The 57671-nt window shown below is 65.4% G+C and carries 51 protein-coding genes (1 of these 51 running past the window's edge); 36 read left to right on the top strand and 15 right to left on the bottom strand.

The window, feature by feature from the left end; all coding sequences use genetic code 11:
* The 5 genes from DVH29_RS07950 to DVH29_RS07930 form a co-directional block, all read left to right on the top strand.
* Positions 1-147, top strand: partial view of an ABC transporter permease gene (locus DVH29_RS07950; RefSeq protein WP_114645642.1) — the end only. Its footprint begins 735 nt before the window's first position; 147 of the gene's 882 nt are visible here — the last part of the coding sequence; the start codon falls outside the window, past its left edge; the stop codon is at positions 145-147.
* Positions 144-1016, top strand: coding sequence for an ABC transporter permease (locus tag DVH29_RS07945; RefSeq protein ID WP_114645641.1), 873 nt, complete (start codon positions 144-146; stop codon positions 1014-1016). The genes DVH29_RS07950 and DVH29_RS07945 overlap by 4 nt, the downstream gene beginning before the upstream one ends.
* Positions 1017-1124: 108 nt before the next feature.
* On the top strand, positions 1125-2120 hold the full coding sequence (locus DVH29_RS07940; protein ID WP_114645640.1) for an ABC transporter substrate-binding protein: 996 nt from the start codon (positions 1125-1127) through the stop codon (positions 2118-2120).
* Between the two features lie 270 nt (positions 2121-2390).
* Positions 2391-3176, top strand: a complete 786-nt coding sequence (locus DVH29_RS07935; protein ID WP_114645639.1) for a ThuA domain-containing protein — start codon at positions 2391-2393, stop codon at positions 3174-3176.
* 51 nt (positions 3177-3227) lie between these two features.
* Entirely contained in the window at positions 3228-4274 is a 1047-nt protein-coding gene (locus tag DVH29_RS07930) for a Gfo/Idh/MocA family protein (protein WP_114645705.1), read from the top strand.
* 61 nt (positions 4275-4335) lie between these two features.
* On the opposite strand, the gene DVH29_RS07925 is transcribed toward DVH29_RS07930, so the two are convergent.
* Positions 4336-5943, bottom strand: coding sequence for a bifunctional metallophosphatase/5'-nucleotidase (locus DVH29_RS07925; protein ID WP_114645638.1), 1608 nt, complete (start codon positions 5941-5943; stop codon positions 4336-4338).
* A 287-nt stretch (positions 5944-6230) separates the two neighbouring features.
* Here DVH29_RS07925 and DVH29_RS07920 point away from each other — a divergent pair, with 287 nt between their 5' ends.
* On the top strand, positions 6231-7082 hold the full coding sequence (locus DVH29_RS07920) for a cytochrome b/b6 domain-containing protein (protein WP_114645637.1): 852 nt from the start codon (positions 6231-6233) through the stop codon (positions 7080-7082).
* Complete coding sequence (locus DVH29_RS07915; protein ID WP_114645636.1) at positions 7079-7858, top strand: molybdopterin-binding protein; 780 nt, start codon at positions 7079-7081, stop codon at positions 7856-7858. The genes DVH29_RS07920 and DVH29_RS07915 overlap by 4 nt, the downstream gene beginning before the upstream one ends.
* Before the next feature lie 242 nt (positions 7859-8100).
* Here the strand turns inward: DVH29_RS07915 and DVH29_RS07910 are convergent, their stop codons facing one another.
* Positions 8101-8598, bottom strand: a complete 498-nt coding sequence (locus tag DVH29_RS07910; protein ID WP_114645635.1) for an ureidoglycolate lyase — start codon at positions 8596-8598, stop codon at positions 8101-8103.
* Positions 8595-9419, bottom strand: a complete 825-nt coding sequence (locus tag DVH29_RS07905) for a bifunctional allantoicase/(S)-ureidoglycine aminohydrolase (RefSeq protein WP_114645634.1) — start codon at positions 9417-9419, stop codon at positions 8595-8597. The genes DVH29_RS07910 and DVH29_RS07905 overlap by 4 nt, the downstream gene beginning before the upstream one ends.
* A gap of 170 nt (positions 9420-9589) precedes the next feature.
* On the opposite strand from DVH29_RS07905, the gene DVH29_RS07900 reads away from it, so the two are divergent.
* The 8 genes from DVH29_RS07900 to DVH29_RS07865 all read left to right on the top strand — a co-directional run bounded on the left by DVH29_RS07900 (position 9590) and on the right by DVH29_RS07865 (position 18109).
* Positions 9590-10768: an FtsW/RodA/SpoVE family cell cycle protein gene (locus tag DVH29_RS07900; protein WP_114645633.1), complete on the top strand. Its 1179-nt coding sequence runs from the start codon at positions 9590-9592 to the stop codon at positions 10766-10768.
* Between the two features lie 31 nt (positions 10769-10799).
* The gene (gene murG, locus DVH29_RS07895; RefSeq protein ID WP_114645632.1) at positions 10800-11894 is read left to right on the top strand and encodes an undecaprenyldiphospho-muramoylpentapeptide beta-N-acetylglucosaminyltransferase; all 1095 of its coding nucleotides are present in this window, start codon (positions 10800-10802) and stop codon (positions 11892-11894) included.
* On the top strand, positions 11891-13324 hold the full coding sequence (gene murC / locus DVH29_RS07890) for a UDP-N-acetylmuramate--L-alanine ligase (protein ID WP_114645631.1): 1434 nt from the start codon (positions 11891-11893) through the stop codon (positions 13322-13324). The genes murG and murC overlap by 4 nt, the downstream gene beginning before the upstream one ends.
* Positions 13321-14298, top strand: a complete 978-nt coding sequence (gene murB / locus DVH29_RS07885; RefSeq protein ID WP_114645630.1) for a UDP-N-acetylmuramate dehydrogenase — start codon at positions 13321-13323, stop codon at positions 14296-14298. The genes murC and murB overlap by 4 nt, the downstream gene beginning before the upstream one ends.
* Before the next feature lie 42 nt (positions 14299-14340).
* A complete protein-coding gene (locus DVH29_RS07880; protein ID WP_114645704.1) occupies positions 14341-15261 on the top strand; it encodes a D-alanine--D-alanine ligase in 921 nt (306 codons plus the stop codon).
* 35 nt (positions 15262-15296) lie between these two features.
* Complete coding sequence (locus DVH29_RS07875) at positions 15297-16214, top strand: cell division protein FtsQ/DivIB (RefSeq protein ID WP_114645629.1); 918 nt, start codon at positions 15297-15299, stop codon at positions 16212-16214.
* A complete protein-coding gene (gene ftsA / locus DVH29_RS07870; protein ID WP_114645628.1) occupies positions 16211-17527 on the top strand; it encodes a cell division protein FtsA in 1317 nt (438 codons plus the stop codon). The genes DVH29_RS07875 and ftsA overlap by 4 nt, the downstream gene beginning before the upstream one ends.
* Positions 17528-17599: 72 nt before the next feature.
* Entirely contained in the window at positions 17600-18109 is a 510-nt protein-coding gene (locus DVH29_RS07865; protein WP_114645627.1) for a superoxide dismutase family protein, read from the top strand.
* A 10-nt stretch (positions 18110-18119) separates the two neighbouring features.
* On the opposite strand, the gene DVH29_RS07860 is transcribed toward DVH29_RS07865, so the two are convergent.
* Complete coding sequence (locus DVH29_RS07860; RefSeq protein WP_114645626.1) at positions 18120-18596, bottom strand: VOC family protein; 477 nt, start codon at positions 18594-18596, stop codon at positions 18120-18122.
* Between the two features lie 239 nt (positions 18597-18835).
* On the opposite strand from DVH29_RS07860, the gene ftsZ reads away from it, so the two are divergent.
* From ftsZ to DVH29_RS07830, 6 genes are all read left to right on the top strand, one after another.
* Positions 18836-20557, top strand: a complete 1722-nt coding sequence (gene ftsZ, locus DVH29_RS07855) for a cell division protein FtsZ (RefSeq protein WP_114645625.1) — start codon at positions 18836-18838, stop codon at positions 20555-20557.
* A 110-nt stretch (positions 20558-20667) separates the two neighbouring features.
* Positions 20668-21624, top strand: coding sequence for a UDP-3-O-acyl-N-acetylglucosamine deacetylase (gene lpxC, locus DVH29_RS07850; protein ID WP_114645624.1), 957 nt, complete (start codon positions 20668-20670; stop codon positions 21622-21624).
* 105 nt (positions 21625-21729) lie between these two features.
* On the top strand, positions 21730-22560 hold the full coding sequence (locus tag DVH29_RS07845) for an outer membrane protein assembly factor BamD (protein WP_114645623.1): 831 nt from the start codon (positions 21730-21732) through the stop codon (positions 22558-22560).
* Positions 22561-22760: 200 nt separating this feature from the next.
* On the top strand, positions 22761-24434 hold the full coding sequence (gene recN / locus DVH29_RS07840; RefSeq protein ID WP_114645622.1) for a DNA repair protein RecN: 1674 nt from the start codon (positions 22761-22763) through the stop codon (positions 24432-24434).
* Positions 24435-26579 carry an NAD-dependent DNA ligase LigA gene (gene ligA / locus DVH29_RS07835; protein ID WP_114645621.1) on the top strand — a complete coding sequence of 715 codons (2145 nt, stop codon included), beginning with the start codon at positions 24435-24437 and terminating at the stop codon, positions 26577-26579. It begins immediately after the preceding gene.
* A complete protein-coding gene (locus DVH29_RS07830) occupies positions 26579-27832 on the top strand; it encodes a hypothetical protein (RefSeq protein WP_147276035.1) in 1254 nt (417 codons plus the stop codon). Before ligA ends, DVH29_RS07830 begins: the two co-directional genes overlap by 1 nt.
* Positions 27833-27874: 42 nt before the next feature.
* Here DVH29_RS07830 and DVH29_RS07825 read toward each other — a convergent pair whose 3' ends face one another.
* Positions 27875-29707 carry an aminopeptidase P family protein gene (locus tag DVH29_RS07825; protein ID WP_114645619.1) on the bottom strand — a complete coding sequence of 611 codons (1833 nt, stop codon included), beginning with the start codon at positions 29705-29707 and terminating at the stop codon, positions 27875-27877.
* A 203-nt stretch (positions 29708-29910) separates the two neighbouring features.
* On the opposite strand from DVH29_RS07825, the gene DVH29_RS16380 reads away from it, so the two are divergent.
* Complete coding sequence (locus DVH29_RS16380) at positions 29911-30051, top strand: hypothetical protein (protein ID WP_158541604.1); 141 nt, start codon at positions 29911-29913, stop codon at positions 30049-30051.
* A gap of 76 nt (positions 30052-30127) precedes the next feature.
* On the opposite strand, the gene DVH29_RS07820 is transcribed toward DVH29_RS16380, so the two are convergent.
* A complete protein-coding gene (locus tag DVH29_RS07820; RefSeq protein WP_114645618.1) occupies positions 30128-31054 on the bottom strand; it encodes a 50S ribosomal protein L11 methyltransferase in 927 nt (308 codons plus the stop codon).
* An 80-nt stretch (positions 31055-31134) separates the two neighbouring features.
* Here DVH29_RS07820 and DVH29_RS07815 point away from each other — a divergent pair, with 80 nt between their 5' ends.
* The gene (locus DVH29_RS07815; RefSeq protein ID WP_114645617.1) at positions 31135-31428 is read left to right on the top strand and encodes a putative quinol monooxygenase; all 294 of its coding nucleotides are present in this window, start codon (positions 31135-31137) and stop codon (positions 31426-31428) included.
* Here the strand turns inward: DVH29_RS07815 and DVH29_RS07810 are convergent.
* Positions 31425-31730: an ArsR/SmtB family transcription factor gene (locus DVH29_RS07810; protein ID WP_114645616.1), complete on the bottom strand. Its 306-nt coding sequence runs from the start codon at positions 31728-31730 to the stop codon at positions 31425-31427. The two genes, DVH29_RS07815 and DVH29_RS07810, sit on opposite strands and share 4 nt — an antisense overlap.
* 51 nt (positions 31731-31781) lie before the next feature.
* Here DVH29_RS07810 and DVH29_RS07805 point away from each other — a divergent pair, with 51 nt between their 5' ends.
* Positions 31782-32255 (top strand): SRPBCC family protein, encoded by a 474-nt coding sequence (locus tag DVH29_RS07805; protein ID WP_114645615.1) that lies wholly within the window; start codon positions 31782-31784, stop codon positions 32253-32255.
* Positions 32256-32260: 5 nt separating this feature from the next.
* Positions 32261-32716, top strand: coding sequence for an SRPBCC family protein (locus tag DVH29_RS07800; protein ID WP_199562547.1), 456 nt, complete (start codon positions 32261-32263; stop codon positions 32714-32716).
* Here the strand turns inward: DVH29_RS07800 and puuE are convergent.
* Entirely contained in the window at positions 32704-34122 is a 1419-nt protein-coding gene (puuE, locus tag DVH29_RS07795) for an allantoinase PuuE (RefSeq protein ID WP_114645613.1), read from the bottom strand. The genes DVH29_RS07800 and puuE overlap by 13 nt on opposite strands.
* Positions 34123-34270: 148 nt before the next feature.
* Between puuE and uraH the strand changes: the two genes are divergently transcribed.
* The 7 genes from uraH (at position 34271) to DVH29_RS07760 (ending at position 44919) form a co-directional block, all read left to right on the top strand.
* Entirely contained in the window at positions 34271-34627 is a 357-nt protein-coding gene (gene uraH / locus DVH29_RS07790; RefSeq protein WP_114645703.1) for a hydroxyisourate hydrolase, read from the top strand.
* Positions 34624-36096, top strand: a complete 1473-nt coding sequence (xdhA, locus tag DVH29_RS07785) for a xanthine dehydrogenase small subunit (RefSeq protein WP_199562550.1) — start codon at positions 34624-34626, stop codon at positions 36094-36096. Before uraH ends, xdhA begins: the two co-directional genes overlap by 4 nt.
* Before the next feature lie 305 nt (positions 36097-36401).
* Positions 36402-38735 (top strand): xanthine dehydrogenase molybdopterin binding subunit, encoded by a 2334-nt coding sequence (gene xdhB / locus DVH29_RS07780; RefSeq protein ID WP_114645611.1) that lies wholly within the window; start codon positions 36402-36404, stop codon positions 38733-38735.
* A 433-nt stretch (positions 38736-39168) separates the two neighbouring features.
* On the top strand, positions 39169-39984 hold the full coding sequence (xdhC, locus tag DVH29_RS07775; RefSeq protein ID WP_114645610.1) for a xanthine dehydrogenase accessory protein XdhC: 816 nt from the start codon (positions 39169-39171) through the stop codon (positions 39982-39984).
* An 18-nt stretch (positions 39985-40002) separates the two neighbouring features.
* Positions 40003-41238, top strand: a complete 1236-nt coding sequence (locus DVH29_RS07770; RefSeq protein WP_114645609.1) for a urate hydroxylase PuuD — start codon at positions 40003-40005, stop codon at positions 41236-41238.
* Positions 41235-42542, top strand: a complete 1308-nt coding sequence (guaD, locus tag DVH29_RS07765; RefSeq protein WP_114645608.1) for a guanine deaminase — start codon at positions 41235-41237, stop codon at positions 42540-42542. Before DVH29_RS07770 ends, guaD begins: the two co-directional genes overlap by 4 nt.
* Positions 42543-42750: 208 nt before the next feature.
* Positions 42751-44919 (top strand): malate synthase G, encoded by a 2169-nt coding sequence (locus DVH29_RS07760; RefSeq protein ID WP_114645607.1) that lies wholly within the window; start codon positions 42751-42753, stop codon positions 44917-44919.
* A gap of 216 nt (positions 44920-45135) precedes the next feature.
* Here DVH29_RS07760 and DVH29_RS07755 read toward each other — a convergent pair whose 3' ends face one another.
* The 6 genes from DVH29_RS07755 to DVH29_RS07730 all read right to left on the bottom strand — a co-directional run bounded on the left by DVH29_RS07755 (position 45136) and on the right by DVH29_RS07730 (position 51967).
* Positions 45136-45393, bottom strand: coding sequence for a hypothetical protein (locus DVH29_RS07755; RefSeq protein ID WP_245944922.1), 258 nt, complete (start codon positions 45391-45393; stop codon positions 45136-45138).
* Positions 45394-45513: 120 nt separating this feature from the next.
* A complete protein-coding gene (gene ade, locus DVH29_RS07750; RefSeq protein WP_114645605.1) occupies positions 45514-47220 on the bottom strand; it encodes an adenine deaminase in 1707 nt (568 codons plus the stop codon).
* A gap of 109 nt (positions 47221-47329) precedes the next feature.
* Positions 47330-48403 (bottom strand): BMP family ABC transporter substrate-binding protein, encoded by a 1074-nt coding sequence (locus tag DVH29_RS07745; RefSeq protein WP_114645604.1) that lies wholly within the window; start codon positions 48401-48403, stop codon positions 47330-47332.
* Between the two features lie 30 nt (positions 48404-48433).
* Positions 48434-49348: an ABC transporter permease gene (locus DVH29_RS07740; RefSeq protein WP_114645603.1), complete on the bottom strand. Its 915-nt coding sequence runs from the start codon at positions 49346-49348 to the stop codon at positions 48434-48436.
* Entirely contained in the window at positions 49341-50435 is a 1095-nt protein-coding gene (locus DVH29_RS07735) for an ABC transporter permease (RefSeq protein ID WP_114645602.1), read from the bottom strand. The genes DVH29_RS07740 and DVH29_RS07735 overlap by 8 nt, the downstream gene beginning before the upstream one ends.
* A complete protein-coding gene (locus DVH29_RS07730) occupies positions 50432-51967 on the bottom strand; it encodes an ABC transporter ATP-binding protein (RefSeq protein WP_114645601.1) in 1536 nt (511 codons plus the stop codon). The genes DVH29_RS07735 and DVH29_RS07730 overlap by 4 nt, the downstream gene beginning before the upstream one ends.
* A gap of 231 nt (positions 51968-52198) precedes the next feature.
* Between DVH29_RS07730 and DVH29_RS07725 the strand changes: the two genes are divergently transcribed.
* Complete coding sequence (locus DVH29_RS07725; RefSeq protein ID WP_147276034.1) at positions 52199-52618, top strand: hypothetical protein; 420 nt, start codon at positions 52199-52201, stop codon at positions 52616-52618.
* A 30-nt stretch (positions 52619-52648) separates the two neighbouring features.
* Here DVH29_RS07725 and DVH29_RS07720 read toward each other — a convergent pair whose 3' ends face one another.
* On the bottom strand, positions 52649-53677 hold the full coding sequence (locus tag DVH29_RS07720) for a LacI family DNA-binding transcriptional regulator (protein WP_114645599.1): 1029 nt from the start codon (positions 53675-53677) through the stop codon (positions 52649-52651).
* Between the two features lie 204 nt (positions 53678-53881).
* Between DVH29_RS07720 and DVH29_RS07715 the strand changes: the two genes are divergently transcribed.
* The 3 genes from DVH29_RS07715 (at position 53882) to DVH29_RS07705 (ending at position 57474) form a co-directional block, all read left to right on the top strand.
* Positions 53882-55417, top strand: a complete 1536-nt coding sequence (locus DVH29_RS07715; RefSeq protein WP_114645702.1) for a sugar ABC transporter ATP-binding protein — start codon at positions 53882-53884, stop codon at positions 55415-55417.
* Positions 55395-56429, top strand: a complete 1035-nt coding sequence (locus tag DVH29_RS07710; protein WP_114645598.1) for an ABC transporter permease — start codon at positions 55395-55397, stop codon at positions 56427-56429. The genes DVH29_RS07715 and DVH29_RS07710 overlap by 23 nt, the downstream gene beginning before the upstream one ends.
* Before the next feature lie 91 nt (positions 56430-56520).
* Positions 56521-57474 carry a substrate-binding domain-containing protein gene (locus tag DVH29_RS07705; RefSeq protein ID WP_114645597.1) on the top strand — a complete coding sequence of 318 codons (954 nt, stop codon included), beginning with the start codon at positions 56521-56523 and terminating at the stop codon, positions 57472-57474.
* The last annotated feature ends 197 nt before the right edge of the window (positions 57475-57671 follow it).

The raw sequence follows: 57671 nt of genomic DNA, 5'->3' as shown, positions 1-57671 counted from the left end.
TCGCGGCTGCTAGCCGGCTCCTATTATGGCCAGACCACGCAGATATGGGCCGCGCTGCTGATGGCCGCGGCGCTTTCGGCGGCGCTGATCTTTGCCATCAGCGCCCTGGAAAAACTGACCGAACGAGCAATGGGGGCGCGGGCATGAACGGATGGCTGATAACCGCGCTCCTGGTTTGGCTCGCGGCCTGGGGGATCAACGAATTCCTCATCCGGGCCCGTACCGGAAACCGAACGATCCGCAGCGCGATCAACATCATCGTGCCGGTGATCTTCGGCGTGACGCTGCTCGTCGTCTGGGAAGGGTTGGTGCGCGGGTTCAGCGTGCCCGCCGTGCTGCTGCCCCCGCCCTCGGTGATCTGGCAGCGGATCGTGGCCTCGATCCCCAATCCGATCTGGCCGGACTTCCAGCAGACATTCCTCAAATCGGTGCTGGTGGGCTATGCCATTGGTTGCGGATCGGCCTTCGTCGTCGCGGTGGCCATCGACCGCTCGCCCTTCCTCAAGCGCGGCCTGCTGCCGGTGGGCAATTTCGTATCGGCCCTGCCGCTGGTGGGCATCGCGCCGATCATGGTGATGTGGTTCGGTTTCGACTGGCAATCCAAGGCCGCCGTGGTGGTGGTGATGACCTTCTTTCCCATGCTGGTGAACACGGTGGCGGGCCTGAACGCCACCGGGGCGATGGAAAAGGACCTGATGCGGACCTATGCGGCCAGCTATTGGCAGACGCTGATGAAATTGCGCCTGCCGATGGCGTGGCCCTTCATCTTCAACGCCCTCAAGATCAATTCCACCCTGGCGCTGATCGGTGCCATCGTGGCCGAATTCTTCGGGACGCCGGTGGTGGGGATGGGGTTCCGCATATCGGCGGCCATCGGGCGGCTGCAAGTCGACATGGTCTGGGCCGAGATCGCTATTGCCGCGGTGGCCGGCTCGCTGTTCTATGGGGTGATCGCGCTCATCGAGCGCGCGGTCACCTTCTGGCACCCGTCGATGCGTGGGGAACGGGCGCCATAGAGGACCACCCGGCCCACCGCGTCCGGCAAAGGCGCGGCGGTTCGGCGGAGCGCTCAAGGACCGGCATGGCGCCGGGCCGGCGTTCACAACCAAAGGGGAGACGGCATTATGAAATCTCTAAAGATCGCAGCCCTGGCGGGGATGCTGCTGGCCACGGCCAGCCCCGCCTTCGCGCAGGACCTCTACCCGGTGACCTTCCAGCTCAAATGGGTCAACCAGGGCCAGTTCGCCGGCTATCTGGTGGCCAAGGACCTGGGCTTTTACGAAGAAGCCGGGCTCGACGTCACGATCAATCCCGGCGGGCCGGACATCGCGCCCGAGCAGGTGATCGCCGGGGGCGGCGCCGATGTGATCACCACTTGGATGGCCGCTGCCCTCGCCGCACGCGAGCGCGGGGTGCCGCTGGTCAATATCGCCCAGCCCTTCGCAACCACGGCGCTGGAAATGGTGTGCTCGGAGGAGAGCGGGGTGGAGTCGACCGCCGACTTCCCGGGCAAGACGCTGGGGGTGTGGTTCTTCGGCAATGAATATCCGTTCTATGCCTGGATGGCGCAACTGGGCCTGCCGACCGATGGCAGCGAGCAGGGCGTCGAAGTGCTGCGGCAGGCCTTCTCGGCCGATCCGCTGCTGCAGGGGCAGGCAGACTGCATCTCAGTGATGCGCTACAACGAATACAAGCAGGTGATCGACGCCGGCATTCCCGAGGACAGCCTCACCCTGTTCAACTTCGCCGACGAGGGGGTGGGTATGCTGGAAGACGGGCTCTATGTGCTCGAGGACCGGCTCGCCGATGAAGAGTTCGTCGACGCCATGGCAGCCTTTGTCGACGCCTCGATGCGGGGCTGGGCCCATGCGAAGGCCAATCCGGAAGAAGCGGCGGAGATCGTGCTCAACAACGATATGTCGGGCGCCCTGATGCTGGAAAGCCAAGTCTATCAGGTGATCGAGGCGGCGGCGCTGGTGGGCGATTCCCCGGCGCTGGATACCGACGCCTATGAGCAGACGGTGGCGACGCTTCTCTCTGCGGTTTCGCCCGACAACCCGGCCATCACCATCGAACCGGAGGGCGCCTACAGCACCGTGGTCACCGATCGGATCGAATAGGGTTTTGCGCCCGGCTGCGAGGTCGAAGCGGGGCAGGGCGTTATGCGAAGCAAAAGAGGCGGAACCGCTCCGCCTCTTTTTTGTTGGTCTTTTGCATTTTGCCTCTCCAAATCGGTTCGCAAACCGGATAGAGCGGGCGAAACGACCGGCAGCATCCATGGCCGGTGATCCGGATAGTCCGACCCGCGTGCCCCGTCTTCTGCCGGTGCGCGTTTTTTGCATCACGGCTGCCAAAACGTTTTGGCGGCCATCGCGACAGGAGATTGGCCGATGGCGATCAGGGCCCTGGTCTGGGGGGAGAACGTTCACGAGCAGGAAAGCCCGGTTGTGGCCGAGCTCTATCCCGATGGCATGCACAACCAGATCGCCCGGCTGCTCGGCGAAGAGGGCGGTGTCGAGACCCGCACGGCTGTGCTGCAGGACCCCGAGCACGGGCTGAGGGAACAGGTGCTGGCCGAAACCGACGTGCTGGTCTGGTGGGGCCATGCGGCCCATGGCGCGGTCGAGGACGAGATCGTCGAGCGTGTCGCCCGGCATGTCTGGGAAGGCATGGGACTGATCCTTCTGCATTCGGCGCATTTCTCCAAGATCTTCAAGCGGCTGATGGGGACGCCCTGCGCCCTCAAATGGCGGGAGGCGGGGGAGCGCGAGCGGCTGTGGGTGGTCAATCCCCGGCATCCGATCGCCGCGGGGCTTGGGGAGTATTTCGAGCTCGAAAACGAGGAAATGTATGGTGAGCCCTTCTCGGTGCCCGAGCCGCTGGAAACGGTGTTCATTTCCTGGTTCCAGGGCGGGGAGGTATTCCGCTCGGGGCTGACCTATCGGCGCGGGGCGGGCAACATCTTCTATTTCCGGCCCGGGCACGAGACCTATCCCACCTATCACGACGCGACGGTGGGCAAGGTACTGCGCAATGCGGTGAAGTGGGCGCACAACCCGCAGGCCCGCTATCCCGGCGTGCACGATGCGCCCAACGTTCCGGTCGAGGCGGCGCTGGAGCCGATCGAGGAGCGGGGCGGCAAGCTGCATGAGGCGGGCCAGGAAGGCTTCCGCTAAGGGTCACAGGGTCCGTCCGCCGAATTCGGCAAACCGTTGGAGAAATGGGTCATGCGTCTGGTGATCCTTGGCACGGGCAACATGGCGGCAAGCCATGCCGCTCATTTCGCGGCCATCGAGGATGTGGAGATCGTCGCCGCCGTCGATGTCGATCCCGAGCGCGCGGCGCAGTTCGCGCAAAGCTACGACATCCCCCGGGTCTTCGCGTCGCTGGAGGAGGCGCTGGATTGGGGCGCGTTCGATTCCATCGCCAATGTGACGCCGGACCGGTTCCACTACGAAACCTCCCTGCGCGCCCTGGCGGCGGGCAAGCATGTGTTCTGCGAAAAGCCCCTAGCCACCCATTACGGCAATGCGCTGGAAATGGCCGACATCGCCGAACAGGCCGGCCTGATCAACATGGTCAACCTCACCTATCGCAACGTGGCGGAACTGCAGAAATTCCGGCAGATCGTCGAGGCGGGGGAAATCGGGGAGATCAAGCATGTAGAAGCCAGCTATCTGCAGAGCTGGTTGGTGTCCAAGGCCTGGGGCGACTGGCGCACCGATCCCACCTGGCTATGGCGGCTGTCGACGGCGCATGGCTCGAACGGCACGCTGGGCGACATCGGGGTGCACATTCTCGACTTCGCGGTATTCGGCATCAATTCGCCCATCGACAGCGCCTTCTGCCGCCTGAAGGCCTTCGATAAGGAGCCGGGCGGGCGGATCGGGGACTATGTGCTCGACGCCAATGACAGCTTCACCATGAGCCTTGAATTCGGCTCGGGCGCGCTCGGAGTGGTGCACGCCACGCGCTGGGCGTCGGGCTATCTCAACACGCTGCGCCTGCGCGCCTATGGCGATCGAGGTGGGCTGGAGGTGCAGCACGGCATGAACGGCTCGTCGCTGCAGATCTGCGTGGGCGAGGATATCGAGCTGGCGCAGTGGAAGGACGTTCCGGTTGAGCCGGTGCCGACCAACTACCACCGCTTTGCCGAGGCGGTGGCGACGGGGGTCAATGGCGATCCCAGCTTCCGCCACGCCGCCGAATTGCAGAAGGTGCTCGATCTGGGCTTCGTCTCGGACAATGAGCGGCGGGAAGTCCCGGTGGAGTGAAAACGTGAAAGGGGGCGCATCGCGGGATGCACCCCCCTTTTTTGCAAAGGCCGTCCGGCCCTTATTCGAGGATGGTGATGCGGCCGTCAGTATAGGGTTCGTATTCCCCGCCCTGGGCTGCGATATAGTCGGCGAGAACCTGCTCCAGCGGGGGACCGAAGTCGTAGGGGTTGTCGCCCTCGGCGAAGGTGCCGTAGCCGTCGCCGCCGCCGCGCATATAGTTGTTGGTGACCACGGTATAGGTTGCGTCCTCATCGATCGCCACCCATTCGCCGGCTTCGTCCTGCACCTGCACGTCGCTGACGCGTTCGCCGACTGGGTTGGCAAGGGTATAGGCATATTTCAGCCCGGCGACCTGCGGGAAGCGGCCCGCCCCGTTCTCGATGTCGGAGACGCCGTTTTCCAGCGCATCGATCACGTCAGCGCCCGAAATCTCGACGGTGGCCAGCGTGTTGGAGAAGGGCAGGACGGTGATGGCCTCGCCCATGGTGATTTCGCCAGCATCGATGGAAGCGCGCAGGCCGCCACCGTTCTGGATGGCGATATCGGCGCCCGAGGCGGCGAGCATGGCGTCGGCGACGAGATTGCCCATGGAGCATTCCTCGACGCGGCAGACTTCACGCGAACCTTCGATCGGCCCGGTGGCCGTGCCGATGACCTGCTCCATCAGTTCCAGAAGAGGCTGTTCGAGCTCGGCGAGGCGGGTGATATAGGCTTCGTCCGGGGTGACCGACGCGTCGATCAGGATCGGGTCGCCCTCGGCCGAAATCACATTGCCCTCGGCATCCCAGGTGACGGTTAGGTCGCCGACATATTTGCCGTAGGAATAGGCGGTGACCACGGGAACCTCGTTGCCGTCCGGACCGTCGATCAGCGTCGGATAGCCGCCCGCGGCGCTCTCGTCGGTGTTGGAGAGCAGGGTGTGCGAATGGCCGCCGACGATCACGTCGATGCCCGGAACGTTGGCCGCGATTTCCATGTCGACGGTGTAGCCCACATGGGTGAGAGCGATGATCTTGTCGATGCCTTCGGCCTGCAGCGCCTCGACCTGGGCGGCGAGGCTCTCGAACACGTCCTCGAACTCGACCCCATCGCCCGGCGAGGAGGTTTCGTCGGTATCCTCGGCCAGCGCCGACACGAAACCGACCTTCTGGTCGCCGAATTCCATCACATGGGTACCGGGGACGCGGCCGTCGAGCAGCGGCTCGTTCTCGACATTGGTGTTGCCCGAGATGATCGGGAAATTGACGGCGTCGAGCAGTTTGGCCAGTTCTTCCGGCCCATCGTCGAATTCGTGATTGCCCACGGCCATCAGCTCGATGCCGAGATCATTGGCGAATTCGGCGATGATCTCGCTGCGATACTGGGTGTAGAACAGCGAGCCCTGGAACTGGTCGCCCGCATCGAGCAGGACCACGTTCTGGCCGTCGAGTTCGGCGCGCTTGTCCTCGATGGCGGTCTTCAGGCGGGCAATGCCGCCGAAGCATTCGCCGGCGGCATCGGTGTCCACATCGCAATTGGAGTCGCTGCTGGTGATGGGACCGAAGCGCGAGTGGAAATCGTTGATGTGGAGGATGTTGAGGGTGAAGTCGCCTTCCTGCGCGCTGATCGGCCCGGTGAGGCCCACGGTCAGCGCCAGCGCGGATGCGCCGAGCAGCAGATGTTTCATGTCCTTGTTCCCTTTGTTTCGAGAAGCGTGCGGCGCTTCTATTCCATGCGTCTGCGACGGTCGTGTAACAGCGCGCCGTTTTTGTATCGGCGCAAAAGTCAAACATGTTTGATGATGCGGGGAAAGAGGAATTTTGACCGGCTGGTCAATTTATGACGTTTTTGTCATGTCCGCGCCGGAGTTTGCCGCACGTTGGCGTGAGGAACTTGCGGCGAGGTGACTTTTGACGACACTGGTGCGGAGCTTGCGCTATGGTCATGGCGCGGAGATGGCGTGGGAGCGGAGCGATGGGCGTGGCGGCGGAACAGGCCGGCGAGATCGGGCCTCCGGTGAAAAAGGGGCCGCTGGTCAAGCGGCAGTCGGCCTGGACGCGGGCCACCCATTGGGCCTGGGCCATCAGCCTGTTCTTTCTCCTTGTCTCTGGATTGCAGATCTTCAATGCCCATCCCCGGCTCTATATCGGCCAGCAATCAGGGTTCGAGTTCGACAATTCGGTGCTCTCCATCGGCGCGGTGCGCAAGCCGGATGGATCGGTCGGTGGAGTGACGACGCTGATGGGGCAGCAATTCGATACGACCGGGGTGCTGGGCTATTCCGGCCCGCCCGGCCGCGAGCAGGTGCGGGCGTTCCCTTCGTGGATCACCATGCCCTCCTATCAGGATCTGGCAACCGGACGGGTGGTGCATTTCTTCTTCGGCTGGATCCTGGTGACGACCATGCTGATCTGGTTCGTCGCCAGCCTCCTAAACGGGCATTTGCGGCGCGATATCGTGCCCACCGGTGCGGATATGCGAAAGCTGCCGGGCGATATAGCGGATCATGCCCGGTTCCAGTTTCGGCATGGCCGGCACTACAACGCGCTGCAAAAGCTCAGCTATGGCATGGTGCTGCTGATCCTCTGTCCGCTGATGGTGCTCACCGGGCTCACCATGTCGCCGGGCATGGACGCGGCCTGGCCTTGGCTGGTGGACGTGTTCGGTGGCCGGCAGACGGCGCGGACCATCCATTTCGGCGTCATGGTGTTGCTGGTGCTGTTTTTCATCGTCCATGTGGCGATGGTGGTCCTTTCGGGGCCATTCAACAATCTGCGCTCGATGATCACGGGGAAATACCGCATCGATCCGGAGGACCGGGCATGACGCGGTTTTCTATGCGTCGGCGCAAATTCCTCACCGCGACGGCGGCCGGCGTGGCCGGGACGACGCTGGCCGGATGCGACGTGTTCGATCCCCTGTTGCGGCCGGGCCATCCGGTGCGCGATGCCATGGCGGGCGCCAATGCGCTCACCGAAGCGGCGCAGCGCCTGCTTCTGGACGACAACGCCCTGGCCCGGGAATTTTCCGCAAGCGAAATCCGGCAGGGCATGCGCCCCAATGGAAGCACCGACCCAACCGATATCGATTATCTGATTGCCAAGCAGAACGATTTCGCCTTCTACCGGCTGGAGGTCGGGGGGCTGGTGGAGAGCCCGGCGAGCTATTCGCTGGAGGAATTGCGCAACATGCCGGCGCGGACCCAGATCACCCGGCACGACTGCGTGGAAGGATGGAGCTGCATCGCCAAATGGACCGGGGTTCCGCTGGCGGCGATCCTTGACGAGGTGAAGCCGCGGGACAGTGCCCGCTATTGCGTATTCCACTGTTTCGATACCTATGGCGGGGCGGGGCTTTATTATGAGAGCATCGATATGATCGACGCCCGCCATCCCCAGACTATCCTCGCCTATGGCATGAACGACGCGGCGCTGCCGGTGCGCAACGGGGCGCCCTTGCGGGTACGGATCGAGCGGCAACTCGGCTATAAGATGGCCAAATATATCCGGCGCATCGAGCTGGTGGATGATTTTTCCCGCCTCTATCGCGGCAAGGGCAGCTTCTGGGCCGATCTAGGATATGACTGGTATGCGGGGATTTGAGGGTGCGACGAGGCGGGCGAGGGTGCTCGTTGAGAGTCAGCGCCCCCCTCATCCGTCTCGGACCGGGCGGTCCGATCCACCTTCTCCCACCAGGGGAGAAGGGGAGCCCTTGGCGAGCGCTGATGATTTTGCCCAACGCTGGCCCAATCCTTCCTTCTCCCCTGGTGGGAGAAGGTGCCCCGGAGGGGCGGATGAGGGGGCGCTGAGGTGGTTGAGGGCGACCACGCCAGCGCCTGTTCTCTCTATCTCGCAAACGCCACGGTGAAGGGCTGCGCGAAGGTGAATTCCTCGAGATTGGTGCCATCGCCGCCGCGGTCGATGACGAGGAAATCGCCTTCGGCCTCCAGCGGGGTCAGAACGCCGTGCCAGACATTGCGGGCGATGTTGATGCCCATGCCGGGGCGGGTGAGAAAAGCCAGCGGGGTGCCGGGGACGCCATCCGCGTCGGGGGCGACGATCACGAGGAAAGGGCGGGGGTGCAGCGGCATGAAAGCCTGGGAGCCGAGCGGATGCCGCTCGACGAGCGACAGGGTCAGCGGCAGGGCATAGGGCCGGCCGCGGAAGATCGAGATGAGCGGGCGGCCGTTCTCGCCGCCGATCTCGACGGCGGCAAGGTCGTGGAAGCGCTCGGTCATGCCGCCATTGATGGGGAAATGATGCGCGTTCTCGGTGGCAAGCACCTGCCCGAAGGGCGCGAAGGCCGCGCGGTCGAGGGGCCGGATCGCGATGGCGCGGGTCATGGACGGCCCAGCTTGGCGTGGCGGTTGACGTCCTTGTAGAGCAGGTAGCGGAACGGGCCGGGTCCGCCGGCATAGCAGGCCTGGGGGCAGAAGGCGCGCAGCCACATATAGTCGCCGGCCTCCACCTCGACCCAATCGGCGTTGAGGCGGTAGACGGCCTTGCCCTCGAGCACATAGAGGCCGTGCTCCATGACGTGGGTTTCGGCAAAGGGAATGACGGCGCCGGGCTGCAGGGTCACGATGTTGACGTGCATGTCGTGGCGCAAGTCGGCCGGATCGACAAAGCGTGTCGTGGCCCAGCGGTTGTCGGTGTCGGGCATGGCGATGGGCGCGACAGCCGTGTCGGAAGTGACAAAGGGTTCGGGCGCGGCAAGGCCCTCGACGGCGTCGTAGCGCTTGCGAATCCAGTGGAAGAGGGCCGGGGCGTCGCCCGTGTTGCTCACGGTCCAGCGCGTGGCGGGGGGAAGATAGGCGTAGCTTCCTGGTGTCATGGCATGGGTGGTGCCCGCGATGGTCAGCGTGAAGGCGCCGCCGGTGACGAACAGCACGCCCTCGGCCTCCGGATCGGGCTCGGGCCTCTCGCTGCCGCCGCCGGGGGAAACTTCCATGATGTATTGGGAAAAGGTTTCGGCAAAGCCCGATAGTGGGCGGGAGATGATCCAAAGCCGCGTCTTCTCCCAGAAGGGCAGGGCGCTGGTGACGATGTCGCGCATGACGCCCCTGGGGATCACCGCATAGGCCTCGGTGAAGACCGCGCGGTCGGAGAGCAGCTGGGTCTGGGGCGGCAGGCCGTCGATGGGGGTGGCGTAGCGGTCGGTCATCACGTCATCGCATGCTGGGGAACTCGGGGAAGTGATAGCGCAGAACGGGGAGGAGGGCAGCCCCAATTGTCGGCGAGCGGTCTCCGCACCGCATGGTTGCGAAATGGTAACCACTGGGGTGGTAAATTTGCATTCTGCGAATCTTGTGCCCAGCGTATCGGAGCCGATCAGTGACCGCCATTTCCGCCTGGTTCTCCCGCGAACGAAAGACCCCCATCGCCGAATGGTGGTGGACGGTCGACCGCGAACTCATGTTCGCGCTCATTGCCCTCATGGGGTTCGGCGTGCTGCTCAGCTTTGCCGCCAGTCCGCCGGTCGCCGAGCGAATCGGGCTGGGGCCGTGGCATTTCACCCAGCGGCACGTGCTGTTCTGCATCCCGGCGCTGCTGGCCATGTTCGCCGCCTCGCTGGTCAATGCGCGCTGGGCGCGGGTGGTGGCGCTGGTGACGCTGGTGGTGATGATCGTCTTGCTGGCGCTCACCCTGCGCTTCGGCGTCGAGGTCAAGGGCGCGCGGCGCTGGATTTCTTTTGCCGGGCAATCGCTGCAGCCCTCGGAATTCGTCAAGCCGGCCTATGCGGTGATCTCGGCCTGGTTCATCTCCGAGCAGATGAAGCGCAAGGACATGCCGGGCCATATCTTTGCGGCGCTGACCACGGGGCTGATCGTGGCGCTGCTGCTGCTCCAGCCCGACGTGGGGCAGACGGCGCTGATGCTGGCCACCTATGGGGCGCTGCTGTTTCTCTCGGGCATTTCCTGGTGGGTGATCGGCGGGCTGGGCGCGGCGGCGCTCGGCATGGGCGGTCTCGCCTATCTGGCCTTCCCGCACGTGGCGCGGCGCATCAACGCCTTCATCAATCCCGAGACGGGCGACAATTACCAGGCCGAGCGGGCGCTGGAATCGCTTCTGGAAGGCGGGTGGTTCGGCAAGGGGCCGGGGGAGGGCATCGCCAAGCGCTACCTGCCCGACGCGCATGCGGACTTCGTCTTTGCGGCGGGGGCCTCGGAATTCGGCATATTGTTCTCGCTGATGCTGGTGGGGCTGATCTGTTTCATCGTCATCCGGGCGCTCAACCTGGCGCTGAGCCAGCATAGCCTCTTCAACCGGCTGGCGGCGAGCGCACTGGCGGTGCAGTTCGGCGTGCAATCGGCGATCAACCTCACCGTGAACCTCAATCTCATCCCGCCCAAGGGCATGACGCTGCCTTTCGTCTCCTATGGCGGCACCTCGATGATCGCCATCGGGCTGGGCATGGGCTTGCTGCTGGCGCTCACCCGGCGTAAGCCCGAGGAAACCTTTGCCACCGGGCTGCCGATCCGCAGCGCGCTGGACAATGGCGGAGCGAAATAACCCCCGAGCGCGAAAGACGAAGACGAACAGCATGAGCACATTTGCATTGATGGCCGGGGGAACGGGGGGGCATTTGTTCCCGGCCATGGCGCTGGCGCAGGAATTGCGCCGCCGCGGACATGATATCCACCTCGTCACCGACGAGCGGATCGCCGCCTATGGCGCCGATTTCCCGGCCAGCGCGATCCATATCGTGCCGGCGGCGACACCATCAATCCGCAATCCGCTCAAATTCGCCCAGGCCGGGTTCACGATTCTGGGCGGTGTGGGGACGGCGCTGGGGATATTGCGCAAGGTGCGGCCCGATGCGGTGGTGGGGTTCGGGGGCTATCCGTGCTTTCCGCCCTTCCTCGCCGCCTCGCTCCTGCGCATACCGGGCATATTGCACGAGCAGAACGCGGTGATGGGCCGGGCCAACCGAGCGCTGGCGCGGTTCGCCTCGGTGCTGGCGCTGAGCTTTGCCGAGACCATCCATGCGGAGGGCTTCGGGCTCCCCAAGGTCGTGACCGGCAATCCGGTGCGCGACCGGGTGCGCGCGGTGGCGGGAACACCCTATCGGGGGCTTTCGGACAATGCGCCGATAGCGCTTCTCGTGTTCGGCGGCAGCCAGGGTGCTCGGGCCTTTTCCGATATCGTGCCCGTGGCCATCGCGCTGCTCGACGAGAGCCTGCGCCGGCGGCTGGACGTCACCCAGCAATGCCGCGAGGAAGACCTCGACCGGGTGGCGGAAATCTATCGCGGGGCGCGGGTCAACGTGGATCTCGCCCGATTTTTCACCGACCTGCCCGAGCGGATCGCCGCCAGCCATCTGGTGATCGGGCGGGCCGGCGCCTCGACGGTGGCCGAACTGGGGGTCTTGGGCCGCCCGGCGATTCTCGTGCCGCTGCCGGGTTCGCTCGACCAGGACCAGCGCGCCAATGCCATGGTGATGGAAAAAGGGGGGGGCGCCTGGCTGTGCGAGCAGGCCACGCTTTCACCGCAATCTCTTGCAACCCAGCTCAACGATCTCCTCCTCGCTCCGGATCGCCTCGCCCGCGCGGCAGAAGCCGCGCAATCGGTGGGGGTGCCCGATGCCGTAGAACGGCTGGCCGATCTCGTTGAGCAAACCGCCAAAGGACAGTCATGAACACCAAGATGCCACGCGATATCGGTCCCGTGCACTTCATCGGGATCGGCGGGATCGGGATGAGCGGGATCGCCGAGGTGCTGCACACCCAGAAATACGAGGTGCGCGGATCGGACGCCTCGACCAATGCCAATGTGCAGCGCCTGCAGGCCATGGGGATCGAGGTCGTCATCGGGCAGAAGGCCGAAAATATTGGCGATGCGGCGGTGGTGGTGGTGTCCTCGGCCATCAAGAAGGACAATCCCGAACTGCAGGAAGCGCGCGCCAAGGGGCTGCCGATCGTGCGCCGGGCCGAGATGCTGGCCGAGATCATGCGCTTCAAGAACTGCATCGCCATCGGGGGCACCCATGGCAAGACGACGACGACCTCCATGGTCGCGGCGCTGCTCGATGCGGGGCAGTTCGACCCCACGGTGATCAATGGCGGCATCATCAATGCCTATGGCACCAATGCCCGATTGGGGCAGGGCGACTGGATGGTGGTGGAGGCCGATGAAAGCGACGGAACCTTCGTCAAGCTCCCCGCCGACGTGGCGGTGGTGACCAATATCGATCCCGAGCATCTGGACCATTATCACGACTTCGACGGGGTGAAGCGGGCGTTTCGCACCTTCATCGACAATGTGCCTTTCTACGGCTTTGCGGTGATGTGCCTTGACCATCCTACCGTGCAAGCGCTGGTGGGGGAGATCGAGGACCGGCGGATGATCACCTATGGGCGCAACCCGCAGGCGGATCTGCGGCTGATCGAGGTCACCAACGACAACGGCACCAGCCGGTTTTCCGTAGTGGTGCGCGACCGGGTGAGCGGCAAGGCGCGGACGATCAAGGATCTGGAACTGCCCATGCCGGGGCTGCACAACGTGCTCAACGCCACCGCCGCCATCGCTGTGGCGCAGGAATTGCGGATCACCGACGCCCAGATCCGGGCCGGGCTCAAGGGGTTTGGCGGAGTCAAGCGCCGGTTCACGCGGATCGGGGTGGTGGATGGCATCACCATCATCGATGATTACGGGCATCATCCGGTGGAAATTTCCTCGGTGCTGCGGGCGGCGCGGCAATCGACGCGGCGGGACGTGATAGCCGTGGTGCAGCCGCATCGCTACAGCCGGCTCAAGGATCTGTTCGACGATTTCTCGGCCTGCTTCAACGAGGCCGACACGGTGCTGGTGGCGCCGGTCTATGCTGCGGGCGAAGCACCGATCGACGGGGTGTCGCATACGGAACTGGTCGACCGGATAAGGGCGCGGGGCCACCGGGATGCGCGGGCGATCTCGGGGTCGGAAGAGCTGGCGGGGATTATTGCCGAGCGTGCCCGCGAGGGCGATTACGTGGTGTGCCTGGGGGCTGGCAACATCACTTTGTGGGCGGCGGCGCTGCCGGGCGAGCTGGAAGCTGAGATCGCCGCAAAGGCACGGGCCAGCGCATGAGTTTTCCCGATCTGCTGCCGCAATTTTCCGGGTGGATCGGCGAAGTGCGGGGCAAGCTCGCCGCCAACCATCCGATCGCCAAGCTGGTGTGGTTTCGCGTGGGCGGGCCGGCGCAGCTCTATTTCGAGCCGGCGGACGAGGCCGATCTCGCCTATTTCCTCAAGAACCTGCCGGATGAGGTCCGGGTCACGGTGATTGGGCTGGGCTCCAATCTTCTGATCCGCGACGGGGGAATCGATGGGGTGGTCATCCGCTTGCCGGCCAAGACGTTCGGCGGGGTCGAGGTTCTGGACGGCAACAGGGTGCGGGCCGGGGCCGGGCTTCCGGACGTCAAGATCGCCACGGCGGCGGCGCGGGCGGGGATCGACGGGCTGTCCTTCATGCGCGGCATTCCCGGCGCCGTGGGGGGCGCGCTCTACATGAATGCCGGGTGCTATGGCACCGAGACGCGGGAACGTGTGGTGACGCTGCGCGGGGTGACACGGCGGGGCGAGACGATCGAGCTCAGCAATACCGAGATGGGGTATCGATACCGCAAGTCGAACGGGCCCCGGGGCGTGGTGTTCACCTCGGCGGTGTTCGAGGGCGTGCCCGGCGACAGCGAGGCGATCCTGGGCAAGATGCGCGAGATCACCGAGCAGCGCGAGGCGACCCAGCCGACCAATACGCGCACGGGCGGATCGACCTTCAAGAATCCCGAGGGGCATTCGGCCTGGAAACTTGTGGACGAGGCGGGATGCCGCGGGCTGCGGATCGGGGATGCGCAGGTCTCCGAGCTGCACACCAATTTCCTGATCAATCTCGATGCGGCGAGTGCCCATGACATCGAAACCCTTGGGGAGACGGTGCGGGCCAAGGTGCGGAACACCCATGGCATCGCGCTGCAATGGGAAATCCGCCGCATGGGGCATTTCGAGGCGGGGCGCGAGGTGCGGGAATTTCTCGACGGGGACGTTTTTCCCGGCACGCATTAGGCGCTTACGGACGGCGACCAGAACACAAGGGTGGGCGAACAAATGGCCAAACATGTAGCGGTGCTCAAGGGCGGATGGTCGCATGAGCGGGAAGTTTCGCTCAATTCGGGCGCACAATGCGCGGAGGCCCTGCGCAATGCCGGGTATCGGGTGACCGAGGTCGATGCCGGGCGCGACATCGCGGCGGTGCTGACCCGGCTCGACCCGGATGTGGTGTTTAATGCCCTGCATGGCCGATTCGGGGAGGACGGGACCATGCAGGGGCTGCTGGAAATCCTCGCCATTCCCTACACCCATTCGGGCGTATTGGCCTCGGCGCTGGCCATGGACAAGCACCAGGCCAAGGTGATGTTCAAGGCGGCCGGGGTGCCGGTGACCGACCATGTCATCGCGGCGCGGGACGACATCGCGCGCCAGCACGTGATGGCGCCACCCTATGTGGTCAAACCCTATAATGACGGTTCGAGCGTCAATGTGTTCATCGTCAAGGAGGGCCAGGAGCACCCGCCGCAGGAAATCCTGAGAACCGACTGGAGCGGGGACGAGGACCTGATGGTCGAGCGGTTCATTCCCGGGCGCGAACTGACCTGCGCGGTGATGGGGGACGTGGCGCTGGGCGTCATCGAGATCGTCACCGACTTGGCCTTCTACAATTACGAAGCCAAATACCAGTCCGGCGGGTCGCGGCACGAGCTGCCGGCGCAGGTTTCACCCAAAATTTACGAAAAAGTTCAAAAATTGTCCTTGGCGGCACATGCGGCCCTAGGCTGCCGCGGGGTGACACGGACGGACTTCCGCTACGACCCGCGCGGTGGCGACGAGGGCGAGCTGGTGTGCCTCGAAATCAATACCCAGCCGGGGATGACCAAGACCTCGCTGGTGCCTGAACTGGCGGCCCATGCCGGCCATTCGTTCGAAGAGCTGGTGAGCTGGATGGTGGAGGACGCAAGTTGCAACAGGTAAGGCGGCTAGAGGCTTGCGAGGCCGCGCCTGCCGGGATGGCTCCTCCGCCCGCGCCGCGCATCCAGAGACCGGCTCCGCGCCCCATTTCCCATATCGTCACCCTGCCGCGCGACCGTGCCATGACCCCGTTGCGGTCGGGCTTGCCGGTGCCGGTCCGGCGCCGGGGCGGGATGATGGTGACCCTAGGCAATCTGTGGGTGCTGCATCGCCGCCTGGCGGTGCGCCTCGTGGCGCTTTTGGCGCTCGTCGTCGCGCTGGCTGGGGCCTATGGCTTTCGCGAGGACTTGTCCGAACTGGCGATGATCGTCGGCGAGGTGGCGCAGGGGCGGATCTCGGAGGCGGGCTTCGCCATCGACCGCATCGAGATCGAGGGCCTGGCGCTGACGCGGGAGACCGATGTGGCGCGCGCCCTGGGGATCGCGGCGGGCGATACGAGCCTTGGCTATGATGTCGAGGGCGCGCGGCTGCGCATCGAGGAGATTCCCTCTGTGGCGCAGGCGACGATCCGCAAGGTCTATCCCGACCGGCTGGTGGTCTCGATCACCGAAAAGACGCCCATGGCGCGCTGGCGGGTCGACGGGGCGACCATGCTGATCGATGCGGCCGGGCACCCGATCGCCCCGGCCGGAGTGGGCAATGGCGAATTGATGCTGGTGATCGGGGAAGGGGCCGGCGACGACGCCCTGCCGATGATCAATCTCATGAACCGCTATCCCGACCTTACCTTCGACCTCGCGGCGCTCAACCGCGTGGCCGACCGGCGGTGGGACCTGATCTTTTATTCCGGCTTGCGCGTGCTGCTGCCCGAAACCGGGGTGACCGATGCGCTGAGCCGGCTCAACGACTACCAGCTCCGGCACCAGCTTCTCGAACGCGACCTCGACCTGATCGATATGCGGGTGGCGCAATATGTGGCCGTGAGGCCGACCCTACGCGAGGATGACGGGCAATGATGACTTCGGCCATGACATCGCGGCTCAAGCCGGTGCAGCCCGGGCGCTCGTCGCTGGTGACCGTGCTCGATATCGGCTCGACCAAGATCTGCTGCGTGATCGCGCGGCTGGTGCCGCGGCCCGAAGGTCGGGCGCTGCGCGGGCGCACCCATACCGCCGAGATCATCGGCTTCGGGTATGGTCCCTCGGCAGGGGTCAAGAGCGGGGTTGTGACCGATCTCGACAAGGCCGAGCAGGCGATCCGCTCGGTGGTCGGGATGGCCGAACGGGCGGCGGGGATCACCGTGCAATCGGTGGTGGTCAACGTGACCGCTGGGCGGCTGGGCTCGGAGACCTTTTCGGCGACGGTGTCGCTGGACGGCCATGAGGTGGAGCCGGCCGATATTTCCCGTGTGCTGATCGCGGTCAACGACCGCTCGGTACGCGACGAGCGCTCGATCATCCACGCCCTGCCCATCGGTTATTCGCTGGACGGGCAGAAGGGGGTGCGCGATCCGCGCGGCATGGTCGGCGAGCAGCTCGGGGTGGACGTGGCGGTGGTGAGCGCGGAAACCCTCGCGATGCGCAATATCGAACTGGCGCTCAACCGCTGCCATCTGGAGGTCGAGGCGCTGATGGCGACGCCCTATGCCTCGGGGTTGGCGACGCTGGTCGACGACGAAGCCGATCTGGGGGTCGCGTGCATCGATATGGGCGGGGCGACGACAACGGTGTCGGTGTTCAGCGAGGGGCATCTGGTCTACGCCGACGCGCTGGCCATCGGGGGGCACCACATCACCCTCGACATCGCGCGGCAATTGTCGGTGAGCGTCGCCGACGCCGAACGACTGAAGACGCTTTACGGCTCGTGCTTTGCAGGGCAGCGGGACGAGAGCGACGTGATCACCGTGATGCCGATCGGGGCGGCGAACCATGATTCGCCCAATTCGATCTCGCGGGAAATGCTGACCCGGGTGATCCGGCCGCGGGTCGAGGAAATCCTCGAAGCGATCCGCGACCGCATGCAGGCGACGGGCATGATGGATATCTCCGGCCGCCGCTTCGTCCTCACCGGCGGAGCCTCGGACCTCACCGGGGTGCCGGAACTTGCGCGGCGCATGCTGGCGCGCAATGTGCGCAATGGCCGCCCGCTCGGGGTGTCGGGGTTGCCCGACAAGGCCAAGGGCCCGGCCTTCGCCACCGTGGCGGGAATGCTGGTCTACCCGCAAGTTTGCGGCTCGGAATATGTCCAGCCCCGGCCGGCGCGAAAACTCACCGGCTCGGACGGCTATCTGGCGCGTGTTGGAAGCTGGCTGAAATCGGGGTTTGTTTGAGCCCCAGGTTAAGGGACGGAACGACCTCGGGCGGCGTCGGTTGTCCAAGCTGACAGCCAGAGGAGTTCCGCCATGAAATATCTTATTACCGCCGCAGCCGGGGCGATGCTGCTGGCCGCGCCGGCCATGGCGCAGCAGGGCGCCACCGGGCAGGGCAATTTCATCGGCGCCGACGGCGAACAGATCGGCACGGCGACGCTGACCGGGACGCCGACCGGCGTGTTGATCGAAATTTCCCTCGAAGCCCTGCCGCCCGATAGCTGGGTCGCCTTCCATGTGCATGAGACGGGAAGCTGCGACCCGGAAACCGATCACGAATCGGCGGGCGCGCATTTCAATCCCACCGATGTCGAACACGGCTATCTCACCGAGACCGGGCCGCATGCGGGGGACATGCCCAATCAATTCGTCAATGCCGATGGTGTGCTCGAAGCACAGGTGTTCAACGGCGCCGTCACGCTCGACGAGGGCGACGCCGGCATCATGGGGCGGGCCTTGATGATCCATGCCGGGCCCGACGATTACACGAGCCAGCCATCCGGCGATGCGGGCGACCGGCTGGCCTGCGCGGTGATCGAATAGGGCAACGGCCCTATTCGCCGCGATAGGCCTTTTCCAGATCGGCGACGATCAGCTTCTTCATGCCGAGCATGGCCTTGGTGGCGCGTTCGGAGCCGGCCTTGTCCGGGCCGGTGACTGTGCGATAGAGCGCCCGCGGCACGATCTGCCAGGAGATGCCGAACTTGTCCTTGACCCAGCCGCACTGACTTTCGGAGCCGCCGCCGGCCGGCAGCTTTTCCCAATAATAGTCGACGTCGGCCTGGTCCTTACAATCGATGATGAAGGATGTGGCCTCCGAGAACTTGAAATGCGGGCCGCCATTGATGGCGTTGAAGCGCTGGCCAAGCAGTTCGAAATCGCCCGTCATGACCTTGCCCACTTCGCCCATGCCGCCTTCGACGAAGCGGGTGGTGCCGTGGATCTTCGTATCGGGAAACACCGAGGCGTAGAATTCCATGGCCTCTTCGAGATTGTCGTTGAACCAGAGGCTCGGAGTGATGGAAGACATTGTCCTGTCCTTTCAGTGCCGGGTGGCGATGCCATAGGACGAATCGCGCGGAGCGGAACCGACAGTCTGTTTCCATTTTATTCCCGGGCCGGCCGATTCACCATGCTTAACCAGTGGTGACTTTGCGGCTGTCAAGTCTCGCATTTTGCGGATTGGTTAACGGATTCGGTAGCTTTGTTAGGGTCCGGTTAACGAATTGAGCGCTACATCTTGGTCACACAGCCACTATGGGGCCAGAGATGACAATCAATCTTCAGATTCCGGGAATCCAAGAACTTAAGCCGAGAATCACCGTCTTTGGCGTTGGGGGCGCCGGCGGGAACGCGGTCAACAACATGATTAATTCGGGCCTGGAAGGCGTCGAGTTCGTCGTGGCCAATACCGACGCGCAGGCCCTTGCCCTTTCGCGCGCCCAGCGGGTCATCCAGCTTGGCGTCGGGGTCACCGAAGGGCTGGGCGCCGGCTCGCACCCCGAAGTGGGACGCGCGGCGGCCGAGGAAAGTTTCGACGAGCTCAACGATCACCTGTCGGGCTCGCACATGGTGTTCATCACCGGCGGCATGGGCGGCGGCACCGGCACCGGCGCGGCGCCGGTCGTGGCGCGCGCGGCGCGCGAGCAGGGCATATTGACGGTCGGCGTTGTCACCAAGCCGTTCCAGTTCGAAGGCAATCGCCGGATGAAGCTGGCCGACGAGGGCATCGATGAATTGCATCGTCACGTCGATACGCTGATCGTCATCCCCAACCAGAACCTGTTCCGGGTGGCCAATGAGAAGACCACCTTCGCCGACGCTTTCGCGATGGCCGACGAGGTGCTGTTCTCGGGCGTTGCCTGCATCACCGATTTGATGGTCAAGGAAGGCCTCATCAACCTCGACTTCGCCGACGTGCGCGCCGTGATGCGCGGCATGGGCAAGGCGATGATGGGAACCGGCGAGGCCGAGGGCGAGGAGCGTGCGCGCCACGCCGCCGAGGCGGCGATCGCCAATCCGCTGCTCGACGATGTCTCCATGCAGGGCGCTCGGGGTCTCCTGATCTCGATCACCGGCGGCAAGGACATGACGCTCTATGAGGTGGACGAGGCGGCTTCGCGCATTCGCGAGGAAGTGGATTCGGACGCCAATATCATCCTGGGCGCCACCTTCGACGATTCGCTCCAGGGCAAGGTCCGGGTGTCGGTCGTAGCGACGGGCACCGATGCGATGATGGTGCAGGCACTCGATCCTGTGAAGCCCAATGCGTCGCGCCAGCCTCTGCAGGCACGCCGTCCCGAGGGGCAGGCTCAGGCCCATGCCGCGGTTGCCCAGCAGTCGGCTCCCGCTCCGCGCACGTCCGCTCCCCAGCCGGCCCCGCAGGCCGCTGCGGCGGCAGTTGTCGCCGATATGGACGATGACCAGTTCGAGGCCGCCGTGGCCCAGGCGATTCATGACGGGCACCATGCGTCCGCCGCGGCCGCAAAGCCGGTCATGCAGGACGATGGCGTGACTATCGAGCCCTATGTTCCCTCCGCTCCGGTGCGTCAGCCGGTAGAGGAGACCCAGCGCGCGCCGGAAACGGCGATGCCCAAGCCCTATGTGCCGACCTCGGCCGAACGGCCGCAACTGCAGCGGCGCATGCCGCGCCAGGACGAGTTGCCCGGCGTCGTCCGTCAGCAGATGCAGCCGCAAAAGGTCGAAGAGCCGCGCAATGCGCGGGCCCTGTTCCGGCGCCTCGCTTCCAATGTAGGGCTCAATCTGGGCCAGGATGCTGAGCCCGAGATGCAGCGCGAGCGTATCCAGCCCGAATTCGACGACGCTGCCGCCCGCAGCGCCATCGAGGCGGCCGCGCCGGCCCGGGCCGCTGCTCCCCGCCCCGCGGCGGAAGGGGCTAGCGGGCAGCTCGACGCTCATGGCCGGGCTGCGCCGCGCCCGGCGCAAAAAGATCAACTGGAGATCCCGGCGTTTCTCAAACGCCACGGTTAACACTAAATTTTAATCCAGAGTCATCTAACGGCTCGGTACGGGTTCCGTACCGGGCCGTTGTTCATTATGTAGTGCCATCTGTCCAAGCCCGAACCGGGCCAGGAGTAACGATGAATAATTTCGCCGTGCGCCAAAGCACGCTGACGCGACCCGTGGAATTCGCCGGCATCGGCGTGCATAACGGGAACCCGTCGCGCCTTGCCATCAATCCCGCCGCAGCCGATTCCGGCTATGTGCTCACGCGCCTCGCCGACGACGGAACGGTGGCGGGCCGACTCAAGATCAGCCATGACCGGGTCACCCGCACATCGCTGTGCACCGTGATCGATCTTGGGCAATCGGTGAGCGTCGCCACCGTGGAGCACGTGCTCTCGGCGCTCAACGGGCTGGGGATCGATAATGCGGAGATCGTCGTCTCGGGCGAGGAATGCCCCATCCTGGACGGCAGCGCGGCGCCCTTCGTGCGGGCCGTGCTCGAGGCGGGCATATCGATCCAGCCGGCGCGCAAGAAATTCCTGCGCATCCTGCGCTCGGTCACCGTGCGCGACAATGATGCCTTCGCCATGCTCGAGCCCTATAACGGGCGGGCCTTCGACGTGGAGATCGATTTCAATTCCAAGGTGATCGGCCGCCAGCGCATGATCCTCGACTGGTCGCCGCGCCGGTTCGCCGACGACGTGGCACCGGCCCGCACCTTCGGATTCGTCGAGCAGGCCAAGGTGCTGCGGCAGGCGGGCTATGCGCTGGGCTCGAGTCTGGAAAATTCCATCGCCATCGAATCCGAGCGGATCGTCAATCCGGACGGCCTGCGGTTCGAGGACGAATTCGTGCGCCACAAGCTGCTCGATGCGGTGGGCGATCTGGCCCTGGCGGGGCTGCCGATCTATGGCCGCTTCCGGTCCTACAAGGGCGGGCACGGGCTTAACGCCTTGGTGCTCAAGTCGCTTTTCGCATCGGACCAGAACTATGAAGTGGTCGAGGCCGACGCGCTGCCCCTGGAAATGGAAGCGCTGATGGACCTGCCCGAAAGCCTCGCCGTCGCGCCCTACTTGCGTTCTATCGGGTGATTGAGCGATAACCGCTGTCACAGTTTTGAACACATTGCCCGTTAGCGGGGGGTGCCGGGGCAGGGTCAATCCCTGTGAACCGGACAATGAGGACGGAGTCAGTTCGTGGGTATCAAAACCAAGATACAGATGCTGCCGGGTCTCGCGCGGTTCGCCGGCGCCTTGCTGATTGCGGGGACACTCGCCGCATGTTCGCCGCTGGGCATGTTTGCGCGCGACAATGTGGAGCCTTTGGTGCCGGCTGAACAGCTTTATGCGAGCGCTGTCGCCAATATGGACAATAATCGCTTCAACGCGGCGATCGAGGATCTCGAGAAGCTGGAAAAGCAGCACCCGTTCTCAGAGGTCAACGAGCGCGGCAAGGTGATGCTGACCTTCGCCAATTTCCGCCAGGGACGCTTCCCCGACGCGGTGCGGGCGGCCGACCGCTATCTGGCGCTCTACCCCAATGGCGCGGAAGCGGACTACGTGCTGTTCCTCAAGGGCAGCTCCTATTACCGCCAGATCGCCGACATCACCCGCGACCAGGAACTGGCCGCCGAAGCGATCGACACTTTCGCCCTCCTGGAATCGCGCTTCCCCAACAGCCGCTATGTCGCCGAATCGCGGCAGATGGTGCTGGTGGCCCGCGACCAGGTGGCCGGCAAGGAAATGAGCGTCGGCCGGTACTATCTGGGCAACCGCAACTACACCGCCGCCATCAACCGCTTCCGCACCGTGGTGGAGGATCATCAGACCTCGACGCATGTGGAAGAAGCGCTCTATCGCCTCATCGAGGGCTATCTGGCGCTGGGGCTGGTGGGCGAGGCCCAGACGGCCGGGGCGGTGCTCGGCACAAATTATCCCAATTCCGACTGGTATCAGCGCGGCTTCACCCTGCTGCAAAACCAGGGATTGGCGCCGCAGATGATGACCGGAAACTGGATGTCGACCTGACATCCGGCGGTGACCTCCCTGCAAGATGCCCCGCTCGCCGGGGCATTTTCACATCGGCTTGCCGGTGACAGAATGTTCTTGTATTGTTCTTGTGCAAATCTGTGAGTCCGTCGGGGACGGCGCGCAATCATTTGCAGCACGGGGGTGGGGCGGGATAGACAGGGGCCGCTACCGCCAAGTGGATGGGAGACGATGGAGCGATGCTCAATACGCTATCGGTCCGCAATATCGTTCTGATCGACCAACTCGACCTCGGCTTCGAGAACGGGCTCACGGTGCTGACCGGCGAGACCGGGGCCGGCAAATCGATCCTGCTCGACGCGCTGACCCTGGCGCTGGGAGGGCGGGGGGATGCGGCGCTGGTGCGCGAGGGCACCGATAGCGGGCAGGTGGTCGCGGTGCTGGCCCTCCCCGAACAGCACCCGGCCCGAGTGCTGCTGCGCGAAAACGAGATCGCCGACGACGCGGAGATCATCCTGCGCCGGGTGCAGCACGCCGATGGCCGCACGCGGGCCTTCATCAACGACCAGCCGGTTTCGGCCGGGCTGCTGAAGGCCGTGGGGGGATTGCTCGTCGAAGTGCATGGCCAGCACGACGACCGGGCCCTGGTCGATGCGGCGACCCATCGGGCGCTACTCGACGTGTTCGGCGGCTATGAGCGCGAGCTGGCGGCGGTCTCGGGCGCGCATGGCAAGCTGGTGGCGGCCCAGAAGGCGGTGGATGTACAGCGGGCGCGGGTCGAGGCGGCGGCGCGCGAGGAGGACTATGCCCGGCATGTGGTGGAAGAGCTTTCGGCCCTAAAGCCCGAAGCGGGCGAGGAGGAGGCCCTGGCCGAGCGGCGGCAATGGCTGATGGGGCTGGAAAAGGCGGCGGGGGAGGTCAACGACGCCGATGAAATCCTCAACGGCACCAACGCGCCGGGACCGACGCTCGCCATGCTGCTGCGGCGGCTGACGCGCAAATCGGACGCCGAGGCGCAATTGTTCGCGCCGATGGCCGAGGCGGTGGACGAGGCGCTGGTGGCGCTCGACGCGGCGAGCGAGGCCCTGGAGGCGATCCGGCGCGAAATGGCCTTCGATCCGCGCGAGCTCGAACAGGTCGAGGAGCGGCTGTTCGCCCTGCGGGCGGCGGCGCGCAAGCATCAGGTCGAATGCGACGCGCTGCACGAGGTTCTGGAGCGATACGCCGCCGATATCGAGGCGCTGGAGACCGGCGCGGAAACCCTGGCGACGCTCGAAGCGGCGCTTGCGGAGGCGAATGCGGCCTATCGCGCCGCGGCAAAGGCGCTCTCGGGGGCACGGGGGACGGCGGCGGCGGCGCTGAGCACGGCGGTGGAGGCGGAATTGCCCGACCTTAAGCTGGGGGCGGCCAAATTCATCGTCGACCGGCAGGTGGACGAGACGCGGGTTTCGGCGCAGGGGTTCGACCAGATCGGCTTTCACGTGCAGACCAATCCGGGGACAGCCCCGGGGCCGATGATGAAGGTGGCCTCGGGGGGCGAGTTGTCGCGCTTCCTCCTGGCGCTCAAGGTGGTTCTGGCCGACAAGGGCTCGGTGCCGGTGCTGATCTTCGACGAGATCGATACCGGGGTGGGCGGCGCGGTGGCCGATGCGATCGGCAAGCGGCTGGCGCGGCTGGCGCAGTCGGTGCAGGTCCTGACCGTGACCCATGCGCCGCAGGTGGCGGCGCGGGCGGCGACGCATCTTTTGATCGAAAAGCAGGCCATCGAGGAGGGGGCGTTCATGCGCACCCATGTGCGCCCGCTCGATGCCGGGGCGCGGGGCGAGGAAGTGGCGCGCATGCTGGCCGGAGCGGTGATCACCGACGAGGCGCGGGCGGCGGCGCGGCGGCTGATGAGCGAAGTGGGTGTTTGAATGAGCAGTGATCGGGCGGTCGAGGATCTGTCGCTGGAGGATGCGAAAGCCGAGCTCGACCGGCTGCACGGGCTGATCGAGCGGGCCGACCGCGCCTATTACCAGGAGGACGCGCCCGAGATAACGGACGCCGAATACGACGCGGCGCGGCGGCGCTATGGGGCGATCGAGACGGCATTTCCCGAATTGCGGCGGGCGGACTCGCTGTCGGAGCGGGTGGGGGCGGCGCCCGCGGACGGCTTTGCCAAGGTGCGGCACGCGGTGCCCATGCTGTCGCTGGGCAATGCGTTCGACGAGGAGGACGTGGCCGAATTCGTCAAGCGCGGGCGGAAGTTTTTCGAGCGGGATCAGGGACTCGAACTGGCCTTTACCGCCGAGCCCAAGATCGACGGGCTTTCGGCCTCGCTGCGATACGAGCATGGCCTGCTGGTACGCGGCGCGACCCGGGGAGACGGGACGGAAGGGGAGGACATCACCGAAAACCTCAGGACCATCGCCGACATTCCCCATACGCTTGGCGGCACCGGCTGGCCGGAGGTGCTGGAGGTGCGGGGCGAGGTCTATATGACCCATGCCGATTTCGCGGCGCTCAAGGCGCGCTCGGCGGCGGAGGGCGGCCAGGATTACGTCAATCCGCGCAATACGGCGGCCGGGTCGCTGCGCCAGAAGGACCCCTCGATCACCGCGAAGCGCAAGCTCAAATTCTTCGCCTATGGCTGGGGCGAGGTGAGCGCGCCGATCGCGCCGACGCAATATGCGGCGGTGCAGCGGCTGGGGGATTGGGGGTTCGTCGTTAACCCGTTGATGATCCGCACGACCAGCATCGAGACGCTTCTGGATCATTATCGCGCTATCGAGGCGCAGCGGGCGACGCTGGGCTACGACATCGACGGGGTGGTCTACAAGGTCGACCGGCTCGACCTGCAGCAGCGCTGGGGATTCGTCTCGCGCGCGCCGCGCTGGGCGATCGCGCATAAATTCCCCGCCGAACAGGCGACGACCATTCTCAACCGGATCGATATCCAGGTGGGGCGCACCGGCACGCTGACCCCGGTGGCGCGGCTGCAGCCGGTGACGGTGGGCGGGGTGGTGGTCGAGAACGCGACGCTGCACAATGAGGATTACATCGCGGGACGGGATTCGACCGGAGCGCCGATCCGCGACGGCTATGACATCCGCGAGGGCGACACGGTGATCGTGCAGCGGGCGGGCGACGTCATTCCGCAGATCGTGGCGGTGGTGGCCGACAAGCGCCCCGCCGATGCCGTGCCATTCGTTTTCCCCCTTATCTGCCCGGAATGTGGGTCGGAAGCGGTGCGGGAGGTCAACCCCAAGACCGGCAAGCTCGACGCGCGGCGGCGCTGCACGGGGGAATTGATCTGCCCGGCCCAGGCGGTGGAAAACCTCAAGCATTTCGTCTCGCGCAACGCGCTCGACATCGACGGGCTGGGCGACAAGCAGATCACCGCCTTTCACGCCGATGGGCGGGTGATGGAGCCGGCCGATATCTTCACCCTCGCGGCGCGCGACGCGCGGAGCCTCAAAAAGCTCAAGGACCAGGAGGGCTGGGGCGAGACCTCGGCCAGGAAACTGTTCGCGGCGATCGACGCGCGGCGCGCGCCCGAGCTGGATCGTTTCATCTTCGCGCTCGGCATAAGGCATGTGGGGGAGACGACGGCGGCCCTGTTCGCCAAGGCGTTCGGGACGTTCGAAGCGTTCCGGGACGTGGCGTTCCGGGCCGGCAAGGGCGAGGAGGAGGCCCATGCCACGCTGATCGGCATTGACGGCATTGGGGACACGGTAGTGCAATCGGTGACGGCGTTTTTCGCCAATGAGCGCAATGAAAAGGCCATCGATGCGCTGCTCGCCGAGGTGACGCCGAAACCCTATGTGGTGACGGTTTCCGCCGATAGCGTGGTGGCGGGCAAGACGGTGGTGTTCACCGGCAGCCTCGAGCGGATGAGCCGGACCGAGGCCAAGGCCATGGCGGAGCGGCACGGGGCCAAGGTTTCGGGCTCGGTGTCGGCCAAGACCGATCTGGTGGTGGCGGGGCCGGGGGCCGGCAGTAAGCTCAAGCAGGCCGAAAGCCTCGGGGTCGAGGTGATTTCCGAGGATGAGTGGTTCGAACGCGTGGAGGCGGGGTGATGCGGAGAGTGACGGTTTTGGCGGCGGTGCTGGCGCTGATGGCCCCGGCACAGGCGCAGGAGGCGACCGCCGACCTGCTGCGGTCGCATCTTTACGCGGGCGAACTGGCCGAGGGGCGCGCCGCGATGGAGGCGCGGGCGGCGGAGGATGCGGAAGCGGCGTTCGGGCTGGGGGTGTTCGCCGTCTTCGAAGCGATCGAGGAGACGGCGCAGGCACTCTACCGGCACGGGTTCAATCCCGAGCGCGGGATCGCCGTGGGGCCGTTTTTCGGCATGCCGCGGGCCGAGGCCGGCGGGCCGGCGCCGGAAGAACTGACCTACGACCTTTTGCGCGGCTATCTCGAAGCGTTCGTCGTCGGGCTCGACGCCGCACGGCCCCTGCTGATGGCGGCTTCCCAAGGTGAATTCGCGGTCGAGATCGATGTCATGCAGATCCGCGCCGATATCGATGGCGACGGAGCGGCGGGGGAGCATGAATCGATCGGGGCGTTCCTTGCCCTCGCGGCGCAGATGGGAGAGCGGCTCGATATGGGGAGCGGCCTCGCGCCGGACCTCGACATGCCGGTGCATATGTTCGCGTTCGACCGGGGCGATGCCTTCTGGCTGGCCGGATACACCCAGGTGCTGGCGGCGACGGTCGATTTCCTCCTCGCCCATGATTTCGAGACGTTTTTCGATGCCGGGCTGCACCGGATCTTCCCCGGGGCGGGGCTGCCCATGGAGAGAAGGGAGAGCACCGGCACGATCTTCATGGAGCGCGATTCCGACGCGCTGCTGGCCGATGCCATCGCCATGGTGCATACGATCAGCTGGCCGGTGATCGACCGCGACAGGCTCGAAGGTGCGCGTGGCCGCGCCCTCGCCATGCTGGAGCTGTCGCGCCAGAGCTGGGCGGCGATCCTTACCGAAACCGACGACCATCTCGAATTCATTCCCGCGCCGTACCAGACCTCGCCGTTCCAGACGCTGGATGTGGGCAAGGAGACCGTGGAGGCCTGGCTGGAGACGCTGGATGTGTCCCAGCGCATCCTCGAGGGCGATTTGCTGTTGCCCCATTGGCGCTATTCCGAGCTGGGCTTCGACCTCGACGCATGGTTCGCCGAGGCCGAGCGCACCGACCTCGTGCTGCTGTTCACGGGGCTGGATGCCCTGCCTTTCCTCAGGCCGGGGGAGGTCGCCAGCGCGGAATCCTTTGCGGCGGCCAATGCGGTGTTCGGCCGCTCGATCTGGAATTACGCCTTGTGGTTCAATTGAGCGCCGGCTCCACCCCAATGCGGGATGGAGCCGGAGGCCTTATCAAAGCGGGGTGGTGGCGCTTTCGAGCCAGGCGCGGGTGTCGGGGTCGAGATGGGGGCCGATCTCGCGCAGAACCCGGGCGTGATAGGCGTCGAGCCATTCCCGTTCGGCGGCTTCGAGCAGAGCGGGCGCCACGAGGCGCTTGTCGATGGGGCAGAGGGTGAGGGTTTCGAATTCGAGATAGCCGGGGAAGGCCGGGCTATCGCACAGGGTGATGAGGTTCTCGATGCGAATGCCGTATTCCCCCGCGCGGTAATATCCGGGCTCGTTGGACAGCACCATGCCGGCTTCGAGCGCAATGGCGGTGGCGCGCGGGGTTATGCCGGTCGGGCCCTCATGCACCGAGAGGAAGGCGCCGACCCCATGGCCGGTGCCGTGGTTGAAGGTCAGGCCCACCTGCCAGAGGAACTGGCGGGCCAGGATATCGATCTGGGCGCCGGTGGTCCCCTTGGGGAAGCGGGCACGGGAGATGGCGATCATCCCCTTGAGCACGCGGGTGAAATGCTCCTTCTGCTGCTCGGTGACCGGGCCGGTGGCCATGGTGCGGGTGATGTCGGTGGTGCCCGAAAGATATTGTCCGCCGGAATCGAGCAGCATCAAATCCCCGGGGATGAGGGTGCGGTTGGTCTTGTCCGAGACGCGATAATGGACGATGGCGCCATTGGGCCCGGAGCCCGAAATGGTTTCGAAGCTGATGTCGACCACGCTGGGCTCGTCGCGGCGGCAGGCTTCGAGCATCTTGACGATGTCGATCTCGGTCAGGCCGCCGCGCGGGGCGGCGGCATCGAACCAGGCGAGGAATTTGGCGAGGGCGATGCCGTCGAGCTTTTGCGCCTCGCGCATGCCGGCCAGTTCGACCTCGTTCTTTTTCGCCTTGGGCAGGAGGATGGGGTCGCGCTTCTCGACCGTCTCCGCGCCGGCCTCCTTGAGCAGTGATTTCACCCGCACGGGCGCGGTGTCGGGATCGAACCAGATGGCGCCGGGCTGCGTCCCAAGGGCCCGGAGCGCGTCTTCGAAGCCGGCCTTGTCCTCGAGCCGCGCGATACCGGCGAGCGCTCGGCGGTTCTCCGGGGTGAGCTTGTTGTCGGCGAGGAACAGGGTGGGGATGCCTTCGGCGGGTATGATGGCAAAGCCGAGCACGAAGGGGTTGTGCGGGATGTCCCGCCCGCGGATGTTGAACAGCCAACAGAGGGATTCGGGGAGGGTGAGGACCACGGCGCCGGCCTCCTGAGCCGCCATCGCCTGGCGCAATTCCTCCAGCTTGACCTCGGTGGTCTTGCCGGTGCGGTTGGGGCCGAGGATTTCGATGGGACCCTGGGGCGCGGCGGGGCGATCGTGCCAGATGGCATCCACCGGGTTGGTGACAGGGACCAGATCGATGCCGGCGCGTTCGAGCGGTTCGCGCATGGCGGCGAGGCGGCCGGGGGTGTGCAGCCAGGGATCGAAGCCGAGCTTTGCACCGCGGGGCAGGTGTTCGGCCAGCCACGCGCCGGGATCGGTATCGGTGGTGTCGTGCACCGAAACCAGCGCCGTATCGGTCTGGGCCGGAGCCTGCAGCGTATAGCGGCTGTCGACGAACAGGGCGGCGATGTCGCGCGTCACGACGGCAAGACCGGCCGAGCCGGTAAAGCCCGTGACATAGGCGAGGCGCGCATCGCAATCGGGAACATATTCGCCCTGGTGCACGTCGGCGCGCGGGATGAGGATGCCGTCGACGCCCATGGTGGCGAGCTCGGCGCGCAGGGCGGCCAGCCGCGGCGCAACCTGGCTGGGGTCGGATTTCTCGTCGAAGGTCTGGAAGATGGCGTCGGGAATGGAACGGGTCTCGGGCATGATGACTTTCCGGCTGCCTTGAATCGGCGGGCCTTATTGGTTTTGCGGCGCTTCGGGCGGTGCGGAGCTCTCTTTCTTAACCCACCATGCGCGGGCGGCATGGCAGGGTTTCTCCCAAAGGTCTAACCAACTCCAAAGGTTGCGTCTATCTATAGCCTTGCCAGCCGAGCCGGGACGACCGGCAGAACGACAGGAGAAACAAGATGGCCGAAGACAAGAGCTTCTTCCGCAAGGCCCTCGACGCCATGATCGAAGGGCGCAGCCGCGAGGCCGCACGCCAGCGCGATCGCTATGAGCGCATTTATGGCTGCGATTTCGGCGCCTCCCGGAAGAGCGAGCAGTAAGACCTGCCGTGGGGCCTTCGGGCCCCTTTTTCGCTGATTACCAGCCCCACGGCCCTATTGGCCGCCTGGGGCTTTTTCACGCCCTTTCCAGGACCAAAGTGGTCCATTGCCTGCGCTCGACCCGATCGCGCAATTCCATGCCTTCGGCGGCATAGGCGGCGATGACCTTGTCCGCCTGGGTATCGAGCAGGCCCGACAGGATGATCGCCGCGCCCGTTTCGCCGATGCGGCCGAGATCGGGAGCGAGGGCAATCAGCGGGCCGGCCAAAATATTGGCGATGATCAGGTCATAGGGGGCGTTGCCCGCGATGGTCATGTGGTCGAGCCCGTCGGCGTCCACATCCACGATCAGATGGCCCACGCCGTTGGTCAGGGCGTTCTCGCGCGCGATGCGTACGGCCAGGGGGTCGATATCGGAGGCGATGACGGGGACCTTGCGCGCCTTGGCGACGGCGATGGCCAGGATGCCGGTGCCGGTCCCCACATCGATGGGGCGCATGGGGAGCTTGCGCCCGAGCACCATGCTGATCGCTTCGAGACAGCCGGTGGTCGTCTCGTGGTGTCCGGTGCCAAAGGCCTGGGCGGCGTCGATATGGATGGGGATGAGGCCTTCGGGGGGCGGCGCGGTCTCGTGGCTGCCATAGACGTAGAAGCCGCCGGCGGTGACGGGCTTGAGGCCATCCAGCGAGCGGGACACCCAATCGATATCCTCGTCGATGGAGCTGACGTCGAAGGCGACGTCGCCGCCGAGCGTTTGGCGGGCGAGGGCGGCGAAAGCCTCGAGATCGGGCGGGCTGTCGCAGGTGGCCTGGAACACCCACTCTCCGGTCTCCTCGTTTTCATGGGCCGAGGCGGTGAGCGCCAGGTCGTCGCGGTCCATGACGGCATCGACCAGGGCATAGGCCTGATCCTTGGTGAGCGGGGTGGATATCTGGTCCTGGGGCATGGCATGGTTCCGGTTCGACGCCGGGTTGTGCCGCCGGGCGGGGGCGAAGTCAACCATCGCGGTCCGGTCCGTATCGATTCGACAAGGGCGGCCGAGGAGTGCAGAAAACACTCCGAGTCGAACCAGAGGAGACAGACATGTATGGACTGATCGGACGGATGATCGCGGCCGAAGGGCGGCGCGAGGAGTTGATGACCATCCTCAGGGACAGCGCGACGCAGCGAATGCCCGGGTGCCTGAGCTATGTCATCGCGCGATGCGTCGAGCATCCGGACGGCATCTGGGTGACCGAGGTGTGGGATACGTCCGAAAGCCACAAGGCATCGCTGGACCTGATCGCGGTGCAGGATGCCATCGCCCGGGCGCGGCCGCTGATCGCCGGATTCGACAACCGCTTCGAGACCGAGCCGGTGGGCGGCATCGGGCTTTAAAGCCGGGCCATGAGGCTCACCGCGTTGCGGGCATAGTCGCCGATCCAGCGATCGTGGATCTGCTTGATGGGCAGGGCGTTGAGATGGTTCCAGCGCTCGCGGCCCTGCTTGCGGGCAATGATCAGCCCGGCCCGTTCCAGAACGCGCATATGCTGCATGACCGTGCATCGGTCGATATCGGGGAACAGTGCCACCAGCTGGCCGGTGGTTTTCGGCTCATCCTTGAGGGCATCAAGCATGGCGCGGCGGCGGCTATCGGCCAATGCCTTGAAAATCCTGTCCGAATCATCGCTGCTTGACATGTTATGTTTTTATAACATAATGGAGCGCATAGCAAGCGGAAGGAGAGCGACATGGACTTCAAGTTCACGGTGTCGGGGCGGATATCCAAGCCGGTGCATGAGGTGTTCGAGGCGGTGGCCGATCCGAAACAGCTTTCGGGCTATTTCACCACTGGCGGCGCGCAGGGGCGGCTGGAGACGGGCGCGGTGGTGACGTGGGACTTCCACGATTTTCCGGGCGCATTTCCGGTCGAGGTGGTCGAGGTGGAGCAGGACAGGCGCATCGTGCTTCGCTGGGATGCGGCCGAGGGCGAGAGCGCCGACACGGCGACGCCATCGGGCTACAAGACCACGGTCACCCTGACCTTCGAGCCGCTCGACGGCAATACGCGCACCCTGGTTTCAATCACCGAGGAAGGGTGGAAGGAGACGGAGGCCGGGCTGAAATCCTCCTATGGCAATTGCGAGGGCTGGACCGGCATGCTGGCAGCGATGAAGGTCTATCTCGAGCACGGCATCACTCTGCGCGAGGGGTTCTACAGGTGACCGGCATGGTTACGGCCGTGGCCCGGCATGAGTTTGCGACGCTGACCCCGGAGCAGGTCTATGATGCGTGGCTCGACCCCGAGGCAGTGCGCATCTGGGGAGATCGCAACCTCAAGGAACGCGATGCTTCGGCCAGGGTGACGCGAATCGAGATCGACCCGAAAGTTGGTGGACGCTTCGTGTTCGCCGATATCCGGGGCGGGGAAGAATCCGAGGCATGGGGGTATTATCGCGTGCTCGACCGTCCCCGGCTTCTGGTCTTTACCTGGTTCACCAGCGTCCAAGAGGAGGTGGAAGATGCGTCCACCGTGACCCTCTCGATCACTCCGACGGCGGGAGGATGCGTCGCCACCATGAGCCATGAAATGAGTGTGGAATGGGCGGACTATATCGAACCCACCGCCAAGGCATGGAGCGGGATGCTCAGGGCAATCGAGGAAACGCGTGGTCAGCCGGCATAAAGCGCCTCGATGCGCAATTGCGCGATGCGCTCGACCTGGGCGCAGGCCGTAGCGAATTCGGTATCGCGGTCGTTTTCGATGCGGGTGCGGAAGGCGTCGAGGATCGCGGCCTTGGTGTTGTCGCGGACGGCGATGATGAAGGGGAAGCCGAACCGTTCCACATAGCGCGTGTTGAGATCGGTGAAGGCCCGGCGTTCGTCATCGGTGAGGGCGTCGAGGCCGGCCGAGGCCTGTTCGGCGGTGGATTCGGCGGTGAGGCGCCTGGCGGCGGCGAGCTTTCCGGCGAGGTCGGGATGGGCGTTGAGAACGCCCAGGCGTTCGTCGGGGCTGGCCAGGCGGAACTGGTGGCGCAGGGCGGTGTGGATGCCGATCGGGGTGTCGTTGGCCGGCCCCAATTCGGCCTCGAAGGCGCGTTGGGCGATGAAGGGCGAATGCTCGTAAATGCCGCCAAAATGGGCCATGAAGGTTTCGGCATCCATCCGCGAGGGGACGAATTTGGGCGCGACATAGGGGTGGTGGGCGGCCCAGTGCTCGGCGATGTCGATGCGGCGGGCCACCCAGACCCTGTCGAAGTCCGAAATGTAGTCGATGAAGCGCTTGAGGCCCTCGAAGCGGGCGGGTTGGCCGGCCAGGCGGCAGTGCAGGCCGACCGACATCATCTTGGGCGCCCCGGCCTCACCTTCGCGGTAGAGGCAATCGAAACTATCCTTCAGCGACTGGTAGAACTCTTCGCCATTGGCAAAGCCCGAGGCGGTGACGAAGCGCATGTCGTTATTGGTCAGCGTATAGGGGATGATGAGCTGGGGCTTGGCGTCGTGGACACGCCAATAGGGCAGGTCGTCGTCATAGGTGTCGGAAATATATGCGAAATCTCCGGCCTCGGACACGAGATCGACCGTGTTGACCGAGCAGCGTCCGGTGTACCAGCCGCGCGGACGCGTGCCGGTGGCCACGGCGTGGAGCCGGATGGCCTCGGCGATCTGGGCGGCCTCCTCCGCGCGCGGCATGTCCTTGTGCTCGACCCATTTCAGCCCATGGCTGGCGATCTCCCAGCCGGCGCTCTGCATGGCCTCTACCTGTTCGGGCGCGCGCATCAGGGCGGTGGCGACGCCATAGACGGTGAGCGGCAATTGCCGCTCGGTGAACAGGCGATGCAGGCGCCAGAACCCGGCGCGGGCGCCGTAGTCATACATGGATTCAATGTTCCAGTGCCGCGCCCCTGGCCAGGGGGACGTCCCCACCACATCGGCGAGAAAGGCCTCCGAGGCCGCGTCGCCATGCAGGATGTTGTTCTCCCCGCCTTCCTCATAATTGAGCACGAACTGGACCGCGACATGGGCGTCGCCGGGCCAGGCGGCATGGGGCGGCCGGGCGCCGTAACCGGCGAAGTTGCGGGGATAACGCATGAGAGGCTCCAGTGAGCGGGGTGAAAAACGTCAGTCGCAGTGTAGCCGTTAATTTTCGACCATATGGTAAAAAATTTTGGTTTTGCCCCTTTCCCGGGGGATTTTTTGGGTTGATAGTCGGGCGAACCATTGGCGCATGGAACCTGTGATGACTGATACCGGACGGCTGACCACCCATGTTCTGGATACCGCGAACGGGCACCCGGCGCGGGGGATGACCATCGATCTCTTCCGCGTCGAAGGGGGGGAGGCGGTGCTGGAAACATCGGTGGTGACCAATGCGGACGGGCGGTGCGACGGGCCGCTGCTGGCTGGGAGTGCGCTGCGGCAAGGGGCGTATCGGCTCGGCTTTCACGTGGGGGATTATTACAGCAAGATCAACGGCTTGCGGGTGAGTTTCCTCGATGTGGTGGCGGTGGATTTCCGGGTAGACGACGCCGGGGCGCATTATCATGTGCCGCTCCTCGTCTCCCCCTATGGCTATTCCACCTATCGCGGGAGCTGAGCGTGGAACCGCGTCGCGCCATCCGCTTCTATCTCAACGATAATCTGGTCGAGCTGGACCGGCTGGAGCCTGATCGGACCCTGCTCGACTTCCTGCGGCTCGACCGTGCCCTGCGCGGTACCAAGGAGGGGTGCGCGGAGGGCGATTGCGGCGCCTGTACCGTCCTCATCGGGCGAAAAAGCGATGATAATGTGCGTTATGCGCCGGCAAATGCCTGCATTGTGCTGGTGTCGATGCTCGATGGTGCGCATGTGGTGAGCATCGAGCACCTCAAGGGGCGGGATGGGGCGCTGCATCCGGTGCAGCAGGCCATGGTCGACACCCATGGCAGCCAGTGCGGCTTCTGCACGCCGGGCTTCGTGATGAGCCTTTACGCCCTGTGGCTGACCCGGCCCGATCCGAGCGTCGCCGAGATCGAAACGGCTTTGCAGGGCAATCTCTGCCGCTGCACCGGCTATGCGCCCATCGTGCGCGCGGCGCAGGCAGCATCGCGATATGGCAGCGCCTCCGAGGATGCGCTCAATGCAGGGCGGGCGGCGATGGCCGCCCGGCTCGACGCCCTCTGCGACGGGCGACGGGTCGTCGTCGCGGGGGAGCGGGGCTTGAGCATCGTCCCGGCCGATGTGGACGATCTCGCCGCGGTGCTCGAAGAAATGCCGGAGGCGACCATCGTCGCCGGGGCCACCGATGTGGGGCTGTGGGTCACCAAATTCATGCGCGACATCGCGCCGGTGGTGCTGGTCGGGCACCTCTTGGAGGAGATCGCCGTCGCGGATGGGCGGATCGTCTTCGGAGCGGGGGTGAGCTATCGCCGGGCCTTCGAGACGATCGCGGCGCATATCCCGCAAATGGGCGAATTGTTCAACCGGATCGGCGGGGCGCAGGTGCGGGCCATGGGGACCATTGGCGGCAATATCGCCAATGGCTCGCCGATCGGCGACACCCCGCCGCCGCTGATCGCGCTGGGGGCCGAAATCACCCTGCGCAAGGGCGGCGCGCGCCGGGTGGTGCGGCTGGAGGATTTCTTCATCGCCTATGGCAAGCAGGACCGCGAGAAGGGCGAGTTCGTGGAATCGGTTGCGGTGCCGCTGCCGGGGCCAGAGGACTTGTTCGGCGTCTACAAGGTGACCAAGCGCCGGGACGAGGACATCACGGCGACGCTGGGCGCCTTCCGGGTGCGGTTGGCCGATGGGGCGGTAGCCGAGGCGGTGATCGCCTATGGCGGCATGGCGGCGACGCCCAAGCGGGCGGGGGCGGTGGAGGCGGCGCTGGTGGGGCGGCCTTGGACGCTGGAGAGCGTCGAAATGGCAATGGAGCGCTTCGGGGAGGATTTCCAGCCGCTGAGCGATTGGCGGGCCAGCGCCGAGTACCGGATGCTGGCGGCGAAGAATTTGTTGAAGCGGTTTTATATTGAGAGCGTGGAGGGACCGAGCCGCATCGTGCGGCATGAGATGGCGGAAGGTGGATGAGGAGGCGGATGGAACACGGAGGGCGGGTTAGTTCGGCCGGCGCTGCGCCCCCCTCATCCCCGCCCCTTCTCCCACCAGGGGAGAAGGGGGCTCGTTAGGCGGGCGTTACGGTGAGAGGCCCCCGATTTCCTTCTCCCCTGGTGGGAGAAGGTGCCCCGAAGGGGCGGATGAGGGGGGCGCTGAGGCGGCAGCAGGTGGAAAAGCGGGTGATGGTGTTTGTGGCTCCACCCCACCCTTAATCCCTCCCCCTCAAGGGGAGGGAAAGAGCGCGGGGCGGTTGGCCGTGGGAATGAGGAAGGTGTGCGATGACGGCGCTGGATGGGAGAGTGGGGATCAGGGGCGGGGTGCATGGGGCGCAGCAGCATGATTCCGGGCACAAGCATGTGGCGGGCACGGCTGAGTATATCGACGACATGCCCGAGCTGGCAGGTACGCTGCATGCCTATCTGGGCCTATCGGATGTCGCGCATGGGGAGATCGTGGCGCTGGACCTCGAGGCCGTCGCTAGGGCGCCGGGGGTGGTGGGGGTTCTGACGGCGGCGGATGTGCCGGGGCATAACGACATCTCCCAGCCCGGCAAGCATGACGAGCCGATCTTCGTCGAAAAACGGGTCGAATTCCACGGCCAGCCGCTGTTCGCTGTGGTGGCGACCAGCCGGCACGCGGCGCGGCGGGCGGCGAAGCTGGCGGAAGTGCGCTACGATCCCTTGCCCTTCGCGCTCGACGTGGCGGCGGCGCGGCAAGCAGGCGGCGCGGTGGTGACGGACCCCATGAAGCTCGAACGCGGCGACGTGGCGGCGGGGCTGGCCGGGGCGCGGCACCGGATCACCGGCTCAATGGCCATGGGCGGGCAGGACCATTTCTATCTCGAAGGCCAGATCGCCATGGCGGTGCCGGGAGAGGACGAGGACGTGACCGTCTATTCCTCGACCCAGCACCCGAGCGAAGTACAGCACATGGTGGGGCACGCGCTGGGCGTGCCGTCCAACGCGGTCAATGTCGTGGTGCGGCGCATGGGCGGCGGGTTCGGCGGCAAGGAAACGCAGGGGAATCTGTTTGCCGTGGTGGCGGCCATCGCGGCCAAGCGCTTCCGTCGCGCGGTGAAACTCCGTCCGGACCGGGACGACGACATGATCGCTACCGGCAAGCGGCACGATTTCGTGGTCGATTACGACGTGGGGTTCGACGATGAGGGCCGGATCGCGGCGGTGGATGCGGTGTTCGCGGCGCGGTGCGGGTTTTCCGCCGATCTCTCAGGCCCGGTGACCGACCGGGCGCTGTTTCATGCGGACAATGCCTATTACTACCCCAATGTGCGGCTGGTTTCGGAACCGCTGAAGACCAATACGGTTTCCAACACCGCGTTTCGCGGCTTTGGCGGGCCGCAGGGCATGGTGGGGTGCGAGCGCTGGATCGAGGACATCGCCTATCATCTGGGCAAGGACCCGCTCGATATCCGCAAGGCCAATTTCTATGGCGAGCGCGACCGCAACGTGACGCCCTATCACCAGACGGTGAAGGACAATATCATCGCCCGGCTGGTCGACGAGCTGGAGGCGGGCGCCGATTATCGCCGGCGGCGCGCGGAGATCGTCGCGTTCAACACGGGTTCCAAGACCCTCAAGCGCGGCATCGCGCTGACGCCGGTGAAATTCGGCATCAGCTTCACGATGACCGCCTTCAACCAGGCCGGGGCGCTGGTGCATGTCTATCGCGACGGCTCGGTGCATCTCAACCATGGCGGCACGGAGATGGGGCAAGGGCTCTATGTCAAGGTGGCGCAGGTGCTGGCCGATTGCTTCCAGATCGACCTCGACAAGGTGAAGATCACCGCGACGACCACCGGCAAGGTGCCCAACACCTCGGCGACGGCGGCCTCGTCGGGCTCGGACCTCAACGGCATGGCGGCGGCCAATGCGGCCGAACAGATCAAGGATCGGCTGATCCTTTTCGCCATGGAGCGCTTCGGGGTGCCGAAGGACGCCATCGCGTTCGAGCCCAATTGCGTGATGGTGGGCAATCAGCGATTCGACTGGGCCGACTTCATCGACCAGGCCTATCTGGCGCGGGTGCAGCTTTCGGCGGCGGGGTTCTACAAGACCCCGGACATCCATTGGGACCGGGCGGCGGGCAAGGGGCAGCCGTTCTTTTATTTCGCCTATGGGGCGGCGTGCTCGGAGGTGGTGGTGGACAGCCTCACCGGCGAATATATGGTGGAGCGCGTCGACATCCTGCACGATGTGGGCAAATCGCTCAATCCGGCCATCGATATCGGGCAGATCGAGGGCGGATTCGTGCAGGGCATGGGGTGGCTGACCACGGAAGAATTGTGGTGGGACCGGGAGGGGCGGTTGCGTACGCATGCGCCCTCGACCTACAAGATTCCCGTGGTCTCGGACGTGCCGAAAATCTTCAACGTGAGGCTGGCGGAATGGTCGGTGAACAAGGCGCCGACCATCCGGCGCAGCAAGGCGGTGGGCGAGCCGCCCTTCATGCTGGCCATGTCGGTGTTCGAGGCGCTGTCGATGGCGGTGGCGAGCGTGGCCGATTACACGATCGCCCCGCGCATGGACGCGCCGGCGACACCGGAACGGGTGCTGATGGTCATGGAGCGGTTGAAGCGGGAGAGGGCGGGGTGAGAAACCATCTCCAAAGCCGGTGGAAGCCGATAGTCCGGGCCCCCCTCATCCGACCGCTTCGCGGCCACCTTCTCCCACCAGGGGAGAAGGGAGTCCCCCGTGGCGGCGCCGAGCTGGCTCCATCCGCATCGGTTGATGATGAAGCTCAGCGCCCCCCTCATCCGTCTCGGACCTGGCGGTCCGATCCACCTTCTCCCACTGGGGGAGAAGGGGAGCCCTTGGCGAGCGCTGATGATTTTTCCCAGCGCTGGCCCAATCCTTCCTTCTCCCCTGGTGGGAGAAGGTGCCCCGAAGGGGCGGATGAGGGGGGTGCTGAGCTGGCTCCATCCGCATCGGTTGATGATGATGCGCTGCGCCCCCCTCATCCGTCTCGGACCCGGCGGTCCGATCCACCTTCTCCCACCAGGAGAGAAGGGAAGAGGGGTGCTGGTTCGTGAGCGTGACCCCACACCAGGTGCGTGCCTTTCTCGACCGCCACGCCCATTCCGTCCTTGTCGAGGTGACCGAGGCCAAAGGCTCGACGCCGCGCGAGGTGGGGGCGTGGATGCTGGTTGCGGCCGAGGCCGAGATCGGGACGATCGGGGGCGGGCAGCTCGAATTCCTGGCCATTGCCCGGGCGCGCGAGGCGCTGGAAACCGGCGAAGCGGCGGCGGCGCTCGATATTCCGCTGGGGCCGGAGATCGGCCAGTGCTGCGGCGGGCGGGTGGCCATCGGCATGCGGGCCGTCAATGCCGATGTGGCGCAGGACGTGCGGGTGCGGGCCGAGACCGACCATGCGAAGCGCCCGCATGTCTATGTGTTCGGGGCCGGGCATGTGGGCAATGCGCTGGGGCGGGCGCTGTCGCTATTGCCGCTGCGGGTCCTCGTGGTCGATAACAGGGCGGCCGAGATCGCGCGGGTGCCCGAGGGGGTGGAGGCGCGGCATGTGCCGGTGGCCGAGGCGCTGGTGCGCGAGGCGCCGCCGGGCTCGAGCTTCGTGGTGCTGACCCATGACCATGGGCTCGATTTCCTCATCGCGTCCGAGGCGCTGATGCGAGGGGACGCGGCCTATGTGGGGATGATCGGGTCCAAGACAAAAAAGGCGGTGTTCCGCAGCTGGCTTGCCGATATGGGGTTCGAGAGCGGGCTGATGGACGGGCTGACCATGCCAATCGGGGGCAGCGATATCCGCGACAAGCGTCCCGAGGTGATCGCGGCGCTGACCGCGGCGGAGATCTTGCGGGTGGTGCTGGGAACGGGCGGAAAATGATGTTGGGACAGGACTGAAATGACCGATTTCACGCTGTTTTGGGAATGGCTGGCCTTCGCGGTGCGGTGGGTGCACGTGATCGTGGGGATCGCGTGGATCGGCTCGTCCTTCTATTTCATCGCGCTCGATCTGGGCCTGCGCAAGCATGCGGGACTGCCGCAGGGGGTGCTGGGCGAGGAATGGCAGGTGCATGGGGGCGGGTTCTACCACATCAACAAATACATGGTGGCGCCGCCCAACCTGCCCGAGCATCTGGTGTGGTTCAAGTGGGAGAGCTACACCACATGGCTGAGCGGGTTTGCCATGCTGGCCATCGTCTATTATGCCGGGGCGGACCTCTATCTCATCGACCGCACGGTGCTCGATGTCGAAGCGCCGGTGGCGATCGTCATCTCACTGGCCTCGCTGGGGCTGGGCTGGGTGCTCTATGACGCGCTGTGCCGCACGCCGCTGGGCCGAAGCCAGAACGGGCTGATGGTCGTCCTGTTCCTCATCCTCTTGGCCATGGCCTGGGGCTATGCGCAGGTGTTCACCGGGCGGGCGGCGTTCCTCCATATGGGGGCGTTCACGGCGACCATCATGTCGGCGAACGTGTTTTTCATCATCATCCCCAACCAGAAAAAGATCGTCGCGGCGATGAAGGCGGGGGAGGCGCCCGATCCGGCGTTGGGGGCGCAATCGAAACAGCGCAGCGTGCACAACAACTACCTGACGCTGCCGGTCTTGTTCTTCATGCTGTCGAACCACTATCCGCTGGCATTCGCGACGCAGTACAGCTGGGCAATTGCCGGGCTGATCTTTCTGATCGGGGTGCTGATCCGGCATTTCTTCAACACCATGCACGCGACGGGGCGGCGGGAATACTGGACCTTCGCGCTGGCGCTGATCCTCTTTGTCGGCATCATCTGGCTGTCGGGCTATCCCAGACAGCGGGCCGAGACCGGTGCGCCGGCGGTGAGCGCCACGGCGCAGGCCTTCATGTCGGACGCCCATTTCCAGCAGGCCTCCGACATCGTCCTGGGGCGGTGCTCCATGTGCCATGCGAGCCAGCCGGGCTATGAAGGGGTGCATATGGCGCCCAGGGACGTGCGGCTCGACACGCCCGAGCGGATCGCCGAGCATGCGCGGGAAATCTATGTGCAGGCGGGCCGCAGTTCAGCCATGCCGCCGGGGAATGTGTCGTTCATGACCGATGAGGAACGGGCGCTGCTCATGGTGTGGTATCAATCGGTAACCGGGGAGCAGAGTCTGTGACGGCGAGGATTCTGCGCGGGCGGGTGCTCACCTTCGTTTCCGAGCCCAACGGGCCGGACGACCATGAGAGCTATCGCTATATCGAGGACGGGGCCGTCGTGGTCGAAGAGGGCCGGATCGTCTCGGTGGGCGCCTGGGACGCCGGGCTGGCGCTGGTCGCGCCCAAGGCCGATGTGATCGATCACCGGCCGGGGCTGATCCTGCCGGGCTTCATCGACACCCATATCCATTACCCGCAGATGCAGGTGATCGGCTCCTACGCCACGGACCTGCTCGAATGGCTCAACACCTACACCTTCATCGAGGAGCAGCGCTTCGGCGACCCGGCGCATGCGGCGCGCATCGCGGCGCTGTTCTGCGACGAGCTGGTGCGCCATGGGACCACCACCGCGGCGGTCTATTGCTCGGTGCATGCGCAATCGGCCGAGGCGTTCTTCGCCGAAGCCAGGGCGCGCGACATGCGCATGGTGGCCGGCAAGGTGATGATGGACCGCAACGCGCCGCCGGGCCTGCTCGATACGCCGCAAAAGGGCTATGACGAGAGCAAGGCGCTCCTTGAGAAATGGAACGGGGCGGGGCGGCTCAACTATGCCATCACGCCGCGCTTCGCGCTCACCTCGTCGCCGGCGCAGATGGAGATGGCCCAGGACCTGGTGCGGCAATTTCCCGACGCGCATGTGCAGACGCATGTGAACGAGAGCCTGGGGGAGATCGCATTCGCGCGGGAGCTTTATCCGAACCTGCCGGACTATGTGGGGATTTACGAGCATTACGGGCTTCTGGGTCCCAAAACCCTGCTCGGGCACTGTATCCATATGACCGACCGGGAGATCGGCATTCTGGCGGAGACCGGATCGGTGGCGGTGTTCTGTCCCACCTCGAATCTGTTCATCGGGTCGGGCCTGTTTGACCGGGCGCGGATGATGGCGGCCAATGTGCGCATCGGGGTGGCGACCGATGTGGGCGGGGGCACGAGCTATTCCATGCTGCGCACGCTGGACGAGGGCTACAAGGTGCTGCAATTGCGCGGCCAGCGCCTGTCGCCGATCGAAAGCTTTTTCATGATGACCCTGGGCAATGCCCGGGCGCTGGGACTCGACCACGTGATCGGGGCGCTGGAGCCGGGCGCCGAGGCGGACATGGTGGTGCTCGACGCCCGCGCCCTGCCGCATATGCGGCTCAAGATGGAACAGGCGGAGAGCCTGTCCGAGGAATTGTTCCTGCTCCAGACCTGCGGGGACGACCGGGTGGTGGTCGAGACCTATGTGGCCGGCGAGGCGGCGAAGGGGAAGCTGGGGCGATAGGGGGCGGGCGCGGGTGGTTGTCGAAGCGCTGCGCCCCCCTCATCCGTCTCGGACCTTTCGGTCCGATCCACCTTCTCCCACCAGGGGAGAAGGGAGCCCGCAACCCCAACCATTTTCCGTATGGTGGAAGGGTTTTGCGGGGTGGATTGGCGGGACGCGGGGCGCGGGGTAAGGGTGGGGGCGTGAGGCGCAGCGGAAAGGAATGAGCATGAGCACCTATGTGAACCGGGCCGGTCTGGAGGTCGACGCGCAACTGGCGGCGTTTGTCGAGGACGAGGCGCTCAAGGGGCTCGATGTGCCGGCCGACCGGTTCTGGGCCGGGTTCGCCGAGATGATCGCCCAGTACATGCCGGGCAATCGCGAATTGCTGGAAATCCGCGACCGCATGCAGAGCCAGATCGACGACTGGCATCGCGACAACGGGCCGGTGGCCAATGACCCCGCCGCCTATGAGGCGTTTCTGCGCGACATCCGATATATCGAGGTCGAGCCGGAGGATTTCCGCATCGAGACGGAAAATCTCGATCCCGAGATCGCCACGCTGTGCGGGCCGCAACTGGTGGTGCCGGTCTCCAATGCCCGCTATGCGCTCAATGCCGCCAATGCCCGCTGGGGCAGCCTTTATGATGCGCTCTATGGCACCGATGCGATCTCGCGCGAAGGGGAACTGGCGCCGGGGTCGGCGTATAATCCCCGGCGCGGGGGCGAGGTGTTCGCGCGCGCCGGACACTTCCTCGACGAGGCGTTTCCCCTGCTTGGGGTCAAGCACTGGGCGGTGACGCGCTATGGCGTCGATACTTCCGGGGCGGTGGTGAAACTGGTGGTTGAAAGTCAGGACGGGCCGACGAGGCTGGCCGATCCCGAGGCCTTTGTCGGCTATGTGCAGGATGGGGAGACGCTGCGCATCCTCCTGCGGCATCACGGGCTGCATGTGGAGCTGGTGATCGACGCCGGCCACCCAGTGGGCAAGGACCATCCGGCGCATCTGGCCGATGTGATCGTCGAAAGCGCGCTGACCACCATCCAGGATTGCGAGGATTCGGTGGCGGCGGTGGATGCCGAGGACAAGGTCGGGGTCTATCGCAACTGGCTGGGCCTGATGACCGGCGAACTCGAGGACAGTTTTGAAAAGGGCGGGCGGATGATGACCCGCCGGCTCAATGGCGACCGGAGCTACAGGGCGCCGGACGGCTCGGAACTCGTCCTCAAGGGACGGGCGCTGATGCTGGTGCGCAATGTGGGGCATCTGATGACCACGGACGCGGTGCGCGACGCGTCGGGGCAGCCGATCGGCGAAGGGCTGATGGATGCGGCGATCACCACGCTCTGCGCCATGCACGATCTGGGGCGCCGGGCCAATTCGGCGACGGGCGCCGTCTATATCGTCAAGCCCAAGATGCACGGGCCGACCGAAGTGCTGTTCGCCTGCAATGTGTTCGGCGCGGTGGAAAAGATGCTCGGCCTGCCGCTCAATACGATCAAGATCGGCATCATGGACGAGGAGCGGCGGACCTCGGCCAATCTCAAGGCGGCGATCTTTGCGGCACGGGAGCGAGTGTTCTTCATCAATACCGGCTTTCTCGACCGGACGGGGGACGAGATCCACACCGCGATGGAGGCCGGGCCCGTGCTGCCCAAGGACCGGGTGCGGTCCGAGCGCTGGCTCGAGGCTTATGAGGACCGCAACGTCACCATCGGCATTGCTTGCGGCTTTACCGGGCGGGCGCAGATCGGCAAGGGCATGTGGGCCAAGCCCGACGAGATGGCGGCGATGCTGGAGCAGAAGATCGGCCACCCCAGGGCCGGGGCCAATTGCGCCTGGGTGCCCTCGCCGACGGCGGCGACGCTGCATGCGCTGCATTATCACGCCGTGGACGTGTTCGAGGCGCAGAAACGCCGGCACAACGAGCCGATCCCCGGTCTCGGGGACTTGTTCTCGATGCCGGCGCTGGACCCGGCGACGCTCTCGCCCGAGGCGATCGCCCGCGAGCTCGACAACAATGCGCAGGGCATACTGGGCTATGTGGTGCGCTGGGTGGATGCGGGGGTGGGCTGCTCGAAAGTGCCCGATATCAACGATGTGGGGTTGATGGAAGACCGGGCGACGTGCCGGATTTCCTCTCAGGCCATCGCCAACTGGCTGTGGCACGGGCTGGTGACCCAGGACGAGGTGGTGGCGACCTTCACGCGCATGGCGAAAGTGGTCGACGCGCAGAATGCGGGCGATCCGGGCTATGAGAAGATGAGCACCGACCCTGAGGCCTCGATCGCCTTCCAGGCGGCGCTGGCGCTGGCGCTGGAGGGCACGCAGCAGCCCTCGGGCTATACCGAGCCGATCCTTCATGCCAAGCGGGTGGAGAAGAAGGCGGCGGGGTAGGGGGCGGAGCCAAGGGAATAGTCATTGGCTGTTTTGTCCCTGGCCACCTCAGCGTCCCCCCCCCTCATCCGACCTTTCGCTGACGCGAAAGCCCACCTTCTCCCACCAGGGGAGAAGGAAGGCTTGCCGCTGCCTCACTCTTTCCTTCTCCCCTGGTGGGAGAAGGTGGATCGCCCGCAGGGCGAGACGGATGAGGGGGGCGCCGAGGTGCGGCTGCTACCCTGCGGGGGGTGGGGATTTGCGGTCGCGGCGATTGCGGCGCCAGAGCTTGAACTGGCGCTCGCCGCGCAGCACCAGCCCGCTCATGGGGCGTTGCAGGAAGGGCAGGTCGATGGCGAGGAGCAAAAGGCCGAGCGGCAGCATCCACAGGCCGAGCACCGGCAGGAAGGACAGCACGCCGCCGATGACCAGCAGGATGCCGAGCGGAACGCGGATCAGCATGGCCCAGGGCTGGCGCAGGATATAGATCACCATCGCAAAGCGCGGGAAACGCGCTTCGAGGCGGAGAAACAGGCGTTCGAGGCGAGTCCGCTCTTTGTCCATCATTGGACTAGAGATAGTGGGACCAGCGATATTATCAAGCTGGGGAGTCTCCTAAATAAAATCGAACGCGTCGACGTCGAACAGGCCGCGATCGGTCATCTTGAGATGGGGGATGACCGGCAGGGCGAGGAAGGCGGCCTGGAGGAAGGGTTCGGGCAGTGTGCAGCCGATTGAGCGGGCCGCTTCGCGCAGGGTCTTGAGGCGTTCGGTCACCGTTTCGAAGGGCTGGTCGCTCATCAGCCCGGCGATGGGCAGGGCCAGTTCGGCGAGAATGGCGCCCTCGCAGGCGACGGCGAAACCGCCGCCCATTGCGATGAGACGGTTGACGGCCAGGGCCATGTCGGCATCGGCGACCCCGATCACGGTGATGTTGTGGCTGTCATGGCCGACCGAGGAGGCGATGGCGCCGCGCTCGAGGCCAAACCCCTTGACGAAGCTGCGGCCGATATTGCCGTTGATGCCGTGGCGTTCGATGACAGCGAGCTTGATGACATCGGCGCCGATATCGGGCTGCAGGCCGGCTTCGGTGCTGGCGAGGGCGGCGGATTCGCGGAAGGTGAGGATGAGGCCGGGCCTGACGCCGATGACCGGCACCTCGTTGCGGCCGGGGAGGGGCGGGGTGACGAAGGCCTCGGGCGTGACCGGCCGTGCCTTCATCGACTTGAGGCCGACCGGGGCGACGGGCGCGCGGGTGGCCCAGATTTCGGGGGTGACATGGCGGCCGGCGGAAATGACATCGGAGACGCGGCACGCCTCAAGACTGTCGAGCAGGGCGATGTCGGCGCGCCAGCCGGGGGCGATGTGACCGCGATCGGCGAGGCCGAAAATGCGGGCGGCGGAATGGGAGGCGGCGCGATAGACATGGTGCAGGGGCCGCCCATGGGCGATGAGGCGGCGGATCGAGGAATCGAGATGGCCCTCCTCCTCGATGTCGAGGGGGTTGCGGTCGTCGGTGCACAGGGCGACGAAAGCGGAGGTGTTTTCGTCGAGGATTTCGGCGAGGGCGTCGAGGTCCTTTGAGACCGAGCCCTCGCGGATGAGGATCGCCATGCCTTTGGCGAGCTTTTCGCGCGCCTCGGCGCTGGAGGTCGCCTCGTGGTCGGTGCGGATGCCGGCGGCGAGATAGGCGTTGAGATCGAACCCCGAGAGCAGCGGCGCATGGCCGTCCATATGCCCGGACTGGAAGGCGGCGAGCTTTTCGAGGATGCCCGGATCGCAGGCGATGACGCCGGGGAAATTCATCATCTCGGCGAGGCCGATGACCTTGGGATGGTCGCGGAAGGGCAGGAGGTCGGCGATCTCGAGCCGCGCACCGGCGGTTTCGAACGGGGTGGCGGGCACGCAGGACGAGAGGTTGACGCGGATATCCATGATGGTGCGCTCGGCGCTGTCGAGGAAATAGCGCAGCCCGACCGTTCCCAGCACATTGGCGATCTCATGGGGATCGCAGATGGCGGTGGTGATCCCATGGGGGAGGACGCAGCGGTCGAATTCGTGCGGGGTGACGAGGGAAGATTCGATGTGGAGATGGGTATCGATGAAGCCGGGGACGGCGAAGCGCCCGGCGCCGTCGATCTCGGCCCTGCCCTCATAACGGCCATGGGTGCCCACGATGCGGTCGGCGACGATGGCGATGTCGGTCGCTGTGATCTCGCCGGTGATGATGTCGAGGCGGCGGACGTCGCGGATGACCAGATCGGCCGGTTCGTCCCCGCGTCCGGCGCGGATCATGCGGGCGAGGCGGGCGGCGTCGGTCATGGGGCGGGTCCTTGTTTCAGGGAAGGGTGACGGGACCGTGCGCTACGGTCAAGGAACAAAAACGGCGGCATTGCTGCCGCCGTTGGGTGATCGGGGAAATGCGCCCGGCTTATTGCGGGAGCTGGTCGTCGACGCCTTCGACGTAGAAATTGAGGCCGAGCAGTTCGCCGATTTCGGCGATCTGGCCGTCTTCGAGCCAGACCGAGCCGTCCTGGCGGGTGATCGGGCCTTCATAGACCACGAGGTCGCCCGAGCGGATGGCCGCTTCGGTTTCCTCGGCCAGCGCCTTCACGTCGTCGGGCATGTTGGTATAGGGCGCCATGGAGAGGATGCCGTCCTCGAGGCCGAGCCAGACGTTCTGTTCCTCCCAGGTGCCGTCGAGAATGGTCTGGACACGGTCGATATAATAGGCGTCCCAGGTGTCCATGATGGCCGTAAGCTGGGTTTCCGGGCCTGCCTCGATCATGTCGAAGGCCTGGCCGAACGCCTTGACGCCGCGGGCGGCGGCTTCCTGCACGGGGGCGGTGGAGTCGGTGTGCTGGGTCAGGATGTCGACGCCCTGGTCGAGCAGCACCTTGGCGGCGTCGGCCTCGAGGCCCGGATTGTGCCAATCGTTGACCCACACGACTTTGAGCGAGAAGTCGGGATTGACCGACTGCGCGCCAAGGATGAAGGCGTTGATGCCCAGAACCACTTCGGGGATCGGCACCGAGGCGATGTAGCCGGCCGTGCCGGTTTCCGACACCGAGGCGGCGATGACGCCCTGGATATAGCGGCCCTCATGGAAGCGCGCATTGTAGGCGCTCATATTGGGCGCGGTCTTGTAGCCGGTGGCGTGCTCGAACTTGACGTCCGGGAAACGCTCGGCCACGGCGAGGGTGGGGTCCATGAAGCCGAAGGAGGTGGTGAAGACCACGTCGCAGCCCGAACGCGCCATGCGCTCGATGGCGCCTTCGGAGCTGGCTTCGGGGATGGATTCGACGAAGCGGGTGGAGACGGCGTCGCCGAAATGCTCTTCCACCTTCTGGCGGGCCACGTCATGGGCCTGGCTCCAGCCGCCGTCATTGGCCGGGCCGACATAGACGAAGCAGGCGTCCACGTGCTCCTGCTGCGCGAAGGCGGCAGGGACCATGGTCATGGACAGGGCGGTGGCCGCCGCCAGGGTCGTGAGGAGAGGTTTCATGATGATGTTCCTTCCGTTTTCTACATTAAGTTAGCGATCTGGCACAAAGCTCTTGCCGAGCGAGGCCGGGGTATTGATCAGCGTCAGCCGCCTGTTCTGGGAGATGATAACCAGAACGAGGATGGTGGCGAGATAGGGGAGCGCGGAGAGCAGTTGGGACGGGATGCCCAGCCCCAGGGCCTGGGCGTGCAACTGGCCGATGGACACCGCGCCGAAGAAATAGGCCCCGGCCAGCACGCGGAAGGGGCGCCAGGAGGCAAAGACCACCAGCGCCAGCGCGATCCAGCCGCGCCCGGCGGTCATGTTCTCGGTCCATTGCGGGGTATAGACCAGCGACAGATGCGCCCCGGCCAGCCCGGCGCAGGCCCCCCCGAACATGACGGCGAGATAGCGATAGCGCAGCACCTTGATGCCGAGCGCGTGGGCCGATTGCGGATTGTCGCCGATGGCGCGCAATTTCAGCCCCTGCCGGGTCGAGAACAGGAACCAGGTGACCCCGATCACGATGAGGATGGAAAGGTAGAAGATGATGTCCTGGCCGAACAGCAGCCGGCCGATAACGGGCAGGTCGGACAGGCCGGGAATGTTGAGCACCGGCATGCGCACCGAGGAGCGGCCGATAAAGGATTCGCCAAGCAGGCCGGAGAGGCCGAGGCCGAAAATGGTCAGCGCCAGACCGGTGGCGTATTGATTGGTGGCGAGGGTGAGGACGAGGAAGCCGAACAGCAGCGAGAGGGCCACCCCCAGCGCGACCCCCACGAGGACGCCGATGAAGGGGTTGCCGGTGAGGATCATGCCGGCAAAGCCGCCCACGGCACCCATGATCATCATGCCCTCGACGCCGAGATTGAGGACGCCGGAGCGTTCGACGACCAGTTCGCCCAAGGCGGCGAGAAGGAGCGGGGTGGCGGCGGTGGCGATGGTGAGCAGGATGGATTCAAGCATCGGCAGCGCTCCCCACGGCCTTCGGTGTGCGCACGAAGCGGATGCGATAGTGAATCAGGGTGTCGCAGGCGAGGATATAGAGCAACAAGGCGCCCTGGAAGACGCGGGCCACCTTGTCGGAAAGCCCCAGGGTGATCTGTGCTGCCTCGCCGCCCAGATAGGTGAGGGCGAGCACCAGCCCGGCGACGATGACGCCGAGCGGATTGAGACGGCCGAGAAAGGCAACGATGATGGCGGCAAAGCCATAGCCGGGCGAAATGGTGGGGCGCAATTGCGCCGAGGCCCCAGCCACCTCGATGATGCCGGCCAGCCCGGCGCAGCCGCCGGCGAGCAGGAAGGCGAAGAACACCATTTTCTTCGCGTCGAACCCGGCGAACTTGCCAGCGCGCGGGCTCGAGCCCAGCACCTTGATCTCGAAGCCTTTCAGGGTGCGGCTGAGCATGACCCAGATGCCGATGGCCACCAGGATGGCGATGACGATGCCCCAATTGGCGCGGCCATCGACGGGCATCAGCTCGGGGATGCGGGCGAAGGAGGGGAAGCGCACGGATTCGGGGAAGTTCATCCCCTGCGGATTGCGCCACGGACCGCGCACCAGATAATCGAGGATCAGCTCGGCCACATAGACCAGCATCAGGCTGACCAGAATCTCATTGGTGTTGAACCGCGCCTTGAGCAGGGCAGGGATCAGGGCCCAGAGGGCGCCGCCGATAATGGCAAAGCCCAGCATCAGCGGCAGGACGAAAAAGCCCTGGACGTCGGTGAACAGCACCGGGAAGATCGATCCGGCCAGGGCGCCCATGATGAACTGGCCCTCGGCGCCGATGTTCCAGTTGTTGGAGAGGTAGCAGACCGACAGGCCGGCGCCCATGAGGATGAGCGGGGCGGCCTTGATCAGCAGCTCATGCACCGACCAGAGCTCGGTCAGCGGTTCGACAAAATAGACATAGAGCGCCTGGAACGGGTTCTTGCCGAGCACGGCGAACATGATGGCCCCGGTGAGGATGGCGAGCGCCAGCCCGATCAGCGGGGACAGAAAGCGCAGGACTTGCGAGGGATTGCCGCGCTTGATGAGTTCGAGCCTCATGCGGGGACTCCCTCGAAAATGCCCGACATCTTCAGCCCGATGGCGCGGCGGTCGGTCTCGGCGACGGGGGTGAAGTCCGACAGGCGGCCTTCGGCGATGGCGGCGATGCGGTCGGTGAATTCGAACAGTTCGTCGAGGTCCTGGCTGATGACCAGGATGGCGGCGCCGCCCTGGGCCAGGTCGACCAGCGCCTGACGGATGAGGGCGGCCGAGCCGGCATCGACCCCCCAGGTGGGCTGGTTGACGACGATGACCCTGGGGTTCTCGAGCACTTCGCGCCCGATGATGAATTTCTGCAGATTGCCGCCCGATAGCGCCTGGGCGGCGGGGTCGGGGGTGCTTTTGCGCACGTCGAGCTTTTCGCTGATGGTGTCGAGCAGGCTGCGGGCCCGGCCCCGATTGAGGAACAGGCCCGATTTGAGGCCCGGATTGACCCGGTGGCGGGTGAGGATGACGTTTTCGCTCAGCGCCAGGCCGGGCACGGTGGCGTGGCCGAGCCGTTCCTCGGAGATGAACACCGCCCCCTTGGCGCGGCGGGCGGAAATGTCCACATGGCCGACCGGCGCGCCGAACAGGGTCACCTCGTCGGGCCGGCTGGCCAGGCGTTCGCCGGAGATGACGTCGAACAGCTCGGACTGGCCATTGCCGGCAATGCCGGCGATGCCGAGGATTTCGCCCGGGTGCAGATCGAGGGAAATGTGCTTGAGTGCGGTGCCGAAGACGTCGCGGGCCGGCATGGAGAGATCGCGCAGGGTGAGGAGCGGAGCGGTGGCGGTGCTGGCCGGTTTGGCGGGGCGGATCTGGTGGATGTCGGCGCCCACCATCATGCGGGCGATGGAGGCGGCGGTCTCCTCGCGCGGCACGCAGGTGCCCACAACCTTGCCATGGCGCAATATGGTGGCGCGCTCGCACAGCGCCCGGACCTCTTCGAGCTTGTGGGAGATATAGAGGATCGCCTTGCCCTCGGCGGCGAGCTGGCGCAGCACGGCGAACAGGTCCTCGACCTCCTGCGGGGTGAGGACCGAGGTCGGCTCGTCCATGATGATCAGGTCGGGATGGCCGAGCAGGCAGCGCACGATCTCGATCCGCTGGCGCTCGCCGACCGACAGGTCGTGCACGCGGGCATTGGCCTTGAGCGGCAGGCCGTATTGCCGGGACACCGCCTCGAGATCGGCGGCGACCTTCCTCAGCGGTTCGTCGCCCGAGAGCGCCACGGCGACGTTCTCGGCCACGGTCAGGGCTTCGAACAGCGAAAAGTGCTGGAAGACCATGCCGATGCCCAATTGGCGGGCATGGGCGGGGCTGGGAATGACCGTCTCCTGCCCGCGCCAGACGATCGCGCCCGCATCGGGCTGCAAGGCGCCGTAGAGCATCTTGACGAAGGTCGACTTGCCGGCGCCGTTCTCGCCCAGAAGCGCGTGAATCTCGCCCGGATAGATGTCGAGATCGACGCCGTCATTGGCCTTGAAGCTGCCGAATGATTTGGTGAGGCCCCGCAGGGTCAGCAATGGTTCAGGGCCGTTCAGGGACATGGCGTTCCAAATTTAACCAATTGGACAAAAACACTATGTCGTCACAATTGGCCCCATGCAAGGGCGATTGCAGGGGCAAGAGGGGGTTATCGAACGCAAATCCGCTTCGGCTCGACATCAAAGGATCACGGCCTCGGGAACACTGTCGGGCGGTCAGCGTTATCATTTCGGCGCCGAATGCGCCGTTTATATTTCAATGTTTTCAACACCCCATTTGCTTTCGAGAGACACATGACCGATCCTGATCCCCATCTCAACAAGACCGAAATGCGCCAGGGCAACAGCCGCAAGGAAAATTCGCGGGCGCTGATCTACGGCCTCATCGCCATCGTGATCCTGTTCGCGCTGGCCATCTGGTATTTCACCGCTAATAGCGACCAGACCGCCACCACCACCGATGGCGGGGCGACTATCGAGAACAGCGACGCGGTGGAGAGCCCGGCCGAGGACGCGCTCGACGAACTGCCGACCCCCGCGCCGGTGCCGGAAACCGAGACCGCGCCTCCGGTGGTCGACGTGCCGGCGGTCGAAGCGCCCGCGGCGGAACCCCCGGCCGCCGAAGAGCCTGCGGCCGAGACACCCGCCGTCGAGCCCCCGGCGGCCGAGGAGCCAGCGCCCGAAGCGGACACGCCCCCGGTCACCACACCCTGATCGCTGGCTGGAGACAAGGAGCGCCGGCCCTCAGGGCCGGTGCTTGCGGTTGAGCGCCACGGAATTGCGCAGGATCAGCTCGGCGCGATGCAGGTGATGGCGGTGCCCGGCGGGCTCGCCCTCCAGCATGGCCAGCAGCAGGTCCATGCTCGCCTCGCCGATCTGCAGGCGGGGCTGCTTCATGGTGGTCAGCGAGGGGCTGACGAAACTGGCATAGGAAATGTCGTCGAAGCCCATGATGGAAAAATCGTGGGGCAGATTGTAGCTGCGGGCGGTGAGGGCGATGATCACCCCGAGCGCGGTGGCGTCGTTGACGCAGAAAAAGGCGGTGGGCAGGCGGTCGCGGACGAACATGCGCTCGGTGGCGGCGCGCCCGCTCTCGGTGGTGCCATCCGCTTCGAGGACGAAACGGGGATCGATCTCGAGCCCGGCCCCGGCCATGGCGGTGCGATAGCCGGTCTCGCGCAGGCCGGCGACGAGGCGCCCCGGCGCATGGCCGATAAAGGCGATGTCGCGATGGCCCTGGCTGATCAGGTGATCGGTGGCGACGCGCGCGCCCTCGGCATTGTCGACCCCGACAAAGGGAATGCCCGCATCGGGCACCGGCTCGTTGATGGCCACCATGGGCGGCAGCCGCATGCCGGGATGGGCGCTGAGGCCAAAGGGCAGGTGCCCGGTCAAAAGAATGATGCCATCGGCCTGGTTGGAGCTGATGAAGCGCAGATAGTCGGTCTCGCGCTCGGGGTCGTTGCGGGTATTGCCGATAAGGACGCCATAGCCGCGGCGGGAGGCGGCGGTTTCCAGCCCCACGAGGATGTTGGAGAAATTGGGATCGCCCACATCGGGGGCGAGGATGAGGATCATGTTGGATTTGCGGGTGCGCAGGTTCCGCGCCATGGCATTGGTCGTGTAGCCGGTGCGCGCCACGGCCTCGATGACCTTGCGGCGCGTGGAATCGGCGACCTTGCCGGGCTCGTTGAGCGCCCGGGAAACCGTGGCGATGGAGACGCCGGCAATCACCGCCACATCCTCGATCGTTGCTGGTTTGACCGCGCTCAAGGCTCCCCCGTGCCGGCGGCGATGTCTGGAAGCGGACGGCGCCGGCCAATGCTTATGAACCGCGCCCCATCGGCTGTCCACAGGCTTCAAGATGTATACTGCCGGTCAAGAATGTAAACCTTTACATGCCGAATGAAAAGGTTTACACAACCCGAAAGAGGAGAGACTGGCCGGGATGGCCGGTTCGGAATGGGGGAGACGGTGATGGCGGAGTTCGCCTCACAGGCGATTCTGGCGGCCAGCCGGATTTCGAAGAGTTTTGGGGAAGTGCCGGTGCTGTTCAGCGTCGATTTCGACGTGCGGGCCGGGGAAGTGCATGCCCTGATCGGCGAAAACGGCGCCGGAAAATCCACCCTCATCAAAATCCTTTCGGGCCTCGAGGCGCCGACCTCGGGCACCATCATCCTCGACGGCGCGCCGGTCCGCCTGCCCCCGCATGGGGAGGCGGAGGCGATGGGGATCGTCGTCATCCACCAGGAACTCAACCTCGCCGAGCATTTGACGGTGGCGGAATCGATCTTTCTCGGGCGGGAATGGACGCGGTTCGGCTTCCTGCGGCGGGGCGACATGCAGAACGAGGCGCAGCGCATCCTCGACAGTCTCGACGTGGCCATAGACACCAACCGGCGTATCAATACGCTCTCGGTGGCCGACAAGCAGATGGTGGAAATCGCCAAGGCCATCAGCCGCGAGGCGCGGGTGCTGATCATGGACGAGCCGACCGCCGTTTTAACCCCGGCGGAAACCAAGACCTTCTTCGAGCAGGTGCGGCGTCTCAAGGCCAAGGGTGTGGCGATCGTCTTCATTTCGCACAAGCTGGACGAGGTGATGACGCTGTCCGACCGCATCACGGTGCTGCGCGACGGGCAACTGATCGCCACGGTGGAAACCGGCGACCTCACCCCGGACGCTATCGCGGAGATGATGGTGGGGCGGGAATTGTCCAATCTCTACCCGCCCAAGCACGAGCCGGACGTGGACGCGCCGCTGGTGCTCGAAGTCGACGGTCTCGTGGCGCTGGGGGTGCGCGGGGTGAGCTTTGCGCTGCGCCAGGGGGAAATCCTCGGCTTTGCCGGGCTGATCGGCTCGGGCCGCACGGCGGTGATGGAAGCGATCGTGGGGCTGAGCGATGTGCATGCGGGCCAGATTCGGGTGCGCGGCAAGCCGGTGCGGTTCTCCGGTATCGGCGAGGCCATCGATGCGGGGCTGGTCTATATGACCAAGGACCGCAAGGGGAAAGGGCTGCTGCTCAATATCGGCCTGCAGCCCAATCTGACGCTTTTGACCATCAAGCGCCATATACGGCACGGGTTTCTCAACGAGGCGAGTGAAGTCGAGGCCATGGAGCGCGCGACGCGGCGCTTCGACATCCGGGCCCGCGACGCCTCGGTCAAGGTGGGGCAGCTCTCGGGCGGCAACCAGCAGAAGCTGATGCTGGGCAAGGCGATGGAAACCGACCCCGACATCGTCATCATCGACGAGCCGACCCGCGGCATCGACGTGGGCACCAAGCAGCAAATCTATCACATCATCGCGGCGCTGGCCAAAGAGGGCAAATCGATCATCGTCGTCTCGTCCGAGATGCAGGAGGTGATCGGGCTGTCGCACCGGGTGGTGGTGATGCGCGAGGGGCGGCGGACCGGCACGCTGGAAGGGGCCGAGATCACCGAAGGCGAAATCATGCGCTATGCCGCAGGACTGAAGGGAGAAGAGGACGATGTCCACCGCGCAAGCGCATGAGGGCGTAAAACCCGCCAAGAAGCGGTTCCGGATCGACTACCACACATTCGGGCCCTTCGTGGCGCTGGTGGCGCTGTGCATATTGGGCTTTGCGCTCAACCCGGCCTTCGCGTCGGAAGGCAATATCGCCAATCTGCTGACCCGCTCGGCCTTTATCGGCATCATCGCGGTGGGCGCCACCTTCGTCATCACGGCGGGGGGCATCGATCTCTCAGTGGGCTCGATGGCGGCGGTGATCTCGGGGGTGATGATCATTGTGATGAATACGATGATCGGCACCACGGGCACGGGGGTGGCGACGGTGCTTGTCGGGTGCCTCGCTTCGGTGGCGCTGGGGCTGCTGGCCGGCTTCGTCAACGGGTTCATGACCACGAAGGGCAAGATCGAGGCCTTCATCGTGACGCTGGGGACCATGGGCATCTTCCGCTCGCTGGTCACCTATCTCGCCGATGGGGGCACGCTGTCGCTGGCCTTCGACATCCGGGACGCCTATCGGCCGGTCTACTATGGCAATCTGTTCGGGGTGCCCATTCCGGTGGTGGTGTTCGGGCTGGTGGCCATCGCCGGGTGGATCGTGCTCAATCGCACGGCGTTCGGCCGCTATTGCATGGCGATCGGCTCGAACGAGACCGTGGCGCGCTATTCGGCGATCAAGGTGGATCGGGTGCGCACGCTGACCTATGTGATCCAGGGGCTGTGCGTCTCGGTGGCCACCATCATCTACGTGCCCCGGCTGGGCTCGGCCTCGTCCTCGACCGGCGTGCTGTGGGAGTTGGAGGCGATCGCGGCGGTGATCATCGGCGGCACCATGCTCAAGGGCGGCTATGGGCGGATCGGGGGGACGGTGATCGGGGCGATCATGCTCACCACCATCGGCAATATCCTCAACCTCACCGATATCATCTCCAACTATCTCAACGGCGCGGTGCAAGGGGTGATCATCATCGCCGCCGTCTGGCTGCAGCGGGGCAATCTGGGGCGGATCAACATCTTCCGGAAGGCCGGCTCCTAGCCGAACGCATTCCGCCGCGCCCCCAAGGGGCCGGCGGGCGGGCGCCGCGCAAAACAGGCGCAGACTGCCAAAACCCAAAGGAGGAACTAGCATGCAATCGAAACTGAGGCTTATCGCGGCGGCGGCCCTGTGCGGCACCGCCCTGGCGGCGACGGCGGCCACGGCCCAGGAGATCAAGATCGGCGTCTCGATCCCGGCCGCCACCCATGGCTGGACCGGCGGGGTCAACTGGCACGCCGAGCAGGCCATGGCCCGGCTGGAAGCGGCCAATCCCAATATTGACATCATCCTCATGGCGGCGGACGGCCCGGCGCAGCAGGCCAACGACCTCGAAGACCTGGTCTCCATCCACCAGATCGACGCGCTGGTGGTGCTGCCGTTCGAATCCGAGCCGCTGACCGATCCGGTGCGCATGGTCAAGCAATCGGGAGCGTTCATCACCGTGGTCGATCGCGGGCTCGCCCAGGAGGGGATCGAGGACGTCTATGTGGCGGGCAACAATACGGCGCTGGGCGCGGTGTCCGGCGAGTATTTCCGCGAGCGCCTCGGCGAGGGCGACAATATCGTGGTGCTGCGTGGCATCCCCACGGTGATCGACGACGAGCGCTTCAACGCCTTCATGGAGACCATCGAGGGATCGGGCATCACCGTGCTCGACAACCAATATGCCAACTGGAACCGCGATGACGGATTCGAGGTGATGCAGGACTTCCTGTCGCGCTTCCCCGACATCGACGGGGTGTGGGCGCAGGACGACGACATCGCGCTCGGCGTGATCGAGGCGGTACGCCAGGCGAACCGCGAGGACGAGATGTTCATCGTCGGCGGCGCGGGGATGAAGGAAATCATCCAGATGGTGATGGAGGGCTCGGAACTGGTGCCGGTCGATGTGCTCTATCCGCCGGCGATGATCGCGACGGCCATGGACATCACCGTCAACCATTTCACCTCGAACGGGCCAGTCTCGGGCGAATATATCCTCGGGGCGCCGCTGATCACCCCAGACAATGCGGAGACCTATTACTTCCCCGATTCGACCTTCTGATCGGGAGCAGGAGGCGGCCCTAGAGCTCCTGTTCTGATTTAATCAGAACAGGAGCTCTAAGTTTTTTGATTTGGGCGTTTCCGAACCGCAAAAGTGGTGTCCACTTTTGCTGGAAACGCTCTAGGCTGAATCGACATTCATCGCATCCACAGCATTGCTGCGGCGAGTTGCAAGAAGCTTAGGAAGTGGGTCGCGCG

The organism is Pelagibacterium lacus, from assembly GCF_003345525.1.
Lineage (GTDB): Bacteria > Pseudomonadota > Alphaproteobacteria > Rhizobiales > Devosiaceae > Pelagibacterium > Pelagibacterium lacus.
This window is presented reverse-complemented; position numbering and strand designations above follow the sequence as displayed.

Bases quoted from the DNA above. Each gene is read 5' to 3' on its own strand.
- DVH29_RS07945 (WP_114645641.1), top strand. From the start codon at position 144: ATGAACGGATGGCTGATAACCGCGCTCCTGGTTTGGCTCGCGGCCTGG.
- DVH29_RS07940 (WP_114645640.1), top strand. From the start codon at position 1,125: ATGAAATCTCTAAAGATCGCAGCCCTGGCGGGGATGCTGCTGGCCACG.
- DVH29_RS07935 (WP_114645639.1), top strand. From the start codon at position 2,391: ATGGCGATCAGGGCCCTGGTCTGGGGGGAGAACGTTCACGAGCAGGAA.
- DVH29_RS07930 (WP_114645705.1), top strand. From the start codon at position 3,228: ATGCGTCTGGTGATCCTTGGCACGGGCAACATGGCGGCAAGCCATGCC.
- DVH29_RS07925 (WP_114645638.1), bottom strand. From the start codon at position 5,943: ATGAAACATCTGCTGCTCGGCGCATCCGCGCTGGCGCTGACCGTGGGC.
- DVH29_RS07920 (WP_114645637.1), top strand. From the start codon at position 6,231: ATGGGCGTGGCGGCGGAACAGGCCGGCGAGATCGGGCCTCCGGTGAAA.
- DVH29_RS07915 (WP_114645636.1), top strand. From the start codon at position 7,079: ATGACGCGGTTTTCTATGCGTCGGCGCAAATTCCTCACCGCGACGGCG.
- DVH29_RS07910 (WP_114645635.1), bottom strand. From the start codon at position 8,598: ATGACCCGCGCCATCGCGATCCGGCCCCTCGACCGCGCGGCCTTCGCG.
- DVH29_RS07905 (WP_114645634.1), bottom strand. From the start codon at position 9,419: ATGACCGACCGCTACGCCACCCCCATCGACGGCCTGCCGCCCCAGACC.
- murG (WP_114645632.1), top strand. From the start codon at position 10,800: ATGAGCACATTTGCATTGATGGCCGGGGGAACGGGGGGGCATTTGTTC.
- murC (WP_114645631.1), top strand. From the start codon at position 11,891: ATGAACACCAAGATGCCACGCGATATCGGTCCCGTGCACTTCATCGGG.
- murB (WP_114645630.1), top strand. From the start codon at position 13,321: ATGAGTTTTCCCGATCTGCTGCCGCAATTTTCCGGGTGGATCGGCGAA.
- DVH29_RS07880 (WP_114645704.1), top strand. From the start codon at position 14,341: ATGGCCAAACATGTAGCGGTGCTCAAGGGCGGATGGTCGCATGAGCGG.
- DVH29_RS07875 (WP_114645629.1), top strand. From the start codon at position 15,297: ATGGCTCCTCCGCCCGCGCCGCGCATCCAGAGACCGGCTCCGCGCCCC.
- ftsA (WP_114645628.1), top strand. From the start codon at position 16,211: ATGATGACTTCGGCCATGACATCGCGGCTCAAGCCGGTGCAGCCCGGG.
- DVH29_RS07865 (WP_114645627.1), top strand. From the start codon at position 17,600: ATGAAATATCTTATTACCGCCGCAGCCGGGGCGATGCTGCTGGCCGCG.
- DVH29_RS07860 (WP_114645626.1), bottom strand. From the start codon at position 18,596: ATGTCTTCCATCACTCCGAGCCTCTGGTTCAACGACAATCTCGAAGAG.
- ftsZ (WP_114645625.1), top strand. From the start codon at position 18,836: ATGACAATCAATCTTCAGATTCCGGGAATCCAAGAACTTAAGCCGAGA.
- lpxC (WP_114645624.1), top strand. From the start codon at position 20,668: ATGAATAATTTCGCCGTGCGCCAAAGCACGCTGACGCGACCCGTGGAA.
- recN (WP_114645622.1), top strand. From the start codon at position 22,761: ATGCTCAATACGCTATCGGTCCGCAATATCGTTCTGATCGACCAACTC.
- ligA (WP_114645621.1), top strand. From the start codon at position 24,435: ATGAGCAGTGATCGGGCGGTCGAGGATCTGTCGCTGGAGGATGCGAAA.
- DVH29_RS07830 (WP_147276035.1), top strand. From the start codon at position 26,579: ATGCGGAGAGTGACGGTTTTGGCGGCGGTGCTGGCGCTGATGGCCCCG.
- DVH29_RS07825 (WP_114645619.1), bottom strand. From the start codon at position 29,707: ATGCCCGAGACCCGTTCCATTCCCGACGCCATCTTCCAGACCTTCGAC.
- DVH29_RS16380 (WP_158541604.1), top strand. From the start codon at position 29,911: ATGGCCGAAGACAAGAGCTTCTTCCGCAAGGCCCTCGACGCCATGATC.
- DVH29_RS07820 (WP_114645618.1), bottom strand. From the start codon at position 31,054: ATGGTTGACTTCGCCCCCGCCCGGCGGCACAACCCGGCGTCGAACCGG.
- DVH29_RS07815 (WP_114645617.1), top strand. From the start codon at position 31,135: ATGTATGGACTGATCGGACGGATGATCGCGGCCGAAGGGCGGCGCGAG.
- DVH29_RS07810 (WP_114645616.1), bottom strand. From the start codon at position 31,730: ATGTCAAGCAGCGATGATTCGGACAGGATTTTCAAGGCATTGGCCGAT.
- DVH29_RS07805 (WP_114645615.1), top strand. From the start codon at position 31,782: ATGGACTTCAAGTTCACGGTGTCGGGGCGGATATCCAAGCCGGTGCAT.
- DVH29_RS07800 (WP_199562547.1), top strand. From the start codon at position 32,261: ATGGTTACGGCCGTGGCCCGGCATGAGTTTGCGACGCTGACCCCGGAG.
- puuE (WP_114645613.1), bottom strand. From the start codon at position 34,122: ATGCGTTATCCCCGCAACTTCGCCGGTTACGGCGCCCGGCCGCCCCAT.
- uraH (WP_114645703.1), top strand. From the start codon at position 34,271: ATGACTGATACCGGACGGCTGACCACCCATGTTCTGGATACCGCGAAC.
- xdhB (WP_114645611.1), top strand. From the start codon at position 36,402: ATGACGGCGCTGGATGGGAGAGTGGGGATCAGGGGCGGGGTGCATGGG.
- DVH29_RS07770 (WP_114645609.1), top strand. From the start codon at position 40,003: ATGACCGATTTCACGCTGTTTTGGGAATGGCTGGCCTTCGCGGTGCGG.
- DVH29_RS07760 (WP_114645607.1), top strand. From the start codon at position 42,751: ATGAGCACCTATGTGAACCGGGCCGGTCTGGAGGTCGACGCGCAACTG.
- DVH29_RS07755 (WP_245944922.1), bottom strand. From the start codon at position 45,393: ATGGTGATCTATATCCTGCGCCAGCCCTGGGCCATGCTGATCCGCGTT.
- ade (WP_114645605.1), bottom strand. From the start codon at position 47,220: ATGACCGACGCCGCCCGCCTCGCCCGCATGATCCGCGCCGGACGCGGG.
- DVH29_RS07745 (WP_114645604.1), bottom strand. From the start codon at position 48,403: ATGAAACCTCTCCTCACGACCCTGGCGGCGGCCACCGCCCTGTCCATG.
- DVH29_RS07740 (WP_114645603.1), bottom strand. From the start codon at position 49,348: ATGCTTGAATCCATCCTGCTCACCATCGCCACCGCCGCCACCCCGCTC.
- DVH29_RS07735 (WP_114645602.1), bottom strand. From the start codon at position 50,435: ATGAGGCTCGAACTCATCAAGCGCGGCAATCCCTCGCAAGTCCTGCGC.
- DVH29_RS07730 (WP_114645601.1), bottom strand. From the start codon at position 51,967: ATGTCCCTGAACGGCCCTGAACCATTGCTGACCCTGCGGGGCCTCACC.
- DVH29_RS07725 (WP_147276034.1), top strand. From the start codon at position 52,199: ATGACCGATCCTGATCCCCATCTCAACAAGACCGAAATGCGCCAGGGC.
- DVH29_RS07715 (WP_114645702.1), top strand. From the start codon at position 53,882: ATGGCGGAGTTCGCCTCACAGGCGATTCTGGCGGCCAGCCGGATTTCG.
- DVH29_RS07710 (WP_114645598.1), top strand. From the start codon at position 55,395: ATGTCCACCGCGCAAGCGCATGAGGGCGTAAAACCCGCCAAGAAGCGG.
- DVH29_RS07705 (WP_114645597.1), top strand. From the start codon at position 56,521: ATGCAATCGAAACTGAGGCTTATCGCGGCGGCGGCCCTGTGCGGCACC.